Origin of the sequence: Photobacterium sp., assembly GCF_033720175.1 — a bacterium.
Classification (GTDB): domain Bacteria; phylum Pseudomonadota; class Gammaproteobacteria; order Enterobacterales; family Vibrionaceae; genus Photobacterium.
The window spans coordinates 57,672-115,342 of the sequence record NZ_JAWWDA010000014.1 but is presented as its reverse complement, the minus strand read 5'-3'; the positions used below and the strand labels follow the sequence as shown (position 1 = coordinate 115,342).

The window sequence follows — 57,671 nt, the reverse complement described above, 5'->3', positions numbered from 1 at the left end:
GATGCTAACGGGCTATGGCAGCTACACCCTTTACTACAAAAGCCTGTTAGACAAACTCAATGTTAATACCCATGTATTTCGCGTGGGAACTTACAAGTCTTTTGTTGAACCTTATACCCGTGATGACATGTCATCCGCGGCTCGTGAAGCCAATACCGTCTGGTTAAATCAATTATGGTCAGCTTATACGGCAGATGTGGCACTCAACCGCAATATTGAAGCCGCTTCGTTAACCCCGGACCTCGATAGTTTTGTCGAGCAACTCACAGCCGTTAAAGGTGATTTTGCTCAGCTAACGCTTAATATGGGTTTAGTGGATGAACTCATCTCTCGCCCTCAGCTTCGTCAGAAAATGATTGATAAATTTGGCAGCGACGGTGACAGCAGCTTTAATCAAATCAGCTACTATGACTACCAGCCAACAATCGTCAAAATGGACTTGCCAAGTCCAAACCAGATCGCCGTTGTTGTTGCCAGTGGTGCCATCATTGACGGTACACAGCGCCAAGGTACCGTGGGTGGCGATTCAACCGCACACCTGCTGCGCGAGGCGCGTTTAAATGATGATGTCAAAGCGGTAATTCTACGTGTCGACAGCCCTGGCGGCAGTGCTTTTGCGTCCGAAGTGATCCGCAATGAAGTCGATGCGCTAAAGCTGGCAGGTAAACCTGTCGTCGTTTCCATGTCGAGCCTGGCTGCATCAGGCGGCTACTGGATTTCATCAAGTGCCGATAAGATCATCGCTCAGCCAACAACCATCACCGGTTCTATCGGTATTTTTGCTATCTTGACCACCTTTGAAAAAGGGCTGGAGAAAATGGGGATCTACAGTGACGGAGTTGGGACCACACCATTCTCTGGGGTGGGCGTTACTCGCGAATTACCCGAAGGTGTCGCCCAAGTCTTCCAGCTTGGTATCGAGCATGGCTATCAGCGCTTTATCAGCTTAGTCAGCCAATATCGGAATATGTCGCTTGAGCAAGCAGATGAAATCGCTCAGGGCCGGGTATGGACCGGTCACGATGCACTTAAATTAGGCCTGGTCGATCAGCTGGGGGATTTTGACGATGCCATTATCGCCGCAGCAGAGCTGGCGAAACTTGAGAGTTATGAAATGAACTGGATGGCAGAGCCCCTTAGCCCGGCAGAGCAATTTATCCAGGAATTCGTTGGTGAAGTGAGCGCCGACGTCGCCACTATGGTCGTGGGGCAGCTGCCTGGTGCGTTACAACCTGTCACCCAGCAAGTTGTAACCGATTTGTTCACATTGAATAACTTTAATGATCCAAAAGGGCAGTATGCCTTTTGCCTGAACTGCATCAATAATGAAAAGTGAGATCAGCCCGGCAATGCCGGGCTTTTTTTAACGAGCGTTAACCGTATAATGCGCCCACCAAACCAATAAGTCTGTGCCTAAATATGGAAAGAAAACACATTTACATTGCTTACACCGGCGGAACCATTGGTATGCAGAAATCAGACCATGGTTATGTTCCTGTTGCTGGTTTCATGGAAAACCAGCTGGAAAGCATGCCGGAATTCCATCGTGCAGAAATGCCCAAATTCACTATCCATGAGTACGAACCTCTTATCGACTCTTCGGATATGACGCCAGCGGATTGGCAACGCATTGCTGATGATATTAAAGCAAACTACGACAAGTATGACGGTTTCGTCATTTTACATGGTACGGACACCATGGCTTACACTGCTTCTGCTTTGTCGTTTATGTTTGAAAACCTTGATAAACCAGTGATTGTGACCGGCTCACAAATTCCACTGGCAGAACTGCGTTCAGACGGTCAAAGCAACCTGTTGAACTCACTTCACATTGCGGCAAATTACCCGATAAATGAAGTGACACTATTCTTCAACAACCAGTTGATCCGTGGAAACCGAAGCACTAAAGCTCATGCTGACGGCTTTGGCGCCTTCATTTCACCCAACCTGCCACCGCTGCTGGAAGCAGGTATCAACATCAAGCTGAACAATGTTGAATTAGACAAAAAGCCGGAAGGTAAATTTAAGGTACACACAATCACACCACAACCCATTGGGGTGATTACAATGTACCCGGGAATTTCACCAGAAGTGATCCGGAACACGTTAAAACAACCAGTTAATGCAATGATTTTATTGACTTTTGGCGTGGGTAACGCACCGCAAAATCCAGAGCTGCTTAAACAGCTAAAAGAAGCGACTGATCGCGGGGTTATCGTGATGAACCTGACGCAATGCCTGTCAGGCAGGGTGAATATGGGCGGTTACGCAACGGGCTGTGCACTGGCTGATGCGGGCGTTCTCAGTGGATATGATATGACACCTGAAGCCGCGTTGGCAAAATTACACTTCCTGTTAAGCCAGAATCTGCCACTGGAAACGCTTCGTAGTAAAATGCAGCAAGATCTGCGTGGTGAATTGACCCTCTGATCACACCGTCAGATAATATCTCCACATCATCATAAAAGAGCTGAATTTAATTCGGCTCTTTTTTTACGGCTACACTTATACCAATCATATAAATACCAATCACACTTCTATCTGTCACATCAAGAGCAAACGAATTAGTGTATTGGAATAAATACAGTTTTATCGGTCTGAACCAACCAGAGACACGCTTATGATTTTACACGGTGCACCTATCTCTCCATTTGTCAGAAAGATCATGCTGGCACTTGCCTATAAAGGGATGTCATATGATTTGCAGCCGCTTAACCCCTATTTAGAGAAAGAGTTGGCGCAAAAACGCCATCCTATGGGAAAAGTGCCGGTGTTGGAACACAATGGCCACAGCATTATGGACTCAACGGTCATCGCTCATTATCTGGATGATATCTGTCCGGTTCCCCCTCTTTACCCTGGCACGGCGGAGCATCGGGCCCAAATCCGCTGGTTGGAAGTATATGCGGATACCAGGCTAACGTCGCTGGTCAGCGGGGTGTTGTTTTATCAGAAGATCATGCGGGGTAAAATGCTGAATAAAAGCGTTGATGAGGATGCCATTGCTGAGTGCATGCACCATCACCTGCCTAAAGTACTGCAATACCTGGAAGAACAAATTCCAGAAAAAGGGTATGTTACCGACCATTTTTCCATGGCGGAAATCAGCCTGTGGAGCATTCTTCGAAATGGCTGGATGGCAGGGCTAAGGCTGGCTCCTCATTACCCCAAACTGCATGCCTATATCACAGCAATAGAGCAAGAACCGTGGATCGCTAATTTAATCAGCGAAGAAGATCATGAACTCAGCAGTTTTTATTGCGAACCCATGATCTTTAATAGCTATCATCTTTAATCGCTATCCGCTTTTATCATTATGGTTTTTACTAACAACTAGACGTAACTACATGTCACCATGACCAAAACGGGCGATATCATCCTGAGTGGCGCTTTCGCCCCCAAATTCACGCTTTAGATCCGCTTTAGACTTAAATTTAATTTCACCACCGACCTCGACGGACATATGTTCAGCATTCGTGTTATGACGAGATTGGTATAGCATCACCGCTTGAAGCGCCGAATCTCTTTGCTCTGCCGTTAAAGGGGTACCATCAGGCCACCGACCGATTTCCACTGCCGTTAAGATTCGCTGGTAAACATCAGGCGTCATTGCGGCTAATAATTGTTTTACATCCATTCACAAGCTCCATTGCACACTAAAAAGGCACTGAACTCCGCACCCTGAGGGAGTTTGGGCATACAGTCAAGTGAGAGCAGCAATTTTGCTTTCGGGATCACAGAGCCGTCAGTGATACCCTGGCAGATTACTGAGACCTCTATTCACAAAAAGTTAAAATTATCGCTGTCTTACGTTTTTTTTATTGAGTTCGTATAATATAAAAACCGAACTTTTCCCTACTAACCCGATGAGTTGTCAATATTATATGCGTATTACTAACCGAAACCTTGGTTACTTAAAGCCTGGTCACCTAAAGCTTGGCCTGGTTGCGCTTTGTATTTCCCTGCTCAGCGGCTGTTATGAACGCCACCGCACCACAGACAGTCTGTGTGAAGCTTACCCCTCACTCTGTGCTGAACTGAATGTCAATGATGGCCAGTGCCGGATCCAGCGTTCCAACCTGATATGGCAACGTTATGATGTTTTGAAAAGTCCCACTGACGCAGAAAAATTCAAAGAATTAAAACTCACCTATAACTATCAGGTCTGTCTGGAGTATGCCGCACGCATAGAGCCGACAGAATTGAAAGAACGCAAATCGCGTCGCATGAGTGCACTGCTCCATAGCTACGATTCTATTCGGCGTCTGAATCAGGAGTTGGCCAGTTCTGAAGATCCAAATATCATCTACTATCGCTGGAGCCAGGGCGATAAAAAAGCACTTCGTCAGTTTTTGCTGCTCGAAGGCAGCGCTAAGCTCGAAACCCCGGAACTTCAACTCGCGCTGGCCACCTACTACACTGACAAAGATAAAGAGAAGACATTAGAAATACTGTCTCATGCACTTGAGCTATACGAAGAGGACCAGCCGATAAAGCCGGAAATTATTCTGAGCCTTGCGACAATATCGCATCAGCAGGGTCTGGCACACCATGCTTATATATGGGCAATAGTAGGTGGCGACTTCGATATGCCCGTCGTCAGGCCTGACAGGCTTGCTGGGTTCTATCCTATGGAAGATGCCGAACGCGAAGCGTTGAATGCACAAGCTAAGAAAATCACAAAAGCACTCAAGAACGGTGATTTTACGGCTGATATGGTGAAATAAAACCACAAAAATAAATCACTCTTATTATCTGTATTACCAGATCAATATTTTATGACTGCATATTATTCTGGCGACGGTATGAGACTGAAAAGGTCACTTTCTCCTTTTTAGTCTCAGCCAGAAAATTATTCGTCAGCCTTAAACATAAGAGAAACTGAATTTATACAATATCTTTCGCCGGTTGTTTTTGGCCCGTCCGGAAAAACATGCCCCAGGTGACTATCACAATTTGCACAGCGAATTTCAATGCGATGCATGCCATGGCTATTATCGTCAATATACCTGATAGCCTTATCGTTCAATGGCGCATCAAAACTGGGCCAGCCACAGCCTGAGTCATACTTGTTGTCGGAAAGAAATAAGGGCTGTTCACAACAAGTACAGCGATAAATCCCAGTATCTCGGTTATGAAGTAAGGTGCCAGAGAACGGCGCTTCTGTCCCCTGTTCACGACAAATTTTATACTGTTCTTCTGTTAATTTTTTTCGCCAATAAGCATCTGTTTTGTCTGTCATTTTAGATCCTGCTTTCATTCCTTTCTGTTCAACTTGGCATTTAAGGTTGCCAATTATCACAACTGTAGCACATACTTTCTGCTTTAAAGATTTGTTTACTTACCTAATTCAGTTTTTCTGTTTTGGGTATCCATATTAAAAGTTAACAACTACTTTTGCGGGGAATTGAACAAATCACGTTCAAATTACCGTCGTTGTAGAAGGAATGTAAAAAAAATCCGAACATTTTTTTGACCTTAAGCAATTTAAGTTCGTTTTTTGCTTGCAGGGTCACTAAGTATTCTGTAATTTTACTACCAGTTATCTTTCATTAGAAATTAAGTTGTGGAGCAACTGTAATGACTATCAAAGTAGGTATTAACGGTTTTGGCCGTATTGGACGTTTTGTTTTCCGTGCATCTGTAGAGCGTAACGACATCGAAGTTGTTGGTATCAACGACCTTATCGACGTTGAATACATGGCTTACATGCTAAAATACGATTCAACTCACGGTCGTTTCAACGGTACTGTTGAAGTTGAAGGCGGTAACCTGATCGTTAACGGTAAAACAGTTCGCGTAACTGCAGAACGCAACCCAGAAGACCTTAAGTGGGACGAAATTGGTGTTGACGTTGTTGCTGAAGCAACTGGTATCTTCCTAACAGACGAGACTGCACGTAAGCACATCACTGCTGGTGCTAAGAAAGTTGTTCTTACTGGTCCATCTAAAGACGCAACTCCAATGTTCGTTATGGGTGTTAACCACGAGACTTACGCAGGTCAAGACATCGTTTCTAACGCTTCTTGTACTACTAACTGCCTAGCGCCAATCGCTAAAGTTCTTAACGACAAGTGGGGCATCGAATCTGGTCTTATGACTACTGTTCACGCTACTACTGCAACTCAGAAGACTGTAGATGGTCCTTCTGCTAAAGACTGGCGTGGTGGTCGTGGTGCTTCTCAGAACATCATCCCATCATCAACTGGTGCTGCTAAAGCAGTAGGCGTTGTTCTTCCTGAACTAAACGGCAAACTAACTGGTATGGCTTTCCGCGTACCAACTGCTAACGTTTCTGTTGTTGACCTAACAGTTAACCTTAAAGAAGCTGCTTCATACGCAGAAATCTGTGCTGCTATGAAAGCTGCATCAGAAGGCGAAATGGCTGGCGTTCTTGGTTACACTGAAGATGCAGTTGTTTCTCAAGACTTCATCGGTGAAGTTCAGACTTCAGTATTCGATGCAACAGCTGGTGTAGCGCTGACTGACAAATTCGTTAAAGTTGTATCTTGGTACGACAACGAAATCGGTTACTCAAACAAGGTTCTTGACCTTGTAGCTCACATCTCTAAGTAATTGCTACTTAGTTGAGTGATAAAAGGCGGCTGATAGCCGCCTTTTTTGTGTCTGATTTTCAAGAAACTAAAATAACGTCGATCTCAACGACCAAAGCCACCTTCTATACTCTTCACAAATTTAACAAATTTACTTTCATAAACCTTAATACTTTTAAACACAAAATAAGTTTCTATCCCACTGCTTATCACTGCCGCTTTCTGAGATAATTACTGGAATAGATATTAAAATTAAGGAAGAATTGATGGATTTTAGTAAGCTTCATACGATTAATGTACTTTCAGATGCCGTAACTATCTGTCAATTTCAAGACGTGAAAATAGTTCGCATTATCCACCAAGCAGCAGAGGCTGGCATCTCTCTGCACGGCGGCCACCTCGTATGGTATAAACCTGCGGGCGAACAAGACGTGATCTGGCTCAGTGAAAAAGCCGAATTTGACACACAAAAGGCTATTCGTGGTGGCATTCCGATCTGCTGGCCATGGTTTGGCAAAGCAGGTAGTCCATCTCATGGATTTGCCCGTAACAGCCAATGGACACTCCACGAGCATCGTGAAAGTGAAAAAGGAGTCATTGTCGCTCTCACTCTGGAAGACAGTGAAGAAACACGTGACATCTGGCCGCACAAATTTCATAACCAGATTACGTTTGAGTTTGGCCACGAGCTAAAAGTTCACCTGACGTCGACCAACACTGACAGCCATGAATGGGCTTATAGCGGTGCCCTGCACTCTTACTTTAATATTAGCGATATCAACACTGTGTCTATCACAGGCATGGGTGATAAATATCTCGATAGCGTTCAGGGTAATATTGCGTGCGAAGGGGGTGAAAGACTGGCCATCAGCCAGGAAGTTGATCGCGTTTACACTGAACCGAAAAATCCGATTACGATCGCAGACCCACATAATCAGCGTCAGATCCATATCGCCAATCAGGGCCACAACGCCGCGGTGATCTGGAACCCGTGGCAGGCACTTTCCGTCAGCATGGCTGATATGGCCGATAACAGCTATGAAACCATGGTTTGCGTTGAATCAACCATACATGGTGAGGGAGTTACACTGGCTCCCGGCGAGTCTCATACCCTGAGTACTATCGTGTCTGTCAGCACGTTATAACATTGTTAATGTCTGCAAAAGTGCCGCAGGGTCCTGCGGCACTTCCTCATACCCATCCCCAAATAAAGGCAGGTGGTATGGACACGCCATCTTGACGCCATTTGGGTATACTATGCCAGCATGTGCGAATTCGCTTCAATGAGTACCCAGCCATTGCCATCGGGATCGGCAAACGTTGCAAATCGCCCCCCCATTAAGGTGACTATTTCTGATAATGTCACCCCCCGATCCGTTAATTCGCTATGGGTAGAATAAATATCATCGGTTTGTACCACCAGCCCCTGAACAGATCCCGCGGTCATACCCGCAAAAGGGATAACTAAACTAATCGTCGTTTCCGCCCCTTTCGGTGCCAGCTGAATCCACCGTCTTTGGTTGGCTACACAATGATCACGAATGAGTTCAAAGCCCAATGCATCACGGTAAAACAACAATGCCTGACTCTGATCGGACACAGGGATCGAGACAGTATCAACGCGTGAAATACCCATAAACCAAGCTCCCTCCTCGACTGCTTTTCCCGCGATTACTGATCAAGCTTAAATCAGAGCGATTGATTTCGCTTACAAATAACACCTATTGCTTGGCCTTTTCGCCTCGATTCTCTGAATTAATAAACCCCCCTCACTTCCGGTTCAAGCCGGAAGTGAATAACTAAACGAATCATGGTGGCAAAACTCAAGGCGGTCAAAAAAAGACCAATCCCTCTATGAATTCGGACTGCTTCATGGCAATAATCAGGTTAGTGCTGATCAATTTCAGTTATCAATGCTGCTGGTGAAAGATTATTCGGTCATAACGACTTATTCTAATTTCAACGATCAAACTCGCATCTTTTCCAAAACAATTACCAACATTTTTTTAACTAACTCCCTTGCACAGCCCATTTTTTAGGAGGATAGTAAGACTGTGTTTAAAAAAACACCACATTCATAAGACCAGCGCAAAAAGGAAATTTATTTATAAACCAACAACTCAGTGAACCAAATTGATCAGTTACGTCTAGTCTTAATATGTGAGGGATGTGAAAGTAATTCTTATTCATCCTTTCTAATTGATCAAAGAATGATTCAGGGGGCATACCATGAGTATTTTTGACCACTATCGTCAACGCTATGAAGAAGCCAAGGATGAAGAGCTTTCGTTGCAAGAATTCCTTGAAATTTGTCGTAATGACCGCAGTGCTTACGTCAATGCAGCAGAACGTTTGCTAATGGCAATCGGCGAACCCGAAATGATCGACACCGCTCAGGATCCGCGTTTGAGCCGGCTTTTTTCTAACCGTGTCATCTCTCGTTATAAAACGTTCGAAGATTTCTACGGCATGGAAGATGCTATTGAGCAAATCGTATCTTATCTGAAACATGCAGCACAGGGGCTCGAAGAACGTAAGCAAATCCTGTACTTGCTTGGCCCTGTCGGCGGCGGTAAATCTTCCCTGGCTGAGAAACTAAAAAGCCTGATGCAGAAAGTGCCCATTTATATCCTGACGGCCAATGGTGAACGCAGCCCAGTTAACGATCACCCATTCTGCCTGTTTGATAAAAATGAAGATGGTGAAATCCTCAATAAAGAATATGGCATCCCTGATCGCTACCTGAATTCCATCGTCTCACCCTGGGCCGCTAAACGCTTGCACGAGTTTGGCGGTGATATTAGCAAGTTCAGGGTCGTCAAAGTGCGCCCCTCTATCCTTGACCAAGTCGGTATCGCCAAAACAGAACCCGGAGATGAAAATAACCAGGATATTTCATCACTGGTGGGTAAAGTTGATATTCGTCAGCTGGAACATTTTGCCCAGGATGATCCGGACGCATACAGCTATTCCGGCGCGCTATGTAAAGCCAACCAGGGTATGATGGAATTTGTCGAGATGTTTAAAGCACCATTAAAAGTGCTTCATCCTCTGTTAACGGCAACTCAGGAAGGTAACTACAACGGTACTGAAGGTCTGTCTGCCCTGCCGTTTGAAGGTATTATTCTGGCTCACTCCAACGAATCTGAATGGCTCACCTTCCGCAATAACAAGAACAATGAGGCATTCCTGGATCGGGTGTACATCGTCAAGGTACCTTATTGCTTACGTGTCTCGGAAGAAATTAAAATATACGAAAAACTGTTGCAGAACAGTGAACTGTCAGCGGCACCATGCTCACCAAGCACCTTGGAAATTCTGGCCCGCTTCACCACGCTTTCGCGCCTGAAAGAGCCTGAAAACTCAAGCTTGTACTCGAAAATGCGTGTTTATGATGGTGAAACGCTGAAAGATACCGATCCGAAAGCGAAATCGTACCAGGAATACCGTGACTATGCCGGTGTTGATGAAGGCATGAACGGTCTGTCGACGCGCTTTGCCTTTAAGATCCTTTCCCGTGTATTCAATTTCGATCACTCTGAAGTTGCAGCAAACCCTGTGCACCTGTTCTATGTACTTGAACAGCAAATTGAACGAGAGCAGTTCCCGCAAGATCAGGCTGAGAAATACCTCGAATTCCTGAAAGGTTACCTCATTCCTAAATACGTCGAATTCATTGGTAAAGAGATCCAGACAGCATATCTCGAGTCTTACTCTGAATACGGCCAGAATATCTTCGACCGTTATGTCAGCTATGCGGACTTCTGGATTCAGGATCAGGAATTCCGTGACCCTGAAACCGGTCAGCTGTTTGACCGTTCAGCATTGAATAACGAGCTGGAAAAAATCGAGAAGCCTGCCGGTATCAGTAATCCGAAGGATTTCCGAAACGAGATTGTTAACTTCGTGCTACGTGCCCGAGCAAACAATGCCGGAAAGAATCCGAACTGGACCAGTTATGAAAAACTGCGCACTGTTATCGAAAAGAAAATGTTCTCGAATACCGAAGAGCTGCTTCCTGTCATTTCATTCAATGCCAAAACATCGACTGATGAGCAGAAGAAACATGATGATTTCGTCTCTCGCATGATGGAAAAAGGCTACACCCGCAAGCAAGTGCGTCTGTTATCTGAATGGTACCTGCGCGTACGTAAGTCTTCATAACATTAAGTATGAAGGCGCGGTGGAATAAATATACAGGGGGGAGAGCTTATGGCGAATTTTATAGACCGCAGGCTCAATGGTAAAAATAAAAGCACGGTGAACCGTCAGCGCTTTTTGCGCCGCCACAAACAGCAAATTAAAGAATCCATTGCTGATGCGGTCAACAAGCGCTCCATCACCGATGTTGAGAGCGGGGAAGATATTACCATCCCTTCTCGTGATATCAGAGAGCCCAGCTTTCACCAAGGCCAAGGTGGACAACGTGAAGTTGTCCATCCCGGCAACGACCAATTCAGTCCCGGAGATCGCATTGAACGCCCACCAGGAGGAGCAGGTTCAGGCGGTGCCGGTGAAGGTCAAGCCAGCCAAGATGGTGAAGGTCAGGACGATTTTGTATTTCAGATTTCCAAAGATGAATATCTTGATTTGTTATTTGAAGATCTCGAATTACCAAACCTTGAGAAGAACCAACTAAATAAAATAGTGGAATGGAAAACCTTCCGCTCCGGGTACAAGTCATCTGGCGTACCGTCCAATATTGCAATTATAAAATCGCTGCAAAATTCATTGGCACGCCGGACGGCTATGACGGCTGCAAAACGGCGCCAGCTTCGGGAGTTTGAGCAAGCTTTAGAGTTGCTGCAAAACACCGAACCCGCACAACCGTTCGAGGAAGAAAAAGTTAAGCTGAATATCCAGGACCTGCGGCAAAAAATCAGCAGTGTGCCGTTTATCGATACGTTTGACTTGCGCTACAAAAATTATGAACGTCGACCTCAACCCACCAGCCAGGCGGTGATGTTCTGCCTGATGGATGTATCAGGCTCGATGGATCAGGCGACTAAAGATATAGCCAAACGCTTTTACATTCTGCTGTATCTGTTCTTAAACCGAACGTACAAAAATGTCGATGTGGTGTTTATTCGCCACCATACTCAGGCAAAAGAAGTGGATGAACATGAGTTTTTCTATTCACAGGAAACGGGGGGAACCATAGTGTCAAGTGCGCTTCGACTGATGGATGAGATCATCAAGAAACGCTACTCTCCTGCAGAATGGAACATTTATGCTGCACAAGCATCAGATGGCGATAACTGGGCTGACGATTCCCCGGGATGTCGCGAACTGCTAAACAAGCATATTCTGCCGGTTACCCGCTACTACTCGTACATTGAAATTACACGGCGGGCACACCAGACACTGTGGCGAGAATATGAAGCACTGCAGACAAGCCATGCCAACTTTGCCATGCAGAACATAAGGACTGTGGATGACATCTTCCCTGTGTTCCGGGATCTATTCAAGAAGCAAGTCAGCTAGCGGCAGCTTAGCTTTGCCTGACGCGTAGTCTTAGATGTCAATAAGCCTTAGGGGGAGTGTGTTATATGGTTACAAAGACAAAAACACTCAGTGATGGTCCTGATTGGACATTTGACCTGCTTGAGCAATATCACCGGGAAATTATCCGCGTTGCCAAGCACTATAGGCTGGATGCCTATCCAAATCAGATTGAGATCATCACCGCAGAGCAAATGATGGATGCGTACTCAAGCATCGGTATGCCAATCAATTACCATCACTGGTCATTTGGTAAACGCTTTATTGAAACAGAACGTGGCTACAAGCATGGTCAGATGGGGCTCGCTTATGAAATAGTCATTAACTCCAACCCATGTATCGCTTATTTAATGGAAGAAAATACCATTACAATGCAGGCGCTGGTCATGGCGCATGCTTGCTATGGTCACAACTCCTTCTTTAAAGGCAATTATTTATTCAAAACGTGGACTGATGCCAGCTCAATCATTGACTACTTATTATTTGCCCGGAAGTACATCACCGAATGTGAGGAAAAGCACGGCGTGGAAAACGTCGAAAGACTGCTCGACTCTTGTCATGCCTTGATGAACTACGGCGTCGACCGCTATAAACGTCCACAAAAAATCTCATTAGTGGAAGAAACTGCACGCCAAAAAGCACGTGAAGACTATCTGCAAACTCAGGTTAATGCGCTGTGGCGTACCATTCCCAGCCAGGAAGAGAAACAAAGTCAGTCAGAGGAAATACGTTTCCCCTCAGAGCCACAAGAAAATATTCTCTATTTCTTCGAAAAGCATGCACCTTTGCTGGAGCCCTGGCAGCGCGAGATCATACGTATTGTACGTAAAATCAGCCAATACTTTTACCCACAGAAGCAAACCCAGGTAATGAATGAAGGCTGGGCTACCTTCTGGCACTACACCATTCTCAACCACCTGTATGACGAAGGCTTAGTGACCGATCGTTTCATTATGGAATTTCTTCACAGTCATACCAATGTGGTGGCACAGCCTGAATACAACAGTCCTCATTACAGTGGTATTAACCCGTATGCTCTCGGGTTTGCCATGTTCCAGGATATTCGTCGGATCTGTGAAACCCCCACCGAAGAGGACAAACAGTGGTTTCCTAATATTGCCGGAAAGGATTGGTTAGAAACGGTTCACTTTGCGATGGAAAACTTCAAAGATGAAAGTTTTATCAGTCAGTTTTTATCACCTAAAGTGATACGGGACTTCAAGCTCTTTGCGGTGAATGATGATGATCGGCATAACTACGTCGAAGTAGATGCTATTCATAACGATGAAGGGTATCAGGCCATTCGCGAGAAGCTCTCTTCCCAATATAACCTCAGTAATCACGAACCGAATATTCAGGTCTGGAATGTGGCTTTGAAAGGTGACCGCTCGCTGACCCTGAGGTACATACCACATAATCGCGTGCCACTGGCTGACAGCTACCATGAGGTGATCAAACACTTGCATCGGATATGGGGGTTTGACGTCACGCTAGAAGAAGAGATGCCTGATGGCAGAACCCAAATTCTAGCAACCTGCCCGAAACGTAACCAATACAATACGGAAATATAAGGTTGAGAATTGAGAATTATGACAACAAAATGGAGAGGCAATGCCTCTCCATTTCTATCTGTTTATTAGGGCTTCAATTCTATGAATCGCTTTGACTCGACTCTAGTATCTAGAAATTCGTATCGAGATACTCGCCCCTAATACATCATTGTTCTTCTTCGTACAAATAACGCGCAATATCAACGCGATTACTGTACCAAATCGCACCACTGTCGCGGCCATACTTCTTAATACGATCAGCGACAAGTTCCGGCTGATTATTATCACAGTATGATTTTATATCGCGGTAGAAATCCAGTGCTAACTGGCAAGCTTCTGAACTCATGAAGTAGTAACCACCAACACGGGTATAGATCTTACGCAGACCATTAATGGTTAGCACATATAAGGTATTACCCGACTTTCCGGCCATGCCCTGGAACATCTGGTAGTCAAAGTAATTAAAAGCACGCGCCCTGCAAATTGCTTCACACAATTCAGGTTGATCTTTCGCGTACTTATCATTGATTTTTTTTACTTCTTGCATCAGCTCGATTTTTTCATTTCGGCTTTCGATAAAGTCGATGAAGCTATCAGCCTCGAGAAGTTTTTCACAAGAATCAATAACATAATCAAGTAGCTTACTGGATTCCTCGCTATTACCTTTGATCGCATAGCGCATGTAAACACTACTGATATCGGTACGAGCAGACAGCAGATCTTCAAGAACGCTCTGAACATCCTGACCGTCCAGGGTGATCAAAGTATCAAGAATACTCAGACCTGAGGTCTCCATGTAATTATTTACCCGGGTAGGCTTACCATGCTGAATGGTCAGCCAGCCATCACGTGCCAAGCGCTGCAACACCTCTCGCAATGTGGTACGAGTTACGCCAATCAGTTCTGATAATTCACGTTCAGCAGGAAGAATAGAGCCCTGAGGGAAGTGACCATTCCAGATACTTTCAATGATGTACTTCTCAGCAAATGTTGCTGGGCTATCAGCCTTTATAACCATCTAATTACTTTTCCAATTTGCTTCTTGCTTATATTTTATGAACTCATCATACCACCAGTTCTGCAATAGACGAAACCGCGGTGAAAAATGATCCATATATTGAATTCAAGTTAGGCTGCTAAGTTTGATATTGCGCAACATTTGCTTACAATTTTAACGGTAAATTGCACTACTGGTATTCTGGCACATCATAACTCCCGTTTTGAGATGAAATGTTACTAAAACTAACATTTCATATCTCACGACTTGACTGAGCCAGATCTAACTGTACAGTTAGCACCAAATAAATACTGGGAGCTAAACGGAAGCTGCTACCTGCTTTAAGTTAAACACCATCCTGCCCGTATCTGTTACCCGGTTATGGTTTTTAGCTTAAACGTTCATGAAGGACTCGTTAACCAATACCGCAATTATATGGTTACCCCGATCTCAGACTGTAAAGGCATGACAGCACACAGCTCATACATTAATTTACGCATTACAAGAGATCCAAAGCATGGCTATTTCGTTAGGGAACGCCTTTATAAAGAACTTTTTAGGTAAGGCACCTGATTGGTACAAAATTGCAATCATTGCATTTCTAATTATCAACCCTGTTGTTTTTTTCCTCATCGACCCTTTTGTTGCGGGTTGGTTATTAGTGATAGAATTTATCTTCACTCTGGCCATGGCATTAAAGTGCTACCCATTACAACCCGGTGGTCTGCTGGCGATTGAAGCTGTCGCTATCGGTATGACCAGCCCAGCTCAGGTTAAACATGAGCTGGTTGCAAACATCGAAGTAATACTACTGCTGATCTTTATGGTCGCGGGTATTTACTTTATGAAGCAGTTGCTGCTTTTTATCTTTACCAAAATTCTTATTGGTATTCACTCAAAAACCCTGTTGTCGCTTTCCTTTGTGGTAATGGCTGCTTTTTTGTCGGCTTTTCTTGATGCGCTGACGGTTATTGCTGTTGTAATTAGTGTGACCATTGGTTTCTATAGCATCTACCACAAGGTCGCATCGGGGCAAGAGCCTCATTCAGCCCACGACCACACAACCGATTTACATATTCGCGAAGTGAGCCGTAACGACCTTGAGAACTACCGCTCATTCCTGCGCAGCCTGCTGATGCATGCGGGTATTGGTACTGCGTTGGGTGGGGTTATGACCATGGTCGGTGAACCTCAGAACCTGATCATTGCCGATCAGGCGGGCTGGATGTTTGGTGAATTCATTATCCGCATGGCCCCCGTCACTGTCCCTGTTTTCATCTGCGGTCTACTTACTTGCGTGCTTGTCGAAAAATTCCAGATTTGCGGCTACGGTACTCGCCTGCCGGAAAATGTCCGTAAGATCCTGGTTGACTTTGACAACGAAGAGCGCAGAAACCGTACCAACATTGACTACGCTAAGCTGACTGTTCAGGCGTTAATTGCGGTATGGCTCATCATAGGATTAGCATTGCACTTAGCCGCGGTCGGCCTGATCGGTCTGACGGTCATTATTTTCGCCACCTCTTTTACCGGTATCACCGAAGAGCATGCATTAGGCAAAGCGTTTGAAGAAGCGCTGCCATTCACCGCATTACTCGCGGTCTTCTTCTCGATTGTCGCGGTTATTATCGACCAACACCTATTTGCGCCGATTATCAATATGGTGCTGAGTCTGGAAGGCAGCGCTCAGATGACGATGTTCTATATTGCCAACGGCCTGCTGTCGATGGTGTCAGATAACGTCTTCGTCGGTACGGTTTATATCAACGAAGTGAAAACCGCGCTGGTTAACGGTGTGATCACCCGTGACCAGTTCGATATGCTGGCCGTCGCGATTAACACCGGTACCAACCTGCCGTCAGTGGCGACCCCGAACGGTCAGGCGGCCTTCCTCTTCGCGTTGACCTCCGCTTTGGCTCCGTTAATCCGTCTGTCGTATGGCCGCATGGTGTATATGGCACTGCCTTATACCATTGTTCTGGCACTGGTTGGTCTCGCGGGTATCGAGTTTATGCTGGCACCTATGACCGCATGGTTCTACGACATGGGCTGGCTAGCTCATCATACAGCAGAAGCCGTGTCGGCTATCGCACCTGCTGCTGGACATTAATTGAATCTTTCGCGAAGATAAGAGTCATATATAATACTTCAAAGCCCTGATAAGTCAGGGCTTTGCTTTATTCCAGTTAGCTTAGAGATCATCCTATGCAATTTCTGAATACATTTTCAAAAAATCGGACATCATGGCTGTTACTGCTGCTGTTCATTATCTTCTTTGAAGCTTGTGCCCTGTTCTTCCAGCACGCAATGAAACTTGGACCTTGTGTGATGTGTATTTATGAACGCGTTGCGATGATGGGCATGGGTTTTGCGGCTATTGTCGGTCTTATTGCACCACAGAATGCGATATTTCGCTGGGCAGGGCTGGCTGGCTGGGGCTACAGCGCATTCATCGGATTACAACTAGCCCGTCAGCATGTCGATTATCAGTTCAACCCGTCCCCTTTCGCGACGTGTGATCTGTTTGTTCAGTTTCCGAGCTGGGCACCGCTCAACCAATGGGCTCCATGGATGTTCGAAGCCTATGGCGATTGCAGTGAAGTGGTGTGGAGTTTCCTCGGCCAGTCGATGCCACAGTGGTTAGTGGTGATTTTTGCCGCGAATCTAATCGCACTTGCGTTGATTGTTATTGCGCAGTTTTTTGATAAAAAAGATTAAACTTACTAGTGGCGAGAAAAGAGATCTCGCCTCTATCTCTCGCGCCTTTTACCTAGTCACTCCCCCCTTGAGTGAGCGCCTCGACAATCGGGTAATCCGCCGGACACAGCTCGTACTGCGCTATCGACACTTTATCAACCCAGATTGCATCCTGATGGCTATGAAGCTGCAGCTCGCCAGATTGCCAATGACTGATATAGCCTTTAAGGTGAATGATCTTATCACCATAATCAAAAAGACTATCAGCCAACCACTTTCCGGTGGTTGTCTGTATCGCCAGCTCTTCTGACAGCTCACGCTCTAATGCTTGTTCCGGTGTTTCGCCCGCTTCCACTTTGCCACCGGGAAACTCCCACAGACCGCCTTGGCTTGCATGCTCAAAGCGTTGGGCAAGCAGATAATGGTCCTCTTTTTCAATCACACCCGCGACGACAATAATGACGGGTTTGTCCTGGTGGCGAACGGTACGTACTGTCGCAGAATGCTCAGACATTACTTGCCACAGCAGTGTTTGAATTTTTTGCCGCTGTCACACAGGCAAGGATCATTACGGCTCATCTCTTTATAAGGATTTACCGCCTGCGCTGCTGCGCCTTGCTGAAATTCATCTGCCGCCATCACGACTTCAGTGAGCATCAACGGTAATTGAGAATACAAATCGGACAGTGCCGGCATGCCTGTCACACCAGCCTCTTTCATTTGAGCCCGCGTTTCTTCTTCATCCAGCAACAACATCAACGTCGTAATTAATGCTGACAGCATACGCATGGTACCGTCAGACATCGTCTGCTCAGCCCAATTAGGCTCAATGGTCGGCCAGACAGCCATAAACCCTTCGGCAAAATGACTCAATGCCTCCGTCACGCCTTGTTCCGCATCCCATTCCAGCGCTGTTGGCAGTTCGAACTCACCGGCTTTGATGTAGCAGTACTGCTGTTCAAAATGACCTAATACAGCCTTTTTCTGCTCTGCCGTCACCGCTCTTTGCTCATCTTCAACCACACCACCGTTGATTAACGCCGGCAACCATGTCTCTGGCTCCAGAGGTTTAGGATTCGCATTGGCTGCCAGTAAAGCGCCTTCAATAAACGCTGCAGGCATTCCTTCCCAGTCCGCTGGTAGTGTCATTAAATCTGTCATTTTCTTTTCCGGTTTTCGAACAATTCTGAAGATGGAACGATTATATACCAACTCACCTGACAATATACGTTGCAAAAAATATCGACGGGATCATGTTGTCTTCAACTCAACAACACTCTTCAATGTTTTTTGTTGAAGTTTGATAGCGATACAGGCCAAACTGATGATTGCCACCAAATAGAACGATTAAACTAAACGCATTTATATATGCCGCTATGAGGAATAACGTTGATGAGTCAGGTAAAAGCAAGTGCGATTATTGCCGGAGCCAGCGGTTTAGTCGGAGATGAGCTGCTTCATCTGCTGCTCGCACATGACCACTTTCAGAGAGTCTATTCCCTTTCTCGCCGCGAGCTTCCTTTTCACAGCAAAAAGTTAGTACAAATTATTCATCCTGAGCTGCGGATTACTGCTTGGGATGAAAGCGATATTACCCCGACCTATGGCTTTATCTGCCTGGGAACAACAAAGAAACAGGCCGGGAGTAACGCCGCCCTTGAAGCCGTTGATTTTCAGCTGGTCAAAGACGTTGCCACGACCATGCAATTACTTGGAGTGACCAACTTGGTGGTGATCTCCAGCTTGTTTGCGCACCCATGGTCACCCTCTCATTATTTACGCAGCAAAGGGAAAATGGAAAAAGCGCTCAGCAAACTGGGGTTTTCCCGCTGTACCTTTGTTCGTCCCGGGCCATTGAAAGGAGAGCGATCGAAACCAAGGCACGGTGAGATCATCAGCCAGCGTATTTTTGCGCTAATTAAACCGCTGCTAGTCGGTCCGCTGGCCCACCTCAATCCCATCCCGGCAGAAGATGTTGCTCGCAGCATGCTGGCACTGAGCCTTGAGCACAAGCGCGTTGATAATCACAGCGTGAGAATTGTTGCAGGTAAATCGATACAGCCACACACCCACCACTCATCTTAAATGCCTGCCCTTCTCATGATCAGGTGACAAAACCTCGATTCCGAACTAAAATCTTGCACCCTTTATCCATTCGCTTAACGATGGCCAAATGGTAATGTGAATGGATATTAAACGTTGAGAGGTGTTATGCGAGTCATATTGGGTCCGATGGAAGGCGTGTTGGACCATTTAATGCGAGAGATGCTAACCGATATTAATGACTATGATCTGTGCGTGACTGAATTCATCCGCATCATAGATCGTCTGTTACCGAATAGTGTTTTCTATCGCTTGTGCCCAGAACTGCACAATGGCGGCAAAACAGCTGCCGGCACCCCCGTTCGCGTCCAGCTATTGGGACAAGAACCTCAATGGATGGCTGAAAATGCCTATCGTGCGATTACCTTAGGCTCTGCTGGCATTGATATTAACTTTGGCTGCCCGGCAAAATCGGTTAACAAAAGTCGTGGCGGGGCCGTATTGCTCAAAGATCCAGAGTCGATCTATCAGATAGTCAAAGCAGTGCGCGGTGCTGTTCATCCGACAAAACCGCTCACCGCCAAGGTACGCTTAGGCTGGGATGATCCCAACCATTGTTTTGAGATAGCCGATGCCGTCGCGCAGGCAGGGGCCGACGAAATCGTTATTCATGCCCGTACCAAGGTTGATGGCTATAAAGCCGATGCCATTAAGTGGGATTACATTCGCCAGACCAAAGAAAAAATCACCATTCCGATCATCGCTAATGGTGAAGTCTGGAATTACCAAAATGGTCAAGCCTGCCTGCAAGCCACCAATACAGACTCCCTGATGGTCTGTCGTGGTGCCCTCAATCTGCCTAATCTGTGTAACGTGGTGAAACGCAACGAAGACCATATGACATGGAGTGAAGTGCTCGAGTTACTACTTCGCTACTCTCAATTTGAAATTAAAGGCGATAAGGGGCTTTACTACCCGAATCGGGTGAAACAGTGGTTTGCTTATCTTCGCCATCAATACCCTGAAGCCAAAGTGCTATTTGCCGATATTCGCAGTCTGAACAAAGCCGCGCCAATTATTTCGCTTCTGCAACAGGCTCACCACCATCAAGCGGCTTAATTTTGTTGAATTAACATCTTCAGGTAGGTACCTTCATCCTTTACAATTTTTTATCGGATGTTTATGAAATCCCTACCCTGGAATGCCTGGCTACTGGCTTTAGTCCAACCTTTTGTCTTATCGGTCGGCGCCCTTAATGTGTTTCTCGGTGGGATTATTGGTGCTCAGTTACAACCAAACCCGGAGCTGTCAACTCTGCCGGTAACGGCTCTGATCGTTGGGGTGTCATTAAACATATTTCCATCGGCTAAAATTCAGCACAAGTTCGGACGGAAAAATGCCTTCATTAGCGCCGCCATTATCAGTGGTTTTGTCGCTTTTGCTGCCGCTTTAGCTATTGAAAAAGAGTCGTTCTGGGGCTTTGCCTTATGCTGTTTCCTTCTCGGTACCCAGTTAGCTTATGTCGGTCAGTACCGCTTTGCTGCCATTGAATGCTGTAAAACACCCAGCCAACACCCCAGTGTGATCAGCTTGGTGCTGGTCGGAGGGATTGCGGCCGCCATGATGGGCCCGGAACTACTCAATATCGGTCAATTCATTCCGATTTATTTGTCTCAATACGCCAATGCTTACAACGCACTGGGGATCATCGAATTAATTGGTGCAACCATCTTGCTGATTGCAATGAAGCCCATCAGCATCAGGGACGACCTCAAAACCAACGGCACCGACCGCCCCTTCTCCCAGGTGTTAAAACAACCCCTGTTATGGCTTGCTACCGGCGCCAGTCTGACTGCCTATGCCGTAATGGCCTTTTTAATGACAGCCACCCCACTGGCAATGCAACACCATGGTCATGATATCCAAAGTGCTAAGTGGGTGATCCAGAGCCACGTTATGGCTATGTATTTACCCTCACTCATTACGCCTATTCTCATCAGGCATATCGGTACCTACCGCCTGATCTATGTCGGTTGTCTGATCATGATCAGCTGCATCATCATAGGCCTTCTCGGGAACAGTGTTCATAGCTACTGGTGGGCATTAGTTTTGCTGGGCATTGGCTGGAATTTCTTGTTTATCAGCGGCACCACCTTGCTACCCAGTACCTACCGTGCCAATGAACGCTTTAAGGTCCAGGCGCTCAATGATTTCTCTATCACCGCCTTTCAGGCCACAGGATCCCTAGGAGCCGGCATGGTGCTCTTTACCCAAGGCTGGAACTGGATGCTGATCGCATCAATTTTTCCGGTAGTGACCTTATTGTTGCTCAATATGGTAGTGAAAAAGCGATAACCACTTTGAAGATGCGTTAACTAAAAGCCTCTGAACGCCCGATATAACAATGCCGCCACTGTCGCCATGATAGTGGCGACAAAATGGCGGCATTCGTCGTTTAATACGGTTTCGAACAGTCTTTCTCGTGACAAGAAAGCTGGTTACCCGCAGTTATACGGATTGGTATTAGCCCGGTATTCTATTGGGGTGATTCAAGATGTGGTCTTCCCAATCGATCACCTCGATTTCGTAGACCACTTTATCGCGAACTGACTCGCCAGCTTGGTGCATCGCTTCTTTTGAACCGGAGATCAAAGGATGCCACTCGGGTAGCGCTTTCCCTTCGGCAAGTAAGCGGTAAGCGCAAGTGTCAGGTAACCAGACAAACTCATCAATGCGTTCACGAGTCAATTTCAGACACTCTTCGCCGGATTCAAAACGATTTGGGTAGTCTTTGCATGAGCACGTGTTGTTATCCAGCAAGCTACAGGCTACGTTGGTGAAATAAATCTCGTCAGTATCATCATCTATTAACTTGTGCAGACAACACTTACCACAACCATCACAGAGTGATTCCCACTCCGGATCAGTCATTGCCGTTAAGCCTTTCTCTTCCCAAAAACGTGCCATGATACCAACCTTATCTTTGACCACCCTCAACCTGTATGGCAGAAGGAGGCGGTTTTATAGCTGCCTCGCAGGTAAAGTGCAAGCAATTAATACCGTTCGAAGGTCAGGAGTCACTGTGGGGGATTAATATTTAGGCCGTATTAATCCACGATTTTTTGACCCTGAAGTGTTTGAATGGTAACTTTCGCACCCGTTTCGAGTGGTTAATAAAGTATAGGTGGGTTATGGAATGTCGTTTAGGCTGTGGAGCGTGCTGTATTGCACCTAGTATCTCTTCTGCGATCCCGGGAATGCCAGAGGGAAAGCCCGCGGGGATTCGCTGTATCCAGTTAAATGAAAATAACCTGTGTAAGCTTTTCGGTAAACCAGAACGTCCGCCGGTATGCCATCATTTCAAACCTTGCCCGGATGTCTGCGGATCATCGAACGAGGAGGCACTACAGGTTATCTCAGAACTTGAAAGCATGACCTGAGGCCATGCTTCCTATCGGTTAGAACAGAATTTTGAAATACGTTTAAATCTCTGTTCACATATTAAACAGTGACAGTTCCCGTCAGAATACGCAGGGTAGCTTTGGCACTTTCAACTGCCTGATGGCCAGAAAATGTCAGATAACCTCCGTCCTCTTGAGTGACCAGCCCTTTCTCAAATAAACGTTTTGCTGCTGCTACCATTTCAGGCGCTGCGTCACCGCGGACTTTGATCCCTTCTAAATCGCTGTGCATTGGAAATTTCACGAGAAGGTTCATTTCATCAACAAGTTCTGCAGTATACGGCATAGTTACCTCTTTTATAAATTACGACCAATTAAATCTTGGTTTGTTTCCGATGTTTTAATACTAGCGGCTGATAAGAATAAAAGTAGGTGATGAGATCAATCTCTTCCAATCTTTGCGGCCAAGAAAGCGACCCAGTTCAAATATTCGGATATTTATACCTGCTGTATGCAACAACAGAGTATTCAACTGATATTCCAAGTGCTTAGCCATGCCGAACTTTAGTCAGAGCACATGACTTCTCGAAGTCTTTTTCAATAAGAGTCGTCACGACAGATCATAAAAAACCGCTCATTTCGAGCGGTTTTAAAGCTATATCGACATAGGTACTTTGATTTCTTACGCCTGAATACCGACGATTAACCAAGGCGCATCAGGTGCCCGTAGATCTCGTTCCAGATGCCAGATATCAGTGATATCTTCCTCGACACCTTCAGCGCGATCTTTATAACGGCCAGAGAACTTGATACTTAGCTGCGCCAGGCTTGCATCGTAATCTGCTCGAACAAGCTCTGCGTCGACATACATCACTTCAGTCTGTTGCTCGCCATCAAGCTTGGCACGTTCAGCGCAAAGATCTGCAAACAGGGCTGGTGATACGTATTCGCGAACTTTCTCAAGCTCGTTATGATTCCATGCGCCTTGCAGAACACGGTAATGATCACGCGAGCCATTTAAAAATGCATTCATATTGAAGTTTGGCGGCAGATTAAACGGCACATCGCTATCTGTCGAACCATAGTCGGCCGCAGTATCTGCTTGCTGTGATGCCGCACTCACTTCAGGTGCCTGGCGATACTGCTGCTGGCTTCGTTGTGATGAATTACCCGCATAAGCTTCGCGGTGCCCCATAGGGGTACTTTTCGCGCCACGCATAGTCTGGAACAGTTTGAAGATAACAAATGCAATCAATCCAAAGATCAACATATCCATAAATTGAATGCCTTCAAAAGCTCCACCGAAGAAAGCGGCAAGCAAACCACCGGCAAGAAGCCCACCCAGCAGCCCTCCCATCAGGCCTTTTTTGCTCGATTGAGCAGCTGTTGGGCTTTGTTTGCCAACCGTATCAGTTTGCTGTGGCTGTTTTTTTTGTACTGGAGCCGTTTTGAAACTTTTACCAAACGACTTACCGCCACCGAATTTTTTTGCCTCAGCATGCGGAGTCATAAACGACACTGCAATAATCAGAGTAAATAGAGTAAAAAAACGTTTCATTAGTTTATATACCTTTGCCATATTCTCCGAGCATCCTATCGGGCTACCTTAGAAAGTCAATCAAACAGACGTCTCAAATTGTTACGAAAATTAATGAAGATCGACAAAACTGGAAAATACTAGGCCCTTGGCGCTCGGGCACTTTACAGAGATTTGATTGTCCAATCGTCTAGTCTTTGATAAAAAGCGACTTAGACAAACTAATACAGACTCACAGGTGGAAACATGCAAGATACACATAGCAAACTGATCGGCTATTTACTGTGGATTTTTGGCTTTACCGGTGCGCATCGCTTCTACTATGGAAAACCGGTCACGGGAACAATCTGGTTTCTGACTTTAGGCCTTTGCGGTATTGGCTGGCTGATTGACCTGTTCCTAATTCCGTCAATGGATCGCGAAGCGGATTTACGCTTTCAGGCTGGCGAAGTGGATTATAACGTTTCCTGGCTGCTTCTGACTTTTCTCGGTGTATTCGGTGTGCATCGTATGTACATGGGAAAATGGCTAACGGGTATCCTCTACCTCTGCACTTTCGGTTTTTTCCTGATTGGTATTCTGGTTGATTTCTGGACCCTAAATGAACAGATATCTATTAGAAATTCAGAGAAAAACGCCAGATAATTGAATAAATTAAAACTTTTCACTTGGCATATTCCAACTATGATTAACAAGTGAGAGAATTATCACAAGTAAGCCTGTAATTTAGCACACCGCAGGCTTTTCCCTTGACCATCTTGGTTGTGAACAACTACAGTATCGAACGTTTTTCTATAACAATTTATAAAAATCTGAGCCAGTATCCCTTGGTTTGGCATCGGATTAGCAACAAGAATATAACCCATTAAGAGTATTTTTCGATGGCAAGACGAAATGACCATACTCGTGAAGAGTTGGTAAGTATGACACTGGAGCAGGTGAAAAATTTTCTAAGTGAGCATCCGCACCACGAGCTCAGCCTGCGTAAAGTCGCAGCAATGATTGGCTATGTACCTAGCACCCTGGTAAACGTTTTTGGTAACTACAATCTGCTATTACTTCATGCTGTCGCTCAGACATTAGATGAATTGTTTGCTGAAGCCGCAAACGAAATGAAAAACGCAACATCACCTGAAGACGCACTGCGCAGACTGGCGTATTGTTATCAGGAATTTGCGGCATCTCATCCCTACCGTTGGCAGCTAATTTTTCAACATACCATGAGCGGCGATGATCTGCCTGAGTGGCAATCTGAACGTATCGATAAAATGACCGGAATGCTGGAAGCACTGATCCGTCAAATCACACCGGAAAAATCTGAAAAAGAGATCATGGAAGCGAGCCGCGTACTTTGGGCTGGCGTTCACGGTATCACACTGCTTAGCGTTGACGATAAACTCTTCACCTCAACCCCTGTTGACGGCAAAGTACTCATCGATAACTTATTGGATACCTATCTCAACTCCTGGCGCGTATAAACGGAGCTTTCAATGCGCACACAGCCCCAATCCCGACTGTTAACTAAACAGCGTTTTTTACCGTATTTTCTCACTCAGGCGCTTGGGGCTTTTAATGACAATGTCTATAAGAATGTGTTACTCATTCTTATCGCTTTTGCCGCTCCCGGCACCCTGCCCCTCGATTCAGATTTAATCATTAATCTGGCGGCGGGGGTATTTATACTGCCTTTCTTCCTTTTTTCAGCTTCTGCCGGAGTACTGGCGGATAAATACGATAAAGCGCTGATCATGCGTATCGTTAAGATGGCCGAAATCATCATTATGGCGCTGGCCGCTGTCGCTTTTCTCGCTGAAAGCTACATGATGCTGCTGGTTTTGCTATTTCTTATGGGAAGCCAGTCTGCCTTTTTCGGGCCGGCTAAATATGCCCTGCTGCCCCAGCATCTGAAAAAAGAAGAATTAGTCTCAGGGAACGCGCTGGTTGAAACCGGAACGTTTCTGGCGATTTTACTCGGCACCCTGCTGGCAGGCGTTATCGCGAATCAGAAGGATGCTCCCATCATCGCTGCGATCAGTGTGGTCAGTTTTGCGGTCTTAGGCTATCTGACATCGCGCTGGATACCAGAAGCGAAGCCAAGCAACCCGAATCTTGTTTTTAAATGGCAACCTGCCCGCCAGACCCGTCATACTTTAGCCATTGCCAGAAACGATAAGACCATCTTCCTGTGCGTGTTAGGCATCAGCTGGTTTTGGTTCCTCGGAGCCTGTTACCTGACCCAGTTTCCAAATTTCGCGAAAATGCATTTAGGGGGGGGCGCCGCTTCTGTTTCTTTCCTGTTGGCCCTGTTTTCAATCGGTATTGCGGTCGGATCTCTGCTCTGTGATCGCCTCTCTAGTCACCGCATTGAGCCCGGAATTGTTCCTTTGGGCAGTTTGGGCATTACATTGTTTGGCGCCGATCTGCTGTTTGCTGCACCTGAAATTATTCCTGTTTCCCGAAGTATTGCTGAATTTATCTCTCAGCCAGAATTATTCCGGGTCTTCATTTCTTTAACTATGCTTGGCGTGTCTGGCGGTATTTTCATCGTCCCGCTTTACGCTATGATGCAACACCGTGCTAAAGCAGGTGAGCGTGCGCAAATCATTGCAGCCAACAATATCTTAAATGCGTTGTTTATGGTTGCCAGTGCAATTATTTCGATCCTCTTTTTGTCGGTCCTTGACCTCAGTATTCCGCAGTTTTTCTTTGTCCTCTCGGTAATGAACCTGTGTGTTGTTCTCTATCTCTACATACAGGTTCCTGACTTCTTCTGGCGCTTTCTGGTATGGATGGTGACCCATACTATGTATCGAGTCACCCATACCAACCTGGCAAGTATCCCTAAACAAGGCGGCGCATTGCTTGTCTGCAATCATGTCAGTTATATGGATGCCTTGTTGCTGGCTGGTGCCTGCCCCCGTCCAATCCGTTTCCTGATGGATCAGGATATTTATAACCTTCCACTGATCCGTGCTTTCTGCCGTGCCTGTAAGGTGATTCCGGTCAATGCCTCTGATGGCAAGTCAATCCGCACCGCCTTCAGTCAGGTTTCAGAGTATTTAGACAATGGCGATCTTGTTTGCGTCTTTCCGGAAGGTCAATTGACCCATGACGGTGAAATCGGCCCTTTCCTACGCGGTATCGATATCATTATCAAGCACTCAGCGGTGCCGGTTATTCCTGTCGCCCTGCAAGGCCTGTGGGGGAGTTTATTCAGCCGTGAAGGCGGCCGTGCTCTGCTGAAAAAGCCCAAGCGTTTCTGGTCCAGAGTCAATATTGTTGCCGGATCCGCTCTCACGTCAAGTGAAGCGAACAGTACGACACTGCGGGAGCGAGTAATGGCACTTAGAGGAAAGAATCGGTAAAGAAGTGACGAGTATCGAGTATCGAGTATCGAGTATCGAGTATCGAGTATCGAGTATCGAGTATCGAGTATCGAGTATCGAGTATCGAGTATCGAGTATCGAGTATCGAGTATCGAGTATCTAGAGCCTAGTCTCTCGCCACTCGATACTCCAATACTCGCTTGTATCTCTTAAATCTCAAAGCTGGCAAATCAACCAGTGTTTCAGTTTTTCCCGTGATACTTTTATGCCTGATTTGGCAAAACCTTCGGGTAACGGGTAATAACAAATTGGCCGCTTGAACGTCACAACCTGCTCTGCCATATAAGCTTGCAGGTTATTGACCAGCTCATCGGTTAATACCGATCCGGGCTCGACAATGGCCACCGGGCGCTGGCCAAATTCCGAGTCTTCAACCGGCAACACAAATGCCTGCCTGATATCAGGGTGAGCCAGTAAAACCCGTTCCACGTCTTCAGGCTGAATATTCTCGCCTCCGGAGATAAACATATTGTCGGCACGCCCGATAATATGCAGTTCTTCATTTCGCCATTCGCCTAAATCACGGGTTGCAAACCATTCACCTTCGCAGGCCGGAAATATTGTTTTATTCCGGTAATAGCCCAAGCCCAAGGTTGCACCGCGCACGAAAATCTCGCCATTTTTCAACGTCAGTTCACGGTTGGGTATGACCGCACCGACTCCGCCGCTGGCATCAGCCCTTTTCGCGGTCACAGTCGATCCCATCTCCGTCATACCGTAGCCACACCAGCAATTGATGCCGGAAAGCTCGGCCTGTTCAGTCAGGCTTATCGGGATAACAGTACCACCTAGCAGTACCTTTTTTAACCTAAAAGTTACCGAGGGGTCGCGTTCCTGATATGCCAGAAAACGCTGTAACTGGGTCGGCACCAGAGAGGCGTGAGTCACCTGAGTTAATGCCCTGTCAAAGTCGACAGGCCGTGCCACAACCAACCTGCCACCACGGTATAACCAGCGCCAGACTATCGCCAAACCTGAAATATGGAATAACGGCAGTGAAAGTAACCAGCTATCATCCTGGGCGAAATCCATCCACGCCAGCAGGCCGGCAGCACTGGCTAAATGATTGCCTGCACTATGGACCGCCACTTTCGGTGTTCCTGTCGAGCCCGAGGTAAAAGTCATTGTCGCCGGCCGTGTTGGCTGCCAGGTTACAGGAACCAATCGGGGATTCTGCGGCGGCAGTAAATACAATCGCTGGCCCGAGATAAGCGGATGTACTGTTTTTGCCGGATACCAGATAAAATCATGCTGTAACTGATCAAGCTGGGCATTTAACTCAACCTCGGTATGACGAGGATTCAACCCGACATACCGTGCCCCTACCCGCAAGGTTGCCAGCAGCAGCCATAAAACCTGAATCGAATTGGGGGCGACAACCGCAATCAACTGATCACGCTTGACCCCCTGCTCAAGCAGGCATTGTGCATACTCGTCAACCCGTGCCGTAACTTCAGCCCAGCTGAAGTGTTGTTCGCCAAACGAAAGAGCGGTCGCTGACGACCGCTCTGATGCCCAATGTTGCCAGGGCCATGTGGCGAAGTCGTAACTTACTTCTGCCATACCGCCTCAAGTGTTGCTAAAGACGTCACCGGCAAATTACTGTCCGGCCACGGTGTTTCCAGCTGAGCCGCAAACAGCTGCATAGTATCCAGTCCCGGGATCACCCCCGGCGTTTGCCATGCTGCCAGCCGTGCCAGCTGGTTTAAACCCAGGCTGGATTCTATGCTGGAGCTAATCACCGCGGTTAAGCCTGCGGCATGCGCCTGGCTGACCAGCTCAATACAGCGTTGTACGGAGCCCACCAGCGTCGGCTTTATAATGATTGCCACCACGCCGGGTTCAGCCTTTACCTCAAAGCCTTCATCACGTACGGTTTCATCCCATGCGATGTTAATACCCGTTTCCTGGGAAAAAGCCAGACTGTCAGCCGGTGTCTTACAAGGCTCTTCCAGGAAGGCAATACCTGCTCGGTGCTCAGGTTTCACGTATTTAGCAAACTGCCGAGCCTTAACCGGTGTCCACTGGCGATTTGCATCTAAGCGCAATCTTATTTCCGGAATAGCTTCAATGAACATGTTAGCCACGATCCCATCACGGACCGCTTCATACATACCCACTTTTATTTTTGCCACTTTCTCGCCGGGCATCTCATTCAGTCGGACAATCAGATCATCGGGATCGCCAGAACACAGCGGGGCCACCAGATAGTTGCCTTCAGCAGGCAACCCGCCAGCGAGTTCAAGTTGTGCCATGCTCAGACCAAATGCAACGGATGGAAATGCCTGAGAGAGATCAAGGTTGTCCCCCTCGATCCAGGCTTCCAGCAGTTGCTGAGCTTGTTCTCCGGCTTGCTGGACTGTTTCCCGGCTAAACTCTGGCAATGGTGCAATTTCACCATAACCGACTGCTTCGCCATCACGTAATTCGACAACCCAGCCGTCACGAGTGACTAAACGCTGATGGCGTAAGATAACGCCTGAATCCATGGGTAACTGGTATTGATACAACTTAACACTACGCATAGTTTCAGCCTGCCTTATGACTCTCGCCATGTTTAATTCCAATCTGTTTTACAAAATTATTAATTACCGTGCTGAACTCATGAGGCCGTTCAACATGCACATTATGTCCCGCCGACGGGATCACCCGATAATCGAATGCGGTGCCCTCGACCAGACGTCTGAATTTGCTGTCCTGCTCGCCACAGACATAGAGTACGGGCAGGGATAGTGCTGCTAATTTTTCTTGCAGCGGGGGCTGCTTTGCTAAGGATGTAGCAAGCAGCATACGTGCAACACCGGAACCAAGGTTATCACTCCGTTTCAGTATCAAACTTTGTCTTTGGTCATGATTCAGTGACGAAAAGACAGGTTGTTGATACCAATCAGGTAAAACCTTGCCAAGTGATTCACGGGTAAAACGCTGCGCCCATTTTTCATCATTTGCAAATCTTGCGGCACATTCTATTGGCGGCAGCCCGAAATGACCACCTTCCAGGATCATACCGGCCAATCGGGCTGAGCTTTCAAGATAAGGGTGAGTGGCATGATACATCGCCAGCCGTGCGCCCATTGAATAGCCGATCAACACATAAGAGGTGATATGGCGGTGAGCCAGCGTTTGGTGTATCAGCTGATTAACCTGAACAAAATCAGCCGCCGATAACATCTGGCTGTTACCATGTCCGGGTAAATCAATGGTCAGGCAGAAATAATGCGGGGACAGCGCATTGATGACATGGCGCCAGTCCCGCCCGGATCCCAGTAATCCGTGCAGAAACACCAGGGTGGGTTGCGGCCAGCGAAGATCATGCCTGACACCATAGCTTTCAGAGTAAAGAGGCATCTCTGATCTCGGCAAATAACGCTTTTAACAACTGTCCGGCCTGACCCGGAGGGGTCTTAACTTCAATCAGCGTCGGGCCGCTCTGGCTCAATGCCTGACGACACATTTGCTCCGCCTGTTCCAGCGAATCCGGACAATAATACCCTAACCCGAACATCGCCGCCGCATGACTGAACTCCAGCCCATGCGGCATTCGGTAGAAATCCTCCCGCTGCTGCTCCGGTACCGGCAGCAAATCAAAGATCCCGCCACCATCGTTGTTCGTCACCAGAACCACGACAGGATGTGAAACCTCGCGAAGTAACGCCAATGAATTCAGATCATACAAGAGTGACGTATCCCCCAGCAGGCATAACAGCGGCGCTTTCCTGGCTTTGTATACCCCGGCAGCTGTCGCAATCAAACCATCAATACCCGAGGCGCCGCGGTTGGAAAATGTCGCGGTCTGCGGCAATTTTCCACACATATCAAGCAGGCGAACGATCAGGCTGTTGCCGAGAAATAACTCGGTACTCTCCGGTAGCCACCGGGGCAAATTCGCCGCAAGAGTGATCTCGGTAAGCTCTGAACAGTGCACCGCTAGCATGTCGAAGTAGCGGCTGGAAGCGAGCTGTAGCGGCTCAGCCCAACCAGAATGAGTACTGGCTAGTGACTGCTCAGCCGCGAACGTCGCCCACTGCTTAATATTTGCCTGAATACGATGACTACGCCGATGAGTGGGGTCTAGCCGCCCGGCTAACGGATCCACCAGCCAGTATTGTTCCCAATCAGAATTGTCGATTAACTGCAGCAGGCGCTTAGAAACCAGGCGGGCACCAAATTGCACGATGGTGTCGGCTTGCTTGAGAAAATTATGACATTCAGCATTTTGCATCCAGACATCAAACCCCGCCCAGTCGCTGCTGCCCCCGCCTTGAGGATCAACCAATAATGGCCAGCCCAATTTTTCGGCCAATGCTTGGACCGCTGGCAACGCCTCGGGCTCTAACCGGCCCGCAATCACAATGCCTTTGCGCTCGGTCAGCGACTGCCATTTATACGCATCAATCGAAATGTGATGGCCGGCGGCCTGACTGTGCATGGTATAAGGCTGAACATCACCCTGCCAGGTTCCTAACGGGCTAAGATATTCAGTAAAATCAGCGTCATCGCCATAGAGTGGTTCAGGATAGTGACAGTTAAAGTGGACAGCACTGCCCTGCAGCTTTTGTTGCTGCATGGCTTCGTCAATGGTCGTTAACAGCCAGGCTGGAGACACCGCTAATGTCGGCGACGGGATATCATGAAAGGCGGTCACATGCTGTGAAAAAATACCTGACTGGCGGATCGCCTGATTCGCCCCGCACTGAATGAGCTCCAATGGTCGGTCAGATGTCAGCAACACCAGTTTCTCACCGGTCAAACCGGCCTCTGCGACCGCGGGCAGTAAATTTGCGACGGCCGTTCCCGACGTCACCACAACGGCGACCGGTTCCTGGGTCGCCTTGGCTAAGCCTAAAGCCAGAAAGCCAAGTCCACGTTCATCAAAATGAGGATGGATCGTCAGCTGGCGGTTATCGACTGCCGCCAGCGTTAACGGCGTCGAGCGAGAGCCGGGTGCGATGCAGATATGTTTAACGCCCAGCCGGGCCAACTCTTCTAACATCAAGCCAGCCCACAGCTTATTCAGTGCCGCTTGCTGTTGTTTCATATCCAAGCGCTCAGCTTCCAAGGCCGGTGTTTCCAAGGTCGATGTTTCCAAGGTCAAAGCGTGCGAGGTCAATAGCCCTTCAGTCATGCAGATACTCGCTCCAGTTCCGGCTCATCCGATTCGAGCAAGCTGCATAATGTGGCGGTTTTACGATCCAGTTCCATCCACTCGCTATCAGCGGTTGATCCCGGAACAATACCGGCTCCGGCAAAAACGTGCACTTCTTCGCCCATGATCAATGCACTGCGAATGGCAACACAGAATTCACTGCGTTGACGGCTGATAAACCCCACCGCACCGCTATACCAGCCGCGTGCGAACGGTTCATGCTCGGTAATGAAGCTCAGCGCCTGATCGCGAGGCAATCCGGCAATCGCCGCCGTAGGCTGCAGGTTATCGAGTAGGTCGGCACTGGAGACGTGCTCGTTTAATTGCACCTCAATACCGCGTTTTATGTGCTGCACTTTACGTAACCGTACCAGCTCCGGTGCTTTCGCAACATCCATAGATTCGCAGCAAGGAACCAGACGGCCGACAATGTCGTCCACCACTAAGCGGTTCTCGTAACGGTTCTTCGTGTCGGCCATCAGCCACTGGGCTAACTGGTTATCTTCCACCGCATTCAGACCGCGACCTACCGTTCCCGCCAATGCCTCGGTTTTTAGTTCGCGATCATGGCGTAAAAACAAACGCTCCGGCGTCGAACCGATAAAACTGTGTTTCTCATCCAGCGCCATCATAAAGTGGAAGCTGTTGCTATTGCTGGCTCGGCTGGCTTTCAGTAATTGTGCTGGTGCGACGGGCGTGTCCAGCTGAAGCGTCGTACGACGGGCCAGCACCACTTTGTCTAAGACTTGTTGCGAAATGGCTTCAAGCGCCTGACTGATCATCGTCGACCAGCCGGAAAAATCAGGCGTATCGGTGCGGCCAATGATCGTGCTGCGGATACCCGGCATCTTTTTCGCTGTGGTAGTAACTTGCGCTAAAGCCAGCAACAATTTCTCTTTCTCAGCAGGCAGGTTAACAGCTAGGTGCCTGCTGCCATCGATACGGATAACTTCAAGCAGTGGCAGGAAGAAAAAAGAAGACAGGCAGCGACGATTTCGACGGGTTCGTCCGTCAAACGAACGCCCGCCCCAAATTCGCTGATCATCAGACAGCACTTTCTCAGCGACCATCGGGTCGGTAAACGTTTTGACCTGACCTAATGCAACAACCTCTTCACGGCTATCACGGGACTGCCAGTAGAATTTCGGGAAGAGCGGCTGGGATTCCATCCAATCAATCAGGTCGGTATTTGCTGGTAAATCCAGTGATACCGTCAAACGTTGGGTTGTATCTGACGCTTGTTGAATTTTATCGATTAAAACTTCAATGGCAGTTTGTAGCGCAATCAAGGTAACCTCACTCAGCTCTGTAGCACCATAAAGGCTCATCCCTGGCTGATTGTAGATGTGCCGTTCACTGGGCACGCAGTTCTACCTTCATGTTAGTTAAATAGCATAACCACATAGTGAATCGACTATTCTACCCTACTTATTACCCGCATGGAAAACTGTTCTGTAGCAGATCACACTCCCTGAAAAAGTATTTAATTACATATAATATCGTTTCACCTGATTTTTTACTGCAGGGGCTTTCTTTTGCACGGTTTTATAGTGTAATTTGTTGGTATTACATAATAATTCTCAGGTTAACCAAATGCACAATATCGGGATGTCCTCCAAGCTGAATAATGTTTGTTATGACATACGTGGCCCCGTTCTTAAACATGCCAAGCGCATGGAAGAAGAAGGCCATAAAATTTTAAAGCTAAATATCGGCAATCCCGCCCCGTTCGGCTTTGATGCACCCGATGAGATCCTGGTCGATGTGATCCGAAACCTGCCGACCTCACAAGGTTATTGTGACTCAAAAGGCATTTATCCTGCTCGTAAAGCCATTGTGCAGCATTATCAAAAACGCGGGCTGCTTGATATCGATGTAGAAGATGTTTACGTCGGTAACGGCGTTTCAGAGCTGATTGTAATGACAATGCAAGCGCTGTTAGATAACCACGATGAAATCCTTATCCCCTCCCCCGACTATCCGCTATGGACCGCTGCGGTATCGCTGTCAGGCGGTAATCCGGTTCATTACATTTGTGATGAGTCGTCGGATTGGTATCCGGATCTGGACGATATTAAAAAGAAAATCACCCCCAATACCCGCGGGATAGTACTGATCAACCCGAACAACCCGACCGGTGCCGTGTATAGCCGTGATTTTCTGCTTGAAGTGGTCGAAATTGCCCGCAAGCATAATTTGATCATTTTTGCCGATGAAATCTACGACAAAATCTTATACGAAGGGGCACAACATACCTCTATTGCCCCGCTGGCAGAAGATGTGTTCTGTGTCACCTTTAACGGGCTGTCAAAGTCATATCGCGTCTGCGGCTTCCGCGCAGGCTGGATGGTGCTGTCCGGCCCTAAGCATCTCGCGAAAGAGTATATTGAAGGGCTGGATATGCTCGCATCCATGCGCTTGTGCGCCAATGTTCCAATGCAGCATGCAATTCAGACCGCGCTTGGGGGCTATCAAAGTATTAACGAGCTGATCCTGCCCGGTGGCCGTCTGCTTGAACAGCGAAACAAAGCCTATGAAATGATCACTCAGATACCGGGAGTTTCATGCGTCAAACCCAAGGGAGCCTTATACCTTTTCCCTAAGCTTGATCCTAAGAAATTCAATATTGTGAACGATGAGCGCATGGCGCTGGATTTTCTGCAGCAGGAAAAAGTACTGATCGTGCACGGGACCGGTTTTAACTGGAAAAAGCCGGACCATTTCCGCATTGTCACCCTGCCGCGGGTTGATGATCTTGAGATTGCCATCGGCCGCCTGGAGCGCTTCTTACACAGCTATCGCCAGTAATTACCGTCAAGCTTCCAACTCAAGCCTCAGTTTTTACTGGGGCTTTTGTTTACCTCATCGATAATTCTGTTACCTTTATGACTGAACCAAGTCATTCTTTCCCCCTAGCAGCGAAGAAGTATCGATATGGAAAAAAGTCATTTTTTTGCTCACCTTGCTCGCATGAACCTTATTCAGCGCTGGCCTTTGATGCGGTGTGTCGCAACAGAGAATATTTCTGAGCATAGCCTGCAAGTTGCCTTTGTCGCCCACGCCCTGGCTTTGATTAAAAACCGTAAGTTCGGCGGTCATGTTAACCCTGAGCGTATTGCACTGCTCGGCATGTTTCACGATACCAGTGAGGTCTTAACCGGCGACATGCCGACCCCGATAAAATACTACAACCCGGCGATTGCTGAAGAGTACAAAAAGATAGAACTTGCCGCAGAGCAGAAGCTGGTTTCGATGCTGCCAGAAGAGTTCCGTGAAGATTATGCCCCGCTATTAGACAGCCAGGCTATCGATCAGGGTGACTATGCTATCGTCAAACAGGCTGATTCCCTGTGTGCTTACCTGAAATGCCTCGAAGAGCTCAATGCGGGTAACCATGAGTTTACCCAGGCAAAAAAACGGTTAGAAAAAACATTAGCCGACCGCTCTAGCCCTGAGATGGAATACTTTCTAGCGACTTTTGTCGATAGTTTCAATCTAACCCTGGATGACATCAGTTAATGACTAAATTTGCCCTGAAGCCCGAGTGGGAACAGCGAAAAAGTAACGAGCAGAAAATGCGTCGCAATGATCACCGTTCGGTCTATCAGCGGGATCGGGCTCGTATTCTTCACTCCGCGGCCTTTCGGCGTCTGCAGGCAAAAACACAGGTGCACGGGGCCGGCCACCATGACTTTTACCGTACCCGGCTGACCCATTCACTGGAAGCGTCACAAATCGGCACCGGCATTGTTGCTCAGCTCAAAATTAAACAGCCGCAGTTTCGGGATTTGCTGCCGACGAGCAGCTTAATGGAAAGCCTGTGTCTGGCCCATGACATCGGCCATCCGCCCTTTGGTCATGGCGGCGAAGTCGCCCTGAATTACATGATGCGCCATCACGGCGGGTTTGAAGGTAATGCCCAGACATTTCGTATTGTGAGCTTACTGGAACCTTATACCGAGCACTTTGGCATGAACCTCGCTCGCCGCAGTCTGCTCGGTTTACTCAAGTATCCGGCCTTTATCAGCCAGACCCGCGCTATTGAACAGCCAGCCGAAGTCAGTAACTTCCGCCATCTCAAGGCCAAAGACTGGCATCCGGCAAAAGGGGTTTATAACGATGATAGCGGTGTATTCAACTGGGTCTTAGCCCCGCTATCCGAGCATGATAGAACTCTGTTCGGCCAGATGCGCAGTGAGCGGACCGACCCCGGTGAACACCAGAAAACGCACTTTAAATCGCTCGATTGTTCGATCATGGAGCTGGCAGATGACATCGCCTATGGTGTCCACGATCTGGAAGATGCCATTGTGATGGGCATTGTCAGTCGTGAACAGTGGCACGATGCCGTTGCGAGCAAGCTCGCTGATTGCGGTGAACCCTGGCTTGAGGAGCGAACCACAGAAATCAGTGAACAGCTGTTTGGCACCCATTACCAACGAAAAGATGCAATCGGTGCAATGGTGAACGCCCTGCTGACATCGATTCAGATCGGTCCGACCATTCAAGACGGTCTCCATAGTTTTGAAGAGCCTTTGCTGAAATGGAATGCTTATTTGACTGAACCGATGGAGCGCGTGCTCGCAGTATTGAAACACTTTGTCAGCGAATACGTGGTGAAGAAGCCTGAAATCCAGCTGCTGGAATACAAAGGCCAGCAATTAGTCATGGAGCTGTTTGATGCCTTTGCCTCCGACCCGGAACGACTGCTGCCAGCCAGTACCCGCGAGCGCTGGCTGCACGTTGTCAGCCAGGGAGATAACGAGTACCGGATCATTGCAGACTACATTTCCGGGATGACCGACGGCTTTTCCCAACGGCTATACAGCACCCTTTTCCTGCCGACCACCGCGGTGTCGCTCGGAAGCGAGGGGCATGGGCTTTGAGGTTGAGTCACGAGGTTCTAGATAACCAGAGATGAGAAGCTCGAGCTCTTGCCCCTACTTTTCACCGTAGTGCTTCTCGTAGATCCCCGCCGGCATCTGCCGGATCTGAAAATCAATCATCTGATTAAATACACCGAGCAGTGGCGCAAACGTCTCGGACTGGCCCTCCAGTGCAGTCAATGCCAGGTAACCGGCTTCAACCGTTGATACGCCTTGTTCTTTCGGGGATTTACGTATCCGGTAGTTGCCGGATTCGACATTATCCAGGTTTACGGTTGGCAAATGGTGCAAGTTCGTTGAAAGCTGCCACATTTTATAGGCTTTCTTCCAGGTACCGTCCAGCAGGATCAGCGTCCGGATGGCCCCTTTTGCCGGACGCGTCGATGCCAGTCGGGAAATCGGCACCGAGTCCTCGCCGGGATAAACCAGCCAGACTTCTCGGCCAGATTCAGCAAGCAACGCATTTAACTCATCATGCTGAGAAAAGTCCTCACCGACCCATAGCCGGGCTGTGGGTAATGACAGGGTGAGTATCCGCGCAGTACCAATCGCCCGATTAAGTTCAGAAGGGTGTTGTAAAATCCACAGTTCAGTTTTAGCATCAATAACTTGGATCCAGCGACAAATGCAGGCTTTTTTCGCCTTTCCGCACTGTTCACAATATCGGCTCATGAGGTTGCCTTGTCTATTCGTACTTATTTAGTTATCGCCATCAGTCTCAGTTTTCTTGCACAATGGCCCGTCATCCAATCCTGGATCGCCTGGGATCGCGAGACTATTGCTCACGGCGAAATATGGCGGATCCTAACAGGAAATCTCACCCATACCAATTGGCCTCACATGGTAATGAACAGCCTGGCACTGATCGTTATCACTTTTATTTTCCGCGCCCATTTCTGTGCAAAACATTATACCGTCCTTATTCTGTTAATTTCTCTTGTCATTGGGATCGGTCTCTTTGCGACGGATATTCAATGGTATGCGGGTCTGTCAGGCGTCCTTCATGGCTTATTTGCATGGGGAGCAGTAAGAGATCTTCGTACTCAAACCAAAGGAGGATGGCTGCTATTAGCTGGCCTGACTTTCAAAATAGGCTGGGAGCAATACTATGGCGGGGCGGCTAGCTCAGCGGCATTAATCGGGGCGCGAGTGGCAATTGAAGCTCATTTGATTGGGGCGGTTACCGGTCTGATTGCTGGCTATACTCAGCGTCAGAAGTAATACCTGTCGGGGGCAACTGAAGAAGTACCTCAAACTACGCTCCTCCATGCTCATACCGATTAGTATTGCCTACTACAGCTTGATACGCTGACGGTTTTTTTCAACGGTTGAAACACCAATCCCTTTGACCTTTTGCAAATCTTCCGCTGTTTTGAAATTGCCATTGGTCTCACGGTACGCAATGATCTTTTCGGCTTTGTCCGGTCCGATACCTATCAGTAACTTATCCAGCTCTTCAGCATTAGCCTGATTGATGTTAATGGTGATTTCAATGCCTTCATGAGCATCGCCTGCAGCCAACCCCACCGGGGCAAACACCACTGCGGCGCAAAACACGACGGCTTTCATTACCTGGTTCATCTTCTTCCTCTTATTACACTTTATGATGTCCATGCAGCATAGCGATTAAAGAATAACGGGAAAGTATAAAATACTATTAATGTCCAGAAAAAAGACGGGCCGCACAAAGGCGGCCCGTTAACAGAAATATAAATTTCAATTAGTTGGCAGGCGTTTCCAATAATGGGTAACTAACCTCTGCAGTAGCGCGAAGCACTTGCAGTGTTGCCTCTGTATCTTGCTGGGCGTTCATCTGCTCTACCTGAGTGGCAAACTGGCTATCGACAGCGACCGGTTCGACATCAGAGTTAATCACGCTATCCAGTGCAATGATCATCACGTTACCGGACATATCACGCGTCATGCCATAGACAGGTTGGCCTTCCGCTGGTTTAGGTAAACCAAATGCAACCTGAGACACCATGCGATCTGGACCTGAGCGGCTAATGGTTTGCTCTTCAGCGAAACGTAAACCCTCAGTTGCAAGAACCGCGTCGTCGCCCGCGCGAAGTGCCGCGATGATTTCATCCGCTTTCGCTTGCGCATTGAGCTCACCTTTCTGGCTGGCCAGCTGAGCTTTCACGGCAGCAGAAACCTCTGCAAACGGCAGTACCGCTTCGTCGCGTGAATCTTCAACGCGTACCACCACAACATGCTCAGGACCAATTTCGATCACATCTGAATTCAGGCCATCTTCACGCACTTCAGCACTGAATATCGCCTGCAATACAGCCGGGTTAGCCAGCACACCTTGTGCATCATTCTGAGAGAAGAATTCAGTATGCTGAACGTCTACATTTACCGCGGCTGCAGCGTCATCCAGAGAGTCCGGCATTTCAAAGGCAGTCTCGGCAAGCTGAGTCTGCATATCATAGAAATATTCAGCAGCACGCTGTTCGCGAAGTGACACAAGGATCTCATCACGAACATCGGCAAATGGCTTCACATCTGATGCTTTTACTGCGTTCAATTTGATGATGTGGTAACCAAACGATGATTTCACGACTTCAGAAATATCGCCGTCGTTTTCCAATGCAAATGCTGCATCTTCGAACGCAGGATCCATCACTCCACGTTCAAACCAATCCAGCTTACCGCCGTCTTTAGCACTGAACGTATCATCAGAAGAGGATTGCGCCAGCTGAGTGAAATCAGCACCGGCTTTCAGCTGAGCCATGACATCATCAGCCTTCGCTTTCGCTTCGCTGCTATCCCCCTGAACCAGAATGTGACTTACCTGGCGTTGTTCCGCTGTACTGTACTTTTCTTTATGATCAGCGTAGTCAGCTTTAGCATCATCATCTGATACTTCAATGCTGTCTTTCAGACCCTCACCAGAAAGCTCAATGTATGCCACCTTTACTTGCTCTGGACGGGTGAACATCTGCGGGTTCTGCTCATAAAATGCGGTGACTTCTTGTTCAGAAATGTCTGCATTTTTGGTGAACTCAGCAAGATCCAATGTCAGGCTACGAATAACACGCTGCTGCGCTTCTAGCTTACGCAGAGCCGTCAGTTCGCTGCTTAGTGCAAAGTCGCTGCCCTGAATCGCCGTAAGGAACTGCTGGCGAAGCATATCACTACGAATGTATTCAGCGAATTGCTCCGGTGAAAAACCCGAGCGGCGCAGTAGCGTTGTGTACATGTCGTTATCAAACTGACCATTACGCTGGAATTCAGGCATGGAAACAATCGCGTTACGAATTTGCTCGTCGCTGATGCGTAAACCTAATTCATTCGCGCGCTGCTCAATTAAAACGTCATTGACCATGCGATCAAGCACGCTTTGACGGAATTGTTTAACGTATTCAGGATCGCCCAGAAGCGTCGCAAAATAGTCACCTAACTGTGACTGCATACGATTTCGCTCGTTCTGATAAGCCTGTTCAAATTGGCTTTGGCTGATTTCCTGACCATCAATCTTTGCTGCAGCTTGTTGGCTGCCACCGGCAAGGTAGCTACCAACGCCAGCAAAGACAAAAGAGAAAATAATCAGGCTAAGAATAATCTTAACCCAAATGCTGTTAACGCCTTCGCGCAGTCGCTCCATCATGATTTGCCGTATCTCCTACTGTTCGAGCTGGCATGGCTGTATGAAGATGCCTCCGGCGGGCAGTAACAGCCACCGAAACGTCACCTTGATACAAAATAATACAAGTAAAAGAAAAAAAGCGCATCAACTTGATGCGCCCTCATCAGTTCTGCTTAGTTATAAAAACAACCAGCATTGATATTTGAACTGTACGAATTACAGCACAAACACAGGGCTAACCCCTATTGTTTAGTTTACAGAGTCTTTAAGCGCTTTGCCTGGTTTAAAACCAGGTACTTTTGCAGCAGCAATTTGGATCTCTTCACCGGTTTGCGGATTACGGCCCGTACGTGCCGCACGCTCACGTACTGAGAAAGTACCAAAACCAACAAGCGCAACCTGATCACCGGTTTTCAACGTGTCAGAAACAGCGTCAATAAATGCATCCAAAGCACGACCAGCAGACGCTTTAGAGATATCAGCACTTTCAGCAATTTTATCCACTAACTGAGTTTTATTCACAATTTCATCCCCTCAATGAAGATTGTCCGTAAGAGACATTATCGACGAAAAATGCCTGCAAGAACGAAGTCTTGCCACGAACAATTAAATTTGAATCAGGCCCTAATAATACCAGAACGCAACACCAATAATGCGTGTAAGCCTTGATATTATTGAGCTTACAGAAAATTAGACCTAACTTATAGCGACACAAAAAAACGCTGACAAGGCTTTTTGTACCTGAAAGCGTTTTTTCTTTACTTAACTTTGCTGCATGTCACTGTTTTGCGCGTTTACCAGCTCAATGCCGGTGGGATTGTTCTGCAATGCTATTGTCAGCACTTCATCAATCCAACGTACCGGACAGACTTCCAAATCAGCGATTACGTTATCTGGGATCTCCTCCAAATCACGTTCGTTTTCTTTTGGAATGAGTACCGTTTTAATGCCGCCGCGGTGTGCCGCGAGTAGTTTTTCTTTCAAGCCACCAATCGGCAGTACTTCACCACGCAGGGTGATTTCACCGGTCATCGCAACATCAGCACGTACCGGATTACCGGTCAGGCTCGAAACCAGAGCGGTACACATCGCAATACCCGCACTTGGGCCGTCTTTAGGCGTAGCGCCTTCCGGAACGTGAACGTGGATGTCACGCTTCTCGTAGAAGTCAGGATTAACCCCTAACCGCTCGGCACGAGTACGGACAACAGTCATCGCCGCCTGGATCGACTCCTGCATCACGTCACCCAATGAACCGGTATAAGTCAGCTTACCTTTACCCGGCATCGATTCCGTTTCAATGGTCAGTAAATCGCCACCGACTTCTGTCCATGCCAGGCCGGTGACCTGACCGATCCGATTACTTTCATCGGCTTTGCCATAGTCGCAACGCTGGACACCGAGATAATCCTTCAGATTATCCTGGTTAATAGACACCTTCTTGACATCTTTGTTCAGCAGAATTTCTTTAACCGCTTTACGGCATAGTTTTGAAATTTCACGCTCAAGATTACGCACACCCGCTTCACGCGTATAGTAACGGATAATCCCAATCAACGCAGAGTCTTCGACTTCGATTTCACCCTCTTTCAAGCCATTACGCTGGATTTGCTTATTCAGCAGGTGACGCTTGGCAATGTTGAGTTTTTCATCTTCGGTATATCCCGACAGACGGATCACTTCCATACGGTCAAGCAGCGGCCCAGGGATGTTCATTGAGTTCGAGGTCGCCACGAACATCACGTCAGACAGGTCGTAATCCACTTCCAGATAGTGATCGTTAAAGGCATTGTTTTGCTCTGGATCAAGCACTTCAAGCAGTGCAGATGCAGGATCACCCCGCATATCAGAAGACATCTTATCGATCTCATCTAACAGGAACAGTGGGTTTTTCACTTCCACCTTGGCCATCTTCTGGATCAGCTTGCCCGGCATAGAGCCGATATAAGTACGACGGTGGCCTCGAATTTCAGCTTCATCACGCACGCCGCCCAATGCCATTCGTACGTATTTACGCCCTGTCGCGGCGGCAATTGACTGCCCCAGCGAGGTCTTACCTACACCCGGAGGACCGACAAGACAAAGGATTGGGCCTTTTAGCTTATTGATCCGGGTCTGTACCGCCAGATACTCAAGAATACGCTCTTTTACGCGCTCCAGACCATAATGGTCGGCATTAAGAACTTCCTCGGCTTTTGCCAGGTTTCTCTTTACTTTTGAACGCTTATGCCAAGGAACACTGAGCATCCAGTCGATATAGCCACGTACAACGGTCGCTTCGGCCGACATCGGTGACATCATCTTAAGCTTCTGCAACTCTTGCTCTGTCTTTGTACGGGCTTCTGCAGGCATCTTCGACTCTTCGATTTTCGCCTTGAGCGATTCGAATTCGTCTGGTGCGTCATCAAGCTCACCCAGTTCTTTCTGGATCGCTTTCATCTGTTCGTTTAAGTAGTACTCGCGCTGGCTTTTTTCCATCTGCTTTTTAACGCGACCACGAATGCGCTTTTCGACCTGAAGCAGATCGATTTCAGATTCCATCATTGCCATTAAGAACTCTAAACGTTCTGTAATATCAATAATTTCGAGTACTTTTTGCTTGTCTGCCAGTTTCAGAGGCATATGCGCGGCAATCGTATCAGCCAGGCGTGCCGCTTCGTCGATGCCGTTTAGCGACGTTAAGACTTCTGGCGGAATTTTTTTATTGAGCTTGATGAAGCCTTCAAACTGGTTAATAGCAGTGCGAACCAAAACTTCCTGCTCGCGCTCATCCATTTCCGGTGTGATCTGAAACACAGCTTCAGCACAGAAGAAGTCATCATCGGTTAAGTTTTCAACTTTTGCTCGCTGTTGACCTTCAACCAGTACTTTCACCGTGCCATCAGGCAGCTTCAGCAACTGAAGGATCGTCGCAACCGTGCCGACATCATACAATTCGTCAATCGAAGGTTCATCAGTGGCCGCTTCTTTCTGGGCGACCAGCAGAACTTGTTTATTATTATCCATTGCCGATTCAAGGCAACGAATTGATTTTTCCCGGCCCACAAACAATGGAATCACCATATGAGGGTATACCACCACATCACGCAGTGGCAGAACCGGGATTTCAAGGCGTTCAGAACGCTCCAGGTTCATATTATTCTCTCTTCCTTTTAGACTCTTTATTGAGTATATGGGGGTAAAGCATCAAGATTCAACGGGAGATGCAACAGAAAATAAAAAAGGAGGCAAAAGCCTCCTTTTTTTTAGACATCTGAGTAGTTATTAAACAATTACTCTGCGCCAGCTGCTTGATTTCCGGTATTTTCGTAGATCAGCAATGGATCTGACTCACCGTTAATCACTGACTCGTCAATTACAACTTTACTGACGCCTTCCGCTGATGGCAATTCGTACATCGTATCGAGCAGAACCGCCTCAACAATTGAACGCAAACCACGGGCTCCCGCTTTGCGCTCCATCGCTTTACGAGCAATGGCAACCAGTGCATCATCGCGGAATTCAAGCTCAACGTTTTCAAGTTCAAGCAATGCCGCATATTGCTTAGTCAATGCATTCTTAGGTTCACGCAGGATTTGAACCAACGCCGCTTCATCAAGCTCGTTCAGCGTTGCCGTAACGGGCAGACGACCGATGAACTCAGGGATCAAGCCGTATTTAACCAGATCCTGTGGCTCAACTTGCGCAAACAGATCGCTCAGAGTGCTCTTTTCGTCTTTCGAACGAACGTCAGCACCAAAACCAATACCAGTACCGGTTGATATGCGCTGTTCAACCACTTTATCCAGGCCGGCAAATGCACCGCCACAGATAAATAGGATCTTAGACGTATCAACTTGCAGGAATTCCTGCTGCGGATGCTTACGGCCACCTTGAGGTGGTACCGAAGCAACAGTACCTTCAATCAATTTCAGTAGTGCTTGCTGAACACCCTCACCCGATACGTCACGCGTAATCGACGGGTTATCAGACTTACGTGAAATCTTATCAATTTCATCGATGTAAACAATTCCGCGCTCAGCTTTCGCTACGTCGTAATCACACTTCTGCAGCAGCTTCTGGATGATATTTTCAACATCTTCACCAACATAACCCGCTTCAGTCAGCGTGGTTGCATCAGCCATCGTAAATGGTACATCCAGCATACGTGCCAGTGTTTCAGCCAGCAGCGTCTTACCGCTACCGGTCGGACCGATCAGCAGAATATTACTTTTACCCAGCTCAACACCCTCACTCGTGGTGTCGCCATTACGAAGACGTTTGTAATGGTTATAAACCGCTACCGCCAACACCTTCTTAGCATGCGGCTGACCAATAACGTAATCATCCAGGTTTGAACGAATTTCTTGCGGAGTCGGAAGCTCATTGCCGTCGCGCTTAGGCATCACTTCTTTAATTTCTTCGCGAATAATGTCGTTACAAAGATCAACACATTCATCGCAAATATACACAGAAGGGCCAGCAATCAGCTTACGAACTTCATGTTGGCTTTTGCCGCAGAAAGAGCAATACAGCAGTTTTCCACTACCATTCTCTTTTCGCTTATCTGTCATTCGCTAACCTCTTTTCGGGTTTAAACCCATCATTGCCTTGTTTTGAGTGTATAACAACTCTTGCTATTTTGCTCCGCCACACGACTAAAGTCGCGCAACCGAGAAAATAATCAGAATTAGTCACGTTGCGTCAAAACAGCATCTACCAAACCATACTCAACAGCCTGCTCAGCAGACATAAAGTTATCACGGTCAGTATCTCTCTCGACAACTTCAAGAGGTTGACCTGTGTGATTAGCAAGTAAGGTGTTAAGTTTATGTTTGATAGTCAGAATTTCTTGCGCATGGATCTGAATATCCGATGCCTGTCCCTGGAAACCACCTAACGGCTGGTGGATCATAACACGAGCGCTCGGCAGGCAGTAACGCTTACCCGCAGCGCCGCCCGCTAGCAGAAATGCGCCCATAGAACACGCTTGGCCCATACATACTGTACTGACGTTTGGTTTAATAAACTGCATGGTGTCATAAATAGACATACCAGCCGTTACCGAACCTCCCGGTGAGTTGATGTAAAGGAAAATATCTTTATCTGGATTTTCCGATTCTAGGAATAGAAGCTGTGCAACTACTAGGTTGGCCATATGATCTTCAACCGGACCGGTCAGGAAAATCACACGCTCTTTCAGTAGTCGGGAATAAATGTCGTAGGAACGCTCACCACGAGAAGTCTGCTCGACCACCATAGGAACCAGCGCATCCATAATCGGAGACATGGCGTTTTTTTCTTGGTAGCTCATAACGTTATTTCCCTAAAATAAATGGCCCGAATGAAAATACTCACACGGACCATTGTTAGCAGAAAATTTGAAACAAAGTCAAATCTCTACAGTAATTTCAGCAAATTAAGCCGCTGGCTGGTTCATAAGATCGTTGAAGCCAACTTCTTTTTCAGTCACCTGAGCTTTTGCTAATAGTGCGTCAATCGCTTGCTCTTCAAGAGCAACATTGCGCATGTTGTTCATTAGCTGCTCGTTTTGCTCATAGTAAGCAACAACTTCAGTTGGATCTTCGTAAGCAGAAGCCATTTCTGCGATTAGCGCTTTAACACGCTCGTCGTCAGCTTTTAGTCCTTCAGCTTTGATCACTTCACCGATTAGCAGGCCAACAACAACGCGACGTTGAGCTTGCTCTTCAAATAGCTCACGTGGTAGTTCAGGGGTGTTCTTCGCATCGCCACCAAAACGCTGTGCAGCTTGTTGACGAAGTACATTGATTTCCTGATCAATCAACGCTGATGGCACAGAGATATTGTTCTGCTCAACCAGACCGTTAAGAACCTGCTCTTTGATGCGCCCTTTAACGGCTTGCTTCAGTTCACGTTCCATGTTCTTGCGAACTTCCGCTTTAAGACCGTCAACAGAACCATCGACAACACCGAATTTAGCTACAAATTCTTCCGTTAGCTCTGGTAGTTCTTTCGCTTCAACTTTATGCAGTTTGATTGCGAAAGATGCTGCTTTACCTTTTAGGTTTTCAGCGTGGTAATCTTCAGGGAAAGTCACTTCCAAAGTGAACTCATCTCCCGCTTTCTTACCCACGATGCCATCTTCAAAACCAGGGATCATGCGGTTTTCGCCCATTGCTAGTGCGAAACCTTCAGCTTTACCGCCTTCGAATTCTTCACCATCAATAGACCCTGTGAAATCGATAGTCACACGGCTGTCTGCAACAGCTGGTGTTTCAACTTCAGACCACGTTGCTTGCTGCTTACGTAGCGTATCAAGCATGTTCGCAACATCTTCGTCTTTTACTTCAACGGCTGGTTTTTCAACAGTAATCTTCTCAAGACCCGCTAACTCGATCTCAGGATATACTTCGAAAGACGCTTTAAAGACAAGATCTTTACCTTCAGCAATCTCAACTGGCGTAAAAGTCGGCGCGCCTGCTGGATTAATTTTCTCTTTAACAATTGCTTCGATAAAGTGACGCTGCATCACTTCACCTAGAATGTCCTGGCGAACAGAAGCGCCAAACATACGAGCAACCATTTTAATAGGGGCTTTACCCGGACGGAAACCATCGAAACGACGATTTTTAGCAATTTTTTTCAGCTCTGCAGTTACTGCATCTTCAATGTTAGCGGCAGGAACTGTGATAGTTAGATGGCGCTCTAGGCCTTCAGTGGTTTCAACGGTAACTTGCATTTTATTTAACCTCAAATCTTACTCAGCTTTTCTGAGTGATGTTGCCGATCAGTCATTTACTGACGGTGGCATCCTTTCGTGTTACGGCAAAAAAACCATAACGCCTTTAATTCTGATAATTCCTAGCACTTCTGGAAAAAACCACAGGGCTAGAAACCAAACGCGCATTATAGCGACCTGTTCACCTGTCGTCGAGACAGAAGGCTTAAACAGCGATCAAAATACAACTGTTCCACAACATAGGGGCAAAAAAACCATTTTCAAGGGTAAAAAGTGAAAATAAACGACTCAATCATGATTTTTTTAATCAATAGCCCGAAAAACCATCGAATCGCGCCATGACCAATCACTGAGTTATGTTGAAGCTATTGACTCATTGAACAATTATCAAGCAATACGTTTAGCGCTTTTCTCATTACGTTGTGGTAACTGACATTGCTACATACCCAGTAATCTGAACAGGTACTAAAGCGATTTACGTAAATGAATAAAGGGATCAGACAAAAGCCAAGAAGTATGAAGCGACGGACTCATCGGAATGGGGAACTTAGTGAATCAAGGAGTGCAAAAGGAAGATGGTACGCCCTGCAGGATTCGAACCTGCGACCACATCCTTAGAAGGGACGTGCTCTATCCAGCTGAGCTAAGGGCGCATAATTTAACGTAACACTGTGTTACGGGGCAAAATTATACGTCGCTCAATCTTAACGTCAACGCTTTTTAGTCTATTTCCTTCATCTAAAACACCAACCGCTCAAACTTCCAACAAACCAACTTTAATTTAAGCAGTTAGCGCTGCTGTTTTATTCGCTCCCCGCTTTATAACAGCCAAAACAGATCGTGAGCACCCAGCGCGCAATCGTTTGCGCGGTGGATCTGAATCACATTATCTGCGACAATGTATTGCACTAACCAGCGCTATATAGCCATATTCGAAGTACGCTCTTAGCCTTATCGATAGTTGGTTTACGCTCAAGCAATTAATGACATATTAAGACGCCCTAGTTTGCAAATAAGCCGGGAATTACCCAAAAGGATAATCATGACCGCTCAAATTATTGATGGAAAACTTATTTCCCAGACGGTTCGACAAGAAGTTGCTGCGCGAGTAAAGGCGCGAATTACAGCTGGATTACGAGCTCCAGGTTTAGCCGTGATACTGGTAGGGCAAGATCCGGCCTCACAGATTTATGTCGGCAGTAAACGTAAAGCGTGTGAAGAAGTTGGTTTTGTTTCACAATCGTTCGATCTTCCGGCAACAACCAAAGAAACTGAGCTTCTGGCATTAATCGATGAACTGAATGCAGATAACAATATTGACGGCATCTTGGTTCAGTTGCCACTACCGGCTGGTATTGATACCACAAAAATACTTGAGCAGATTGACCCGGAAAAAGACGTTGACGGATTTCATCCATACAATGTTGGCCGTTTATGTCAGCGCATCCCTAAATTACGCTCATGCACTCCCAAAGGCATCATGACGTTATTAGAGCGCTATAATATCCCGGTTCGTGGTCAGCATGCTGTTATTGTTGGCGCCTCTAATATTGTCGGTCGTCCAATGACATTAGAGCTTTTGTTAGGCGGCGCGACAACGACTACCTGTCATCGCTTTACTCAGGATCTTGAGCACCACGTTCGCCAGGCCGATATTCTGATCATTGCGGTCGGTAAACCTAACTTTATTCCTGGTGATTGGATCAAGGAAGGTGCGGCGATTATTGATGTTGGCATCAACCGATTAGACAACGGTAAGCTTGTCGGAGATGTTGAGTATGATGTTGCTCGCGAGAAGGCGAAATACATCACCCCAGTTCCCGGCGGTGTTGGCCCGATGACGGTCGCGACTCTGATTGAAAACACCCTACTGGCTTGCGAGCAGTATCATTCGGACTGATTAGAAACGAGATTAAAGAAGGGAAGCTTAAGCTTCCCTTTTAATCTTCACCTTACAGCGTTTTACCTAATTCTTTCAGGTACGCTTTAAAATCATCACCCAAGCTGCTATGGCGTAGGCCGTATTCTACGAAGGCCTGCATATAACCCAACTTACTGCCACAGTCATGGCTTTTACCCGACATGTGGAACGCATTCACTTGCTGAGATTCCATCAGCATATCAATCGCATCCGTCAGCTGAATTTCATCACCGGCACCAACCGGTGTTCTCGCCAGTAGATCCCAAATCTCAGCGGGTAATATATACCGCCCCACAATAGCAAGATTTGACGGCGCCTCTTCAACCGCAGGTTTTTCGACCACTTTAGTCATCGCCGTCGTTTCACCCGGCTTGAGTTCAGTACCATTGATGTCTGCCACACCGTAATTGGCAACCTCTGCCATCGGGACAGGCTCCACGAGTACCTGACTGATCTTGGTGGTGTTAAAGGCATGAATCATCGCCGCCATATTTTCTTTGCTCAGATCACAGGCCAAATCATCAAGAATGACATCCGGCAGCACAACCGCAAAAGGCACATCACCCACTAATGGACGGGCAGCGAGGACAGCATGACCTAGACCTTTAGCCTGACCTTGTCGCACATGCATAATCGTCACATCTTTCGGGCAGATACTCTTCACTTCATCAAGCAGTTGACGTTTAACACGCTTCTCTAATGTCGCTTCCAATTCAAACGAAGTATCAAAATGGTTCTCGATAGAGTTTTTTGATGAATGCGTGACCAGTACTATCTCTTTAATACCAGCCGCGACGCACTCGTTAACCACATACTGAATCAATGGCTTATCGACTATGGGTAACATTTCCTTTGGAATTGCTTTGGTTGCCGGAAGCATACGGGTTCCAAGGCCTGCGACAGGAATAACGGCTTTACGAACCGGAGAGGTATTCGACATTCTATTTTCCATTAGTATTTAACGAGACGAAGCAACTATAACAAATAACTATACCCAAGCCACTTCAATATGCGTGATTCAGAGCTTCCTCTGGGAATTCAATTCAAGCAAAATGTGTGCAGGAAGGGTCGTTTCCTTTCAAGAACATTTTTCGCTGAAGTGCGTTTCCAGAGGAGCTCCCAAAGGGCGAGTTTCAGTGGCTTTTATACTGCGTTAGCCATACTCCAAATAGACGCCTATTCGCTCATATGGCTGCCTTGCCTAAAAGTCACTGAATTCTCGCTGAACTCTGCATCTTGAAGTGGTTTGGGTATATTACCCCACCACGTCACAGAGAATAACCTGCGAGGGAACCGAATAAACGGCGGCTATTTTTTCACGATATCTTTATTTTCGACGCTCACTTTAACAGGCTTACCCAGCAAGTTGATCAGCATAAATGAACGTTTTTCCCCATCCGCTTCCTGGTAAATAGCTTCGATCCCTTTGAACTGTCCTTGCTCCAGCTTTAGGGTTTCTCCCGGTTTCGGGAAACTGGAAAGTTGCTTCTGATGTTCTTCGCTATCCTCGTTCATCATCAAGCCATAAACAATTTCTTGTTGCACACGTTGCGGTTTTGCCCCCTGGCGAATAAAGTCCGCGACACCTCGAGTCGAGCGCACTGTGGTAAAGCTCAGGGTTTCCGGATCAAAATAGACAAAAATATAACTCGGGAACAGAGGTTCCGGTGCTTCCACCCGTTTGCTTCGGACAATTTTTTGCACTGTCACTTGCGGGTAGTAACATTCAACCCCTTGACGATCAAGATTAAGCACCGCACGCTCTTGTTCACTACGTTTACAATAAAGAAGGTACCAACCTTTCATAACATTCCCGACCAACAGGCAATAAATCAACTGGATTAAATTATAAGTACTCGTAAATAAAGAACAACTTATAAAACTAATTGCCTTTCAAATTGCGATCCCTACTTCTCCGAAGCCCTTCCCATTATGTTACATTTGTAAAAACCATTAAAAATTAAAAATATCGAGATTTAAACCCAAACAGAAAGAAATAGATAAGATATACGACCAACAATACCAGTATGTAAGGTGTATTTAACCAAAACCCACAATGAAAAGTTATTTTCCATTTTTGCCTGCAATATGCACACTTACTTATAATTCAACAACTTACAATGTTAGCGCTTTGTTCTGCTAATGTGAACGCTTGCAGAGTAATATTTTGTGCATTATAAAATGGGCAGCATTAGCAAACACACAAATAATATTACATAGAGAATAATCATGAGCAATCAAAGTAGTGGTACCTTATTGGGCCACCCGAAAGGTTTGTTCTTACTGTTTGGTACCGAACTGTGGGAACGCTTCTCCTATTACGCTATGCGTGCGATTCTGGTTCTTTATCTGACAGATAAGACAATCAATGGCGGCCTCGGCTGGTCAACTCAAGACGCACTGAGTCTTTACGGCATCTACACCGGCCTGGTTTATATTACCCCTTTAATTGGTGGATGGATTGCCGACAACGTCTTGGGCCAGCGCCGCTCAATTATGATCGGCGGTGTGCTGATGGCCTTGGGTCAATTTACACTTGCTCTGCCTAACAGTATTATTGACCCGCACGCAGCCACCGCTTTTTATGCGGGCCTTGGCCTGCTCATCGTCGGTAATGGTATGTTCAAGCCGAATATTTCAACCATGGTCGGCGATCTTTATAAAGATGGCGATAACCGACGTGACGGTGCCTTTACCATTTTCTATATGGGTATCAACCTTGGTGCTCTAATGGCGGGGATCATTGCTGGCTCAGCATCTACCGCATACGGCTGGAAAGCTGGCTTCCTGACTGCCGGTATCGGTATGCTGATCAGTCTGGTGATGCAGTTTATTTTTGCCGAGCGCTTATTGGGCGATATCGGTAAAGAGCCTGCCGCAAAGCGTGCTGCAGCAATGAATAAATCCGGTAAAAAAGAGCCACTGACCGCACAAGAGCGCGATCGTCTGAAAGTTATCATGATCATGGGTCTGTTCGTGGTCATCTTTTGGGCAGGCTTCGAGCAAGCCGGCGGCCTGATGAACATCTTCTCTCAGCACTACACTGATCGTATGATTGGCAGTTTTGAAGTACCTGCAGCCTGGTTCCAGTCACTTAACCCGTTCTTTGTCATTACGCTTGCCCCTGTGATTGCGGCATTGTGGGTAAAAATGGGGCCTAAAGAGCCAAACTCTCCGGCTAAATTTGCCATGGCTCTGTTCTTCCTTGCCATCGGCTTCCTGTGCATGATCGGTGCAGTAACTCAGCAAGGTGGTGATATTACGGTGAAAACCTCAATGTTCTGGCTGGTTGGTGCATACTTCTTCCACACCTTGGGCGAGCTGTGTCTGTCTCCTATCGGCCTGTCAATGGTCACTAAGCTGGCACCGCTTCGCTTGGCTTCACTGATGATGGGTGCATGGTTCGGTTTCAATGCGGTTGCTAACTATGTCGCCGGTATTATTGGTGCAAATGTTGGTGAAGCAGGTCCGATGGCTATTTTCAGCGGTATTGCCATCGCGGCAACCGTTGCTGGTGCTTTACTGCTACTGTGTTCAAACCAGTTAATTCACTGGATGCATGGTGCAGAAGGTCAGGTTATTGAAGATGACGTGATCGAAGGGAACGCAGTAGAAGCTTAATCTAACGAAGCTTCAACACAGAGTAGCCAGCACATTCGCTGCTGGCTATTTTTTATATCAACAGGCTCTTTTTGAGCAAATTCTTGCATCTTTTACGCCGACTCCAGTCTCTTTAACGTCACACTGAAACTAGCCGAACCAATTTCACTTAATGACAAACGTCCACCCGACTCTGATAACTGCAATTGAATAATGTCGTTGCTCTGAGCGCACTCTCCGAGCCACGATTGCGCCATGACAGAATGCATCCCTTCACTGGTTTGTAAAACAGCCCCCAGCCCGGCGGAAACAACGGTCAGGCTTCGGTCACACGCATCAAAAATACCAAACAATCCCTTAATCGGTGACGCATACCCTGAATGCTGCATCCCCTTTTCAATTAGGTTGATTAAATGCGCCAGGTCATTTTCTTCCGCCATCCGGGTACGCAGATAATCATTAAAAAAGGCGCGGAGCAGCAATGTGGTGGCAGTGCCTTTGTTCCCACCGGCGGCAGAATCAACCAGATAAAATGCCAGTCGACCATCCATCAACCAAGTATAATCCAGGAGAACAGGCGGCACATCGGCAGATTGCAAGACACAGTAATTCAGCTGCCAGTCTCCCTGCTTAGATTCTGTATCCGGCATTAAGCCGACCAGCAATTCCCGAGCAGCTTTAGGGTTAGACTGGAGTTCCTGAATATGCCATTCGAGCTCTTCATCGACAACGCTGCTGTCTTCACCTACACCAAACCATTGGCTGGAAAAGTCACGGCTTTCGGTACAACAGTCCTGAGACTTTAATACCGATAAAAGTGCAGACTGCAGCACCATTATATTATCCAGCGGCTTGATGAGAAAATCCTTTACCCCGTGACGCAATGCTGTTGCCACGTCAGCCATATCACCGGTCCCCGAAATCACGATGACAGGAACCATCGGATACTGAACCGATATCTCTTCGACAAATTCCATTCCCGATAGCACCGGCATTGCCAAATCACACAGTAAAACATCAGGGATCGCCACCCTCAAGGCTTGCAATCCTTTCAGGCCATCATCAGCTTCTCGCACCGCACACCCCTGGCTTTGCAAAAAACCACATATCATCCGACGAAAAACAGGATCGTCCTCTACAACAAGAATATCTTTACCTTCTAGCAACGATTGTGTTCTCCATGAGTTATGGTTTGCGACACCCTGACTTTTTTCGGGGGAGTTGATACTATTTTCTCTATAACTGCGCATGAAAACCTAATCGTTAATCAGCCTATCAAAAGCATAGGTGTAAAATCGTCATTCGTCAGGGCTGACAATCTATTCGGGGAGGAAATTAGGTGTTTAATGCTATCCACTTCAAATAAATACACTTTTTATCGCTTTAATAGATATGATAACGCATGCTTAAAAAAGGGTTATTATTGATTTATAGCAAGAGTTGTTATGTTAAAGACATACTTTGACTCATTGTATTATACAATTCCCCATTATGAGTTTTCAGCAATGACTTTTTATGAAACTTGACGATCTAAATTTGTTCCGAATGGTTGTTGAAAATGGCAGCTATACCGGGGCCTCCCGCAAAACCCAAGTGCCAGTAGCAACACTCACACGCCGAATTCAAGCTTTGGAAGAATGCCTGAATATTCGCCTGTTGAATCGTCATGCTCGTAAATTATCGCTTACGGAAGCCGGACAGAAATTTTACGATGATTGTGCACCTCTACTACAGCAATTAGTTGATAAAACGGTGCACATCAGTGAAGAATGCAAGGGAGCTGCCGGTAAGCTAAAAATTGCCGCCCCTTCTAACCTGACGAAAGTCCTGCTTCAACCGATGCTGAGTGCATTTATGCTGCAACATCCGGCCATCGATATCACACTGCATATGAGCAGCGAGCCGGAGCAACTCGATCCGACCGATTGGGATGTCATGTTCCGAGTCGGCCCTCAGCGCGATTCAACCCTCATTGCTCGCCGTATCAGCGCGGTTAAAGATATTCTTGTCGCCAGCCCTGATTACTTAAAGAGCCACCCAGAGCCAAGGCACGCTCAGGAGCTGCACAATCACACGTTATTAAAAGGCAACCCGCTACTTCGCTGGCGCTTAACTGACAGCAACGGAGAAACCGTTACGATCAATGAACGAGGTCGCTTTGAAGCCAATCAGTTAAATGTGGTGAGAAAAGCATGTATTGCCGGGTTGGGGATCACCCTGATGCCTGATGTTATGCTGGAAAAATACATCTCTTCGGGTGAGTTAGTCCGTATTCTTGAAAACTGGTCAGCGAACCCCCGAGAAGTCTTTTTACTGTACAACCACCGAGACTACCAGCCAGAAAAGTTACGGTTATTCATTGAGTTCGCCAGCCAATACTTTGAGCTGAATTAAGGCCTTCGAAATATACGTCAGGCTTTGAGCCAAACCAAACGCAGTTGATTAACCCGAATGCTATATACACCATTCCCAGCATTGCAGAAGCAATGTGTCGGGAGTGATGTTTTGCCCGTGATTCCCAGTAAGCTGATTCCTTTCCTTTATCTTCTTTCCTTTTTATTACTCTCATATCACTTTCCACGCTAGCCGAAGCAATTTCTTGCCAACGCCCCGAACCCCGACTACATGTTATTAGTATGTAAACGCATTTCACCCTTTTACAATTGTGAAATGTACCATCTGTTACGTGCAGCTACTTGGCATTTATAGACGAGGAAACGTTATGATTCTGGGACATTTATTTGGAATATACACTCACCCTAAACAAGAGTGGCGCAGCATTGATAAGGAACATGATGGAATAAACAGCAGTCTCAGCCACATCCTGTTAATTGCTCTGCTGCCACCTATTTTCGCATTTATTTCCAGTGTCTTTATTGGCTGGAAAATTGGCGCGGGGGATCCTATCTATCTCACTCAATCCAGTGCCCTCGGTATGTCAATTGCTATGTATTTTGCTCTGGTTGGAGGTGTCTTTGCCCTTGCTTATGTTTCCTACTGGATGAGCCAGACCTTTGGTTCAACCCCGACCTACACACAAGCCCTTGAACTGGCAGCTTATACCGCGACACCACTCTTTATGAGCAGTATTGCCGCCCTCTATCCGCACCTCTGGTTCCTGATGATTGCCGGATTAATCGGGGTAGCCTACTCCGTTTACCTGCTGTATACCGGCGTCCCTATCCTGATGCATATACCGGAAGAACGCGGATTTATCTATGCCAGCTCCATTGTCACCTCAGGCTTAGTGCTGCTGGTAGCGATTTTGGCGGGATCGGTTATTTTGTGGAATCTTGGATTAGGGCCAGTATTTATGAGTTAATCGAAAAACAGATCAAAAAGAGCGAGAATCACCTCGCTCTTTGTTATCTTGGCTCTTTCAAGCACCAGAACTTTTCCTTAGCGGACAGTCCTTTTACCCTTCGTTATGAATTTCAAGATTGACAAGATCCTGCTGGATTTCTCGTTTGGTCTTAGACTCTTCATTACGGAGCGAGTCGAGAAAATCCAGATATTGCTGGTTAATATCCCCCGTCACATAACTGCCATTAAACACTGAAGTCTCAAACAGCTGGATATTAGGATTACCTTCAGCCACCGCTGAAACCAGGTCTTCCAGATCCTGGAAAATCAAGCCATCAGCACCAATCATCTTGCAAATTTCATCGACTTCACGCCCATGGGCGATTAACTCATTCGCGCTTGGCATATCGATACCGTACACATTCGGGAAGCGAACCTCTGGTGCTGCAGAGGCCAGGTACACTTTACGCGCACCGGCTTCACGAGCCATCTCAATGATCTGCTCTGATGTGGTACCGCGGACAATCGAATCATCAATTAGCAGTACGTTCTTACCTTTAAATTCAGAGCGAATTGCGTTGAGCTTACGGCGAACAGACTTACGGCGCATTTGCTGCCCGGGCATAATAAAAGTACGGCCAACATAACGGTTTTTCACAAAACCCTGGCGGTATGGCTTATCAAGCGTTCGGGCTATTTCTAACGCACTGTCACAAGAGGTTTCCGGTATCGGGATAACAACATCAATATCCAAGTCATCCCATTCTCGTTTGATTTTTTCACCCAGCTTCTGTCCCATGCAAACGCGCGCCGCATACACAGAGATTTTATCAATGAACGAATCAGGACGAGCAAA

Annotated in this window: 52 protein-coding genes and 1 tRNA gene (2 of these 53 cut by a window edge); 26 read left to right on the top strand and 27 right to left on the bottom strand. The window is 47.1% G+C overall.

What is annotated here, in order from left to right; genetic code table 11:
* The 3 genes from sppA to R3289_RS15570 form a co-directional block, all read left to right on the top strand.
* Nucleotides 1-1,336, top strand: partial view of a signal peptide peptidase SppA gene (gene sppA, locus R3289_RS15580; protein WP_318926609.1) — the 3' portion only. 518 nt of this gene lie to the left of the window's left edge; the window shows 1,336 of its 1,854 coding nt (coding positions 519-1,854); its start codon lies beyond the left edge, outside the window; the stop codon is at nucleotides 1,334-1,336.
* Nucleotides 1,337-1,419: 83 nt separating this feature from the next.
* The gene (gene ansA, locus R3289_RS15575; protein WP_318926608.1) at nucleotides 1,420-2,430 is read left to right on the top strand and encodes an asparaginase; all 1,011 of its coding nucleotides are present in this window, start codon (nucleotides 1,420-1,422) and stop codon (nucleotides 2,428-2,430) included.
* A 190-nt stretch (nucleotides 2,431-2,620) separates the two neighbouring features.
* Nucleotides 2,621-3,295: a glutathione S-transferase family protein gene (locus tag R3289_RS15570; RefSeq protein ID WP_318926607.1), complete on the top strand. Its 675-nt coding sequence runs from the start codon at nucleotides 2,621-2,623 to the stop codon at nucleotides 3,293-3,295.
* 48 nt (nucleotides 3,296-3,343) lie between these two features.
* Here R3289_RS15570 and R3289_RS15565 read toward each other — a convergent pair whose 3' ends face one another.
* Nucleotides 3,344-3,637 carry a YeaC family protein gene (locus tag R3289_RS15565; protein WP_318926606.1) on the bottom strand — a complete coding sequence of 98 codons (294 nt, stop codon included), beginning with the start codon at nucleotides 3,635-3,637 and terminating at the stop codon, nucleotides 3,344-3,346.
* Between the two features lie 247 nt (nucleotides 3,638-3,884).
* On the opposite strand from R3289_RS15565, the gene R3289_RS15560 reads away from it, so the two are divergent.
* Complete coding sequence (locus R3289_RS15560; protein WP_318926605.1) at nucleotides 3,885-4,727, top strand: DUF2989 domain-containing protein; 843 nt, start codon at nucleotides 3,885-3,887, stop codon at nucleotides 4,725-4,727.
* Nucleotides 4,728-4,852: 125 nt separating this feature from the next.
* Here R3289_RS15560 and msrB read toward each other — a convergent pair whose 3' ends face one another.
* Nucleotides 4,853-5,242, bottom strand: coding sequence for a peptide-methionine (R)-S-oxide reductase MsrB (msrB, locus tag R3289_RS15555; protein WP_318926604.1), 390 nt, complete (start codon nucleotides 5,240-5,242; stop codon nucleotides 4,853-4,855).
* Nucleotides 5,243-5,580: 338 nt separating this feature from the next.
* Here msrB and gap point away from each other — a divergent pair, with 338 nt between their 5' ends.
* Both gap and R3289_RS15545 read left to right on the top strand, forming a co-directional pair.
* The gene (gene gap / locus R3289_RS15550) at nucleotides 5,581-6,576 is read left to right on the top strand and encodes a type I glyceraldehyde-3-phosphate dehydrogenase (protein WP_318926603.1); all 996 of its coding nucleotides are present in this window, start codon (nucleotides 5,581-5,583) and stop codon (nucleotides 6,574-6,576) included.
* Nucleotides 6,577-6,820: 244 nt separating this feature from the next.
* Nucleotides 6,821-7,699, top strand: a complete 879-nt coding sequence (locus R3289_RS15545; RefSeq protein ID WP_318926602.1) for a D-hexose-6-phosphate mutarotase — start codon at nucleotides 6,821-6,823, stop codon at nucleotides 7,697-7,699.
* A 110-nt stretch (nucleotides 7,700-7,809) separates the two neighbouring features.
* Here R3289_RS15545 and R3289_RS15540 read toward each other — a convergent pair whose 3' ends face one another.
* Nucleotides 7,810-8,190 (bottom strand): VOC family protein, encoded by a 381-nt coding sequence (locus tag R3289_RS15540; protein WP_318926601.1) that lies wholly within the window; start codon nucleotides 8,188-8,190, stop codon nucleotides 7,810-7,812.
* A 593-nt stretch (nucleotides 8,191-8,783) separates the two neighbouring features.
* Here R3289_RS15540 and R3289_RS15535 point away from each other — a divergent pair.
* From R3289_RS15535 to R3289_RS15525, 3 genes are all read left to right on the top strand, one after another.
* Nucleotides 8,784-10,718, top strand: a complete 1,935-nt coding sequence (locus R3289_RS15535) for a PrkA family serine protein kinase (RefSeq protein WP_318926600.1) — start codon at nucleotides 8,784-8,786, stop codon at nucleotides 10,716-10,718.
* A gap of 48 nt (nucleotides 10,719-10,766) precedes the next feature.
* Complete coding sequence (locus tag R3289_RS15530) at nucleotides 10,767-12,038, top strand: YeaH/YhbH family protein (RefSeq protein ID WP_318926599.1); 1,272 nt, start codon at nucleotides 10,767-10,769, stop codon at nucleotides 12,036-12,038.
* 65 nt (nucleotides 12,039-12,103) lie between these two features.
* On the top strand, nucleotides 12,104-13,627 hold the full coding sequence (locus R3289_RS15525; protein ID WP_318926598.1) for a SpoVR family protein: 1,524 nt from the start codon (nucleotides 12,104-12,106) through the stop codon (nucleotides 13,625-13,627).
* A 145-nt stretch (nucleotides 13,628-13,772) separates the two neighbouring features.
* Here the strand turns inward: R3289_RS15525 and fadR are convergent, their stop codons facing one another.
* On the bottom strand, nucleotides 13,773-14,624 hold the full coding sequence (gene fadR / locus R3289_RS15520) for a fatty acid metabolism transcriptional regulator FadR (RefSeq protein WP_318926597.1): 852 nt from the start codon (nucleotides 14,622-14,624) through the stop codon (nucleotides 13,773-13,775).
* Between the two features lie 496 nt (nucleotides 14,625-15,120).
* Here fadR and nhaB point away from each other — a divergent pair, with 496 nt between their 5' ends.
* Together nhaB and dsbB are read left to right on the top strand one after the other, a co-directional pair.
* A complete protein-coding gene (gene nhaB / locus R3289_RS15515; RefSeq protein WP_318926596.1) occupies nucleotides 15,121-16,713 on the top strand; it encodes a Na(+)/H(+) antiporter NhaB in 1,593 nt (530 codons plus the stop codon).
* Nucleotides 16,714-16,808: 95 nt separating this feature from the next.
* Entirely contained in the window at nucleotides 16,809-17,321 is a 513-nt protein-coding gene (gene dsbB / locus R3289_RS15510) for a disulfide bond formation protein DsbB (protein ID WP_318926595.1), read from the top strand.
* 52 nt (nucleotides 17,322-17,373) lie between these two features.
* Here dsbB and R3289_RS15505 read toward each other — a convergent pair whose 3' ends face one another.
* Nucleotides 17,374-17,814: a (deoxy)nucleoside triphosphate pyrophosphohydrolase gene (locus R3289_RS15505; RefSeq protein ID WP_318926594.1), complete on the bottom strand. Its 441-nt coding sequence runs from the start codon at nucleotides 17,812-17,814 to the stop codon at nucleotides 17,374-17,376.
* Nucleotides 17,814-18,461, bottom strand: coding sequence for an SEC-C metal-binding domain-containing protein (locus R3289_RS15500; RefSeq protein WP_318926593.1), 648 nt, complete (start codon nucleotides 18,459-18,461; stop codon nucleotides 17,814-17,816). Before R3289_RS15500 ends, R3289_RS15505 begins: the two co-directional genes overlap by 1 nt.
* 231 nt (nucleotides 18,462-18,692) lie before the next feature.
* Between R3289_RS15500 and R3289_RS15495 the strand changes: the two genes are divergently transcribed.
* The 3 genes from R3289_RS15495 (at nucleotide 18,693) to R3289_RS15485 (ending at nucleotide 21,698) form a co-directional block, all read left to right on the top strand.
* Nucleotides 18,693-19,385: an NAD-dependent epimerase/dehydratase family protein gene (locus R3289_RS15495; protein ID WP_318926592.1), complete on the top strand. Its 693-nt coding sequence runs from the start codon at nucleotides 18,693-18,695 to the stop codon at nucleotides 19,383-19,385.
* Between the two features lie 126 nt (nucleotides 19,386-19,511).
* A complete protein-coding gene (gene dusC / locus R3289_RS15490; protein WP_318926591.1) occupies nucleotides 19,512-20,462 on the top strand; it encodes a tRNA dihydrouridine(16) synthase DusC in 951 nt (316 codons plus the stop codon).
* Between the two features lie 63 nt (nucleotides 20,463-20,525).
* Nucleotides 20,526-21,698 (top strand): MFS transporter, encoded by a 1,173-nt coding sequence (locus R3289_RS15485; RefSeq protein ID WP_318926590.1) that lies wholly within the window; start codon nucleotides 20,526-20,528, stop codon nucleotides 21,696-21,698.
* A 168-nt stretch (nucleotides 21,699-21,866) separates the two neighbouring features.
* Here R3289_RS15485 and R3289_RS15480 read toward each other — a convergent pair whose 3' ends face one another.
* Entirely contained in the window at nucleotides 21,867-22,310 is a 444-nt protein-coding gene (locus tag R3289_RS15480) for a YcgN family cysteine cluster protein (RefSeq protein WP_318926589.1), read from the bottom strand.
* A 224-nt stretch (nucleotides 22,311-22,534) separates the two neighbouring features.
* Here R3289_RS15480 and R3289_RS15475 point away from each other — a divergent pair, with 224 nt between their 5' ends.
* Nucleotides 22,535-22,783, top strand: coding sequence for a YkgJ family cysteine cluster protein (locus tag R3289_RS15475; RefSeq protein WP_318926588.1), 249 nt, complete (start codon nucleotides 22,535-22,537; stop codon nucleotides 22,781-22,783).
* A 61-nt stretch (nucleotides 22,784-22,844) separates the two neighbouring features.
* Here the strand turns inward: R3289_RS15475 and R3289_RS15470 are convergent, their stop codons facing one another.
* On the bottom strand, nucleotides 22,845-23,090 hold the full coding sequence (locus tag R3289_RS15470; RefSeq protein ID WP_318926587.1) for a TIGR02647 family protein: 246 nt from the start codon (nucleotides 23,088-23,090) through the stop codon (nucleotides 22,845-22,847).
* Between the two features lie 336 nt (nucleotides 23,091-23,426).
* The gene (locus tag R3289_RS15465; protein ID WP_318926586.1) at nucleotides 23,427-24,302 is read right to left on the bottom strand and encodes a Tim44-like domain-containing protein; all 876 of its coding nucleotides are present in this window, start codon (nucleotides 24,300-24,302) and stop codon (nucleotides 23,427-23,429) included.
* A gap of 225 nt (nucleotides 24,303-24,527) precedes the next feature.
* Here R3289_RS15465 and R3289_RS15460 point away from each other — a divergent pair, with 225 nt between their 5' ends.
* The 3 genes from R3289_RS15460 (at nucleotide 24,528) to R3289_RS15450 (ending at nucleotide 27,646) form a co-directional block, all read left to right on the top strand.
* Nucleotides 24,528-24,926 (top strand): TM2 domain-containing protein, encoded by a 399-nt coding sequence (locus tag R3289_RS15460; RefSeq protein WP_318926585.1) that lies wholly within the window; start codon nucleotides 24,528-24,530, stop codon nucleotides 24,924-24,926.
* 236 nt (nucleotides 24,927-25,162) lie between these two features.
* Entirely contained in the window at nucleotides 25,163-25,759 is a 597-nt protein-coding gene (locus R3289_RS15455) for a TetR-like C-terminal domain-containing protein (RefSeq protein ID WP_318926584.1), read from the top strand.
* A gap of 12 nt (nucleotides 25,760-25,771) precedes the next feature.
* Nucleotides 25,772-27,646, top strand: a complete 1,875-nt coding sequence (locus R3289_RS15450) for an MFS transporter (protein ID WP_318926583.1) — start codon at nucleotides 25,772-25,774, stop codon at nucleotides 27,644-27,646.
* A 177-nt stretch (nucleotides 27,647-27,823) separates the two neighbouring features.
* On the opposite strand, the gene menE is transcribed toward R3289_RS15450, so the two are convergent.
* The 5 genes from menE to R3289_RS15425 all read right to left on the bottom strand — a co-directional run bounded on the left by menE (nucleotide 27,824) and on the right by R3289_RS15425 (nucleotide 34,141).
* Entirely contained in the window at nucleotides 27,824-29,230 is a 1,407-nt protein-coding gene (gene menE / locus R3289_RS15445) for an o-succinylbenzoate--CoA ligase (RefSeq protein WP_318926582.1), read from the bottom strand.
* The gene (gene menC, locus R3289_RS15440; protein WP_318926645.1) at nucleotides 29,218-30,192 is read right to left on the bottom strand and encodes an o-succinylbenzoate synthase; all 975 of its coding nucleotides are present in this window, start codon (nucleotides 30,190-30,192) and stop codon (nucleotides 29,218-29,220) included. Before menC ends, menE begins: the two co-directional genes overlap by 13 nt.
* Before the next feature lie 4 nt (nucleotides 30,193-30,196).
* A complete protein-coding gene (gene menH / locus R3289_RS15435) occupies nucleotides 30,197-31,015 on the bottom strand; it encodes a 2-succinyl-6-hydroxy-2,4-cyclohexadiene-1-carboxylate synthase (RefSeq protein WP_318926581.1) in 819 nt (272 codons plus the stop codon).
* Entirely contained in the window at nucleotides 30,999-32,705 is a 1,707-nt protein-coding gene (menD, locus tag R3289_RS15430) for a 2-succinyl-5-enolpyruvyl-6-hydroxy-3-cyclohexene-1-carboxylic-acid synthase (RefSeq protein WP_318926644.1), read from the bottom strand. The genes menH and menD overlap by 17 nt, the downstream gene beginning before the upstream one ends.
* Before the next feature lie 83 nt (nucleotides 32,706-32,788).
* Complete coding sequence (locus tag R3289_RS15425; RefSeq protein ID WP_318926643.1) at nucleotides 32,789-34,141, bottom strand: isochorismate synthase; 1,353 nt, start codon at nucleotides 34,139-34,141, stop codon at nucleotides 32,789-32,791.
* A gap of 265 nt (nucleotides 34,142-34,406) precedes the next feature.
* On the opposite strand from R3289_RS15425, the gene R3289_RS15420 reads away from it, so the two are divergent.
* The 3 genes from R3289_RS15420 to R3289_RS15410 all read left to right on the top strand — a co-directional run bounded on the left by R3289_RS15420 (nucleotide 34,407) and on the right by R3289_RS15410 (nucleotide 37,699).
* Nucleotides 34,407-35,621: a pyridoxal phosphate-dependent aminotransferase gene (locus R3289_RS15420; protein WP_318926580.1), complete on the top strand. Its 1,215-nt coding sequence runs from the start codon at nucleotides 34,407-34,409 to the stop codon at nucleotides 35,619-35,621.
* Nucleotides 35,622-35,747: 126 nt separating this feature from the next.
* Complete coding sequence (yfbR, locus tag R3289_RS15415) at nucleotides 35,748-36,332, top strand: 5'-deoxynucleotidase (RefSeq protein ID WP_318926579.1); 585 nt, start codon at nucleotides 35,748-35,750, stop codon at nucleotides 36,330-36,332.
* Nucleotides 36,332-37,699 carry an anti-phage deoxyguanosine triphosphatase gene (locus R3289_RS15410; protein WP_318926578.1) on the top strand — a complete coding sequence of 456 codons (1,368 nt, stop codon included), beginning with the start codon at nucleotides 36,332-36,334 and terminating at the stop codon, nucleotides 37,697-37,699. The genes yfbR and R3289_RS15410 overlap by 1 nt, the downstream gene beginning before the upstream one ends.
* Nucleotides 37,700-37,753: 54 nt before the next feature.
* Here the strand turns inward: R3289_RS15410 and R3289_RS15405 are convergent, their stop codons facing one another.
* On the bottom strand, nucleotides 37,754-38,371 hold the full coding sequence (locus tag R3289_RS15405) for a tRNA-uridine aminocarboxypropyltransferase (protein WP_318926577.1): 618 nt from the start codon (nucleotides 38,369-38,371) through the stop codon (nucleotides 37,754-37,756).
* Nucleotides 38,372-38,380: 9 nt separating this feature from the next.
* Between R3289_RS15405 and rrtA the strand changes: the two genes are divergently transcribed.
* Complete coding sequence (rrtA, locus tag R3289_RS15400; protein WP_318926576.1) at nucleotides 38,381-38,920, top strand: rhombosortase; 540 nt, start codon at nucleotides 38,381-38,383, stop codon at nucleotides 38,918-38,920.
* Between the two features lie 72 nt (nucleotides 38,921-38,992).
* Here rrtA and R3289_RS15395 read toward each other — a convergent pair whose 3' ends face one another.
* From R3289_RS15395 to R3289_RS15360, 8 genes are all read right to left on the bottom strand, one after another.
* The gene (locus R3289_RS15395; protein ID WP_318926575.1) at nucleotides 38,993-39,280 is read right to left on the bottom strand and encodes a ComEA family DNA-binding protein; all 288 of its coding nucleotides are present in this window, start codon (nucleotides 39,278-39,280) and stop codon (nucleotides 38,993-38,995) included.
* A 139-nt stretch (nucleotides 39,281-39,419) separates the two neighbouring features.
* Nucleotides 39,420-41,312, bottom strand: coding sequence for a peptidylprolyl isomerase (ppiD, locus tag R3289_RS15390; RefSeq protein ID WP_318926574.1), 1,893 nt, complete (start codon nucleotides 41,310-41,312; stop codon nucleotides 39,420-39,422).
* A 228-nt stretch (nucleotides 41,313-41,540) separates the two neighbouring features.
* A complete protein-coding gene (hupB, locus tag R3289_RS15385; RefSeq protein WP_107284345.1) occupies nucleotides 41,541-41,813 on the bottom strand; it encodes a nucleoid-associated protein HU-beta in 273 nt (90 codons plus the stop codon).
* 240 nt (nucleotides 41,814-42,053) lie between these two features.
* Nucleotides 42,054-44,426, bottom strand: coding sequence for an endopeptidase La (gene lon / locus R3289_RS15380; protein ID WP_318926573.1), 2,373 nt, complete (start codon nucleotides 44,424-44,426; stop codon nucleotides 42,054-42,056).
* 137 nt (nucleotides 44,427-44,563) lie between these two features.
* On the bottom strand, nucleotides 44,564-45,844 hold the full coding sequence (clpX, locus tag R3289_RS15375) for an ATP-dependent protease ATP-binding subunit ClpX (protein ID WP_107284343.1): 1,281 nt from the start codon (nucleotides 45,842-45,844) through the stop codon (nucleotides 44,564-44,566).
* Between the two features lie 116 nt (nucleotides 45,845-45,960).
* Complete coding sequence (gene clpP / locus R3289_RS15370) at nucleotides 45,961-46,584, bottom strand: ATP-dependent Clp endopeptidase proteolytic subunit ClpP (RefSeq protein WP_318926572.1); 624 nt, start codon at nucleotides 46,582-46,584, stop codon at nucleotides 45,961-45,963.
* A gap of 105 nt (nucleotides 46,585-46,689) precedes the next feature.
* Entirely contained in the window at nucleotides 46,690-47,991 is a 1,302-nt protein-coding gene (gene tig / locus R3289_RS15365) for a trigger factor (protein WP_318926571.1), read from the bottom strand.
* A 576-nt stretch (nucleotides 47,992-48,567) separates the two neighbouring features.
* Nucleotides 48,568-48,644, bottom strand: a tRNA-Arg gene (locus R3289_RS15360).
* 389 nt (nucleotides 48,645-49,033) lie between these two features.
* Between R3289_RS15360 and folD the strand changes: the two genes are divergently transcribed.
* A complete protein-coding gene (gene folD / locus R3289_RS15355) occupies nucleotides 49,034-49,891 on the top strand; it encodes a bifunctional methylenetetrahydrofolate dehydrogenase/methenyltetrahydrofolate cyclohydrolase FolD (RefSeq protein ID WP_318926570.1) in 858 nt (285 codons plus the stop codon).
* Between the two features lie 52 nt (nucleotides 49,892-49,943).
* Here the strand turns inward: folD and galU are convergent, their stop codons facing one another.
* Nucleotides 49,944-50,852 carry a UTP--glucose-1-phosphate uridylyltransferase GalU gene (galU, locus tag R3289_RS15350; protein WP_318926569.1) on the bottom strand — a complete coding sequence of 303 codons (909 nt, stop codon included), beginning with the start codon at nucleotides 50,850-50,852 and terminating at the stop codon, nucleotides 49,944-49,946.
* A gap of 368 nt (nucleotides 50,853-51,220) precedes the next feature.
* Entirely contained in the window at nucleotides 51,221-51,718 is a 498-nt protein-coding gene (gene rfaH, locus R3289_RS15345; RefSeq protein ID WP_318926568.1) for a transcription/translation regulatory transformer protein RfaH, read from the bottom strand.
* 423 nt (nucleotides 51,719-52,141) lie between these two features.
* Here rfaH and R3289_RS15340 point away from each other — a divergent pair, with 423 nt between their 5' ends.
* Nucleotides 52,142-53,533 (top strand): peptide MFS transporter, encoded by a 1,392-nt coding sequence (locus tag R3289_RS15340; protein WP_318926567.1) that lies wholly within the window; start codon nucleotides 52,142-52,144, stop codon nucleotides 53,531-53,533.
* Between the two features lie 92 nt (nucleotides 53,534-53,625).
* On the opposite strand, the gene R3289_RS15335 is transcribed toward R3289_RS15340, so the two are convergent.
* Nucleotides 53,626-54,678, bottom strand: coding sequence for a response regulator (locus R3289_RS15335; protein ID WP_318926642.1), 1,053 nt, complete (start codon nucleotides 54,676-54,678; stop codon nucleotides 53,626-53,628).
* Between the two features lie 349 nt (nucleotides 54,679-55,027).
* Between R3289_RS15335 and R3289_RS15330 the strand changes: the two genes are divergently transcribed.
* The gene (locus R3289_RS15330; RefSeq protein ID WP_318926566.1) at nucleotides 55,028-55,906 is read left to right on the top strand and encodes a LysR family transcriptional regulator; all 879 of its coding nucleotides are present in this window, start codon (nucleotides 55,028-55,030) and stop codon (nucleotides 55,904-55,906) included.
* A gap of 328 nt (nucleotides 55,907-56,234) precedes the next feature.
* Nucleotides 56,235-56,834, top strand: a complete 600-nt coding sequence (locus R3289_RS15325; protein ID WP_318926565.1) for a Yip1 family protein — start codon at nucleotides 56,235-56,237, stop codon at nucleotides 56,832-56,834.
* A gap of 93 nt (nucleotides 56,835-56,927) precedes the next feature.
* Here the strand turns inward: R3289_RS15325 and purF are convergent, their stop codons facing one another.
* Nucleotides 56,928-57,671 carry the end of an amidophosphoribosyltransferase gene (gene purF, locus R3289_RS15320; RefSeq protein WP_318926564.1) on the bottom strand. The gene runs 771 nt beyond the window's last position, so only the last 744 of its 1,515 coding nucleotides appear in the window; the start codon falls outside the window, past its right edge; its stop codon occupies nucleotides 56,928-56,930.

Excerpts from the sequence above, each read along its gene's own strand:
- R3289_RS15465 (WP_318926586.1), bottom strand. The coding sequence starts at position 24,302 with ATGAAACGTTTTTTTACTCTATTTACTCTGATTATTGCAGTGTCGTTT.
- yfbR (WP_318926579.1), top strand. The coding sequence starts at position 35,748 with ATGGAAAAAAGTCATTTTTTTGCTCACCTTGCTCGCATGAACCTTATT.
- dsbB (WP_318926595.1), top strand. The coding sequence starts at position 16,809 with ATGCAATTTCTGAATACATTTTCAAAAAATCGGACATCATGGCTGTTA.
- nhaB (WP_318926596.1), top strand. The coding sequence starts at position 15,121 with ATGGCTATTTCGTTAGGGAACGCCTTTATAAAGAACTTTTTAGGTAAG.
- lon (WP_318926573.1), bottom strand. The coding sequence starts at position 44,426 with ATGAACCTGGAGCGTTCTGAACGCCTTGAAATCCCGGTTCTGCCACTG.
- R3289_RS15330 (WP_318926566.1), top strand. The coding sequence starts at position 55,028 with ATGAAACTTGACGATCTAAATTTGTTCCGAATGGTTGTTGAAAATGGC.
- R3289_RS15340 (WP_318926567.1), top strand. The coding sequence starts at position 52,142 with ATGAGCAATCAAAGTAGTGGTACCTTATTGGGCCACCCGAAAGGTTTG.
- R3289_RS15470 (WP_318926587.1), bottom strand. The coding sequence starts at position 23,090 with ATGCCGTATACTGCAGAACTTGTTGATGAAATGAACCTTCTCGTGAAA.
- R3289_RS15525 (WP_318926598.1), top strand. The coding sequence starts at position 12,104 with ATGGTTACAAAGACAAAAACACTCAGTGATGGTCCTGATTGGACATTT.
- R3289_RS15535 (WP_318926600.1), top strand. The coding sequence starts at position 8,784 with ATGAGTATTTTTGACCACTATCGTCAACGCTATGAAGAAGCCAAGGAT.
- clpX (WP_107284343.1), bottom strand. The coding sequence starts at position 45,844 with ATGACAGATAAGCGAAAAGAGAATGGTAGTGGAAAACTGCTGTATTGC.
- R3289_RS15530 (WP_318926599.1), top strand. The coding sequence starts at position 10,767 with ATGGCGAATTTTATAGACCGCAGGCTCAATGGTAAAAATAAAAGCACG.
- R3289_RS15460 (WP_318926585.1), top strand. The coding sequence starts at position 24,528 with ATGCAAGATACACATAGCAAACTGATCGGCTATTTACTGTGGATTTTT.
- R3289_RS15405 (WP_318926577.1), bottom strand. The coding sequence starts at position 38,371 with ATGAGCCGATATTGTGAACAGTGCGGAAAGGCGAAAAAAGCCTGCATT.
- fadR (WP_318926597.1), bottom strand. The coding sequence starts at position 14,624 with ATGGTTATAAAGGCTGATAGCCCAGCAACATTTGCTGAGAAGTACATC.
- R3289_RS15450 (WP_318926583.1), top strand. The coding sequence starts at position 25,772 with ATGCGCACACAGCCCCAATCCCGACTGTTAACTAAACAGCGTTTTTTA.
- menE (WP_318926582.1), bottom strand. The coding sequence starts at position 29,230 with ATGGCAGAAGTAAGTTACGACTTCGCCACATGGCCCTGGCAACATTGG.
- clpP (WP_318926572.1), bottom strand. The coding sequence starts at position 46,584 with ATGAGCTACCAAGAAAAAAACGCCATGTCTCCGATTATGGATGCGCTG.
- R3289_RS15455 (WP_318926584.1), top strand. The coding sequence starts at position 25,163 with ATGGCAAGACGAAATGACCATACTCGTGAAGAGTTGGTAAGTATGACA.
- menH (WP_318926581.1), bottom strand. The coding sequence starts at position 31,015 with ATGCCTCTTTACTCTGAAAGCTATGGTGTCAGGCATGATCTTCGCTGG.
- R3289_RS15500 (WP_318926593.1), bottom strand. The coding sequence starts at position 18,461 with ATGACAGATTTAATGACACTACCAGCGGACTGGGAAGGAATGCCTGCA.
- R3289_RS15395 (WP_318926575.1), bottom strand. The coding sequence starts at position 39,280 with ATGAACCAGGTAATGAAAGCCGTCGTGTTTTGCGCCGCAGTGGTGTTT.
- R3289_RS15425 (WP_318926643.1), bottom strand. The coding sequence starts at position 34,141 with ATGAGCCTTTATGGTGCTACAGAGCTGAGTGAGGTTACCTTGATTGCG.
- msrB (WP_318926604.1), bottom strand. The coding sequence starts at position 5,242 with ATGACAGACAAAACAGATGCTTATTGGCGAAAAAAATTAACAGAAGAA.
- menC (WP_318926645.1), bottom strand. The coding sequence starts at position 30,192 with ATGCGTAGTGTTAAGTTGTATCAATACCAGTTACCCATGGATTCAGGC.
- R3289_RS15565 (WP_318926606.1), bottom strand. The coding sequence starts at position 3,637 with ATGGATGTAAAACAATTATTAGCCGCAATGACGCCTGATGTTTACCAG.
- R3289_RS15485 (WP_318926590.1), top strand. The coding sequence starts at position 20,526 with ATGAAATCCCTACCCTGGAATGCCTGGCTACTGGCTTTAGTCCAACCT.
- R3289_RS15325 (WP_318926565.1), top strand. The coding sequence starts at position 56,235 with ATGATTCTGGGACATTTATTTGGAATATACACTCACCCTAAACAAGAG.
- R3289_RS15540 (WP_318926601.1), bottom strand. The coding sequence starts at position 8,190 with ATGGGTATTTCACGCGTTGATACTGTCTCGATCCCTGTGTCCGATCAG.
- menD (WP_318926644.1), bottom strand. The coding sequence starts at position 32,705 with ATGAAACAACAGCAAGCGGCACTGAATAAGCTGTGGGCTGGCTTGATG.
- ansA (WP_318926608.1), top strand. The coding sequence starts at position 1,420 with ATGGAAAGAAAACACATTTACATTGCTTACACCGGCGGAACCATTGGT.
- folD (WP_318926570.1), top strand. The coding sequence starts at position 49,034 with ATGACCGCTCAAATTATTGATGGAAAACTTATTTCCCAGACGGTTCGA.
- R3289_RS15410 (WP_318926578.1), top strand. The coding sequence starts at position 36,332 with ATGACTAAATTTGCCCTGAAGCCCGAGTGGGAACAGCGAAAAAGTAAC.
- R3289_RS15420 (WP_318926580.1), top strand. The coding sequence starts at position 34,407 with ATGCACAATATCGGGATGTCCTCCAAGCTGAATAATGTTTGTTATGAC.
- galU (WP_318926569.1), bottom strand. The coding sequence starts at position 50,852 with ATGTCGAATACCTCTCCGGTTCGTAAAGCCGTTATTCCTGTCGCAGGC.
- rfaH (WP_318926568.1), bottom strand. The coding sequence starts at position 51,718 with ATGAAAGGTTGGTACCTTCTTTATTGTAAACGTAGTGAACAAGAGCGT.
- tig (WP_318926571.1), bottom strand. The coding sequence starts at position 47,991 with ATGCAAGTTACCGTTGAAACCACTGAAGGCCTAGAGCGCCATCTAACT.
- R3289_RS15560 (WP_318926605.1), top strand. The coding sequence starts at position 3,885 with ATGCGTATTACTAACCGAAACCTTGGTTACTTAAAGCCTGGTCACCTA.
- R3289_RS15570 (WP_318926607.1), top strand. The coding sequence starts at position 2,621 with ATGATTTTACACGGTGCACCTATCTCTCCATTTGTCAGAAAGATCATG.
- gap (WP_318926603.1), top strand. The coding sequence starts at position 5,581 with ATGACTATCAAAGTAGGTATTAACGGTTTTGGCCGTATTGGACGTTTT.
- R3289_RS15505 (WP_318926594.1), bottom strand. The coding sequence starts at position 17,814 with ATGTCTGAGCATTCTGCGACAGTACGTACCGTTCGCCACCAGGACAAA.
- R3289_RS15545 (WP_318926602.1), top strand. The coding sequence starts at position 6,821 with ATGGATTTTAGTAAGCTTCATACGATTAATGTACTTTCAGATGCCGTA.
- R3289_RS15480 (WP_318926589.1), bottom strand. The coding sequence starts at position 22,310 with ATGGCACGTTTTTGGGAAGAGAAAGGCTTAACGGCAATGACTGATCCG.
- dusC (WP_318926591.1), top strand. The coding sequence starts at position 19,512 with ATGCGAGTCATATTGGGTCCGATGGAAGGCGTGTTGGACCATTTAATG.
- ppiD (WP_318926574.1), bottom strand. The coding sequence starts at position 41,312 with ATGATGGAGCGACTGCGCGAAGGCGTTAACAGCATTTGGGTTAAGATT.
- R3289_RS15475 (WP_318926588.1), top strand. The coding sequence starts at position 22,535 with ATGGAATGTCGTTTAGGCTGTGGAGCGTGCTGTATTGCACCTAGTATC.
- R3289_RS15495 (WP_318926592.1), top strand. The coding sequence starts at position 18,693 with ATGAGTCAGGTAAAAGCAAGTGCGATTATTGCCGGAGCCAGCGGTTTA.